At 68.2% G+C, this 53,915-nt stretch carries 57 protein-coding genes (1 of these 57 running past the window's edge); 25 read left to right on the forward strand and 32 right to left on the reverse strand.

The window, feature by feature from the left end:
* Positions 1 to 169 precede the first annotated feature (169 nt).
* The 5 genes from ELY12_RS00070 to ELY12_RS00090 all read right to left on the reverse strand — a co-directional run bounded on the left by ELY12_RS00070 (position 170) and on the right by ELY12_RS00090 (position 4,434).
* Positions 170 to 601, reverse strand: a complete 432-nt coding sequence (locus ELY12_RS00070) for a 23S rRNA (pseudouridine(1915)-N(3))-methyltransferase RlmH (RefSeq protein ID WP_126174665.1) — start codon at positions 599 to 601, stop codon at positions 170 to 172.
* 123 nt (positions 602 to 724) lie between these two features.
* Positions 725 to 1,093, reverse strand: a complete 369-nt coding sequence (rsfS, locus tag ELY12_RS00075) for a ribosome silencing factor (RefSeq protein ID WP_241229655.1) — start codon at positions 1,091 to 1,093, stop codon at positions 725 to 727.
* A 108-nt stretch (positions 1,094 to 1,201) separates the two neighbouring features.
* Positions 1,202 to 1,852, reverse strand: a complete 651-nt coding sequence (locus ELY12_RS00080; protein ID WP_126174667.1) for a nicotinate-nucleotide adenylyltransferase — start codon at positions 1,850 to 1,852, stop codon at positions 1,202 to 1,204.
* A 5-nt stretch (positions 1,853 to 1,857) separates the two neighbouring features.
* Positions 1,858 to 2,913 carry an aldo/keto reductase gene (locus tag ELY12_RS00085; protein WP_126174668.1) on the reverse strand — a complete coding sequence of 352 codons (1,056 nt, stop codon included), beginning with the start codon at positions 2,911 to 2,913 and terminating at the stop codon, positions 1,858 to 1,860.
* A 258-nt stretch (positions 2,914 to 3,171) separates the two neighbouring features.
* A complete protein-coding gene (locus ELY12_RS00090; RefSeq protein ID WP_126174669.1) occupies positions 3,172 to 4,434 on the reverse strand; it encodes a glutamate-5-semialdehyde dehydrogenase in 1,263 nt (420 codons plus the stop codon).
* Positions 4,435 to 4,672: 238 nt separating this feature from the next.
* Here ELY12_RS00090 and ELY12_RS00095 point away from each other — a divergent pair, with 238 nt between their 5' ends.
* The gene (locus ELY12_RS00095; RefSeq protein ID WP_126174670.1) at positions 4,673 to 5,824 is read left to right on the forward strand and encodes a M23 family metallopeptidase; all 1,152 of its coding nucleotides are present in this window, start codon (positions 4,673 to 4,675) and stop codon (positions 5,822 to 5,824) included.
* Between the two features lie 4 nt (positions 5,825 to 5,828).
* Complete coding sequence (locus tag ELY12_RS00100; RefSeq protein ID WP_126174671.1) at positions 5,829 to 6,221, forward strand: bactofilin family protein; 393 nt, start codon at positions 5,829 to 5,831, stop codon at positions 6,219 to 6,221.
* A 107-nt stretch (positions 6,222 to 6,328) separates the two neighbouring features.
* On the opposite strand, the gene ELY12_RS00105 is transcribed toward ELY12_RS00100, so the two are convergent.
* From ELY12_RS00105 to ELY12_RS00125, 6 genes are all read right to left on the reverse strand, one after another.
* Positions 6,329 to 8,011 (reverse strand): long-chain-fatty-acid--CoA ligase, encoded by a 1,683-nt coding sequence (locus ELY12_RS00105; protein WP_126174672.1) that lies wholly within the window; start codon positions 8,009 to 8,011, stop codon positions 6,329 to 6,331.
* Positions 8,012 to 8,195: 184 nt separating this feature from the next.
* Complete coding sequence (locus ELY12_RS00110) at positions 8,196 to 8,900, reverse strand: DUF1013 domain-containing protein (protein ID WP_126174673.1); 705 nt, start codon at positions 8,898 to 8,900, stop codon at positions 8,196 to 8,198.
* An 87-nt stretch (positions 8,901 to 8,987) separates the two neighbouring features.
* Complete coding sequence (locus tag ELY12_RS14175) at positions 8,988 to 9,140, reverse strand: hypothetical protein (RefSeq protein ID WP_164549357.1); 153 nt, start codon at positions 9,138 to 9,140, stop codon at positions 8,988 to 8,990.
* Positions 9,141 to 9,197: 57 nt separating this feature from the next.
* Positions 9,198 to 9,827: a glutathione S-transferase family protein gene (locus ELY12_RS00115; protein ID WP_126174674.1), complete on the reverse strand. Its 630-nt coding sequence runs from the start codon at positions 9,825 to 9,827 to the stop codon at positions 9,198 to 9,200.
* Positions 9,828 to 9,886: 59 nt separating this feature from the next.
* The gene (locus ELY12_RS00120) at positions 9,887 to 10,180 is read right to left on the reverse strand and encodes a GIY-YIG nuclease family protein (RefSeq protein WP_126174675.1); all 294 of its coding nucleotides are present in this window, start codon (positions 10,178 to 10,180) and stop codon (positions 9,887 to 9,889) included.
* A 51-nt stretch (positions 10,181 to 10,231) separates the two neighbouring features.
* The gene (locus ELY12_RS00125; RefSeq protein ID WP_241229659.1) at positions 10,232 to 11,221 is read right to left on the reverse strand and encodes an NAD(P)H-quinone oxidoreductase; all 990 of its coding nucleotides are present in this window, start codon (positions 11,219 to 11,221) and stop codon (positions 10,232 to 10,234) included.
* Positions 11,222 to 11,349: 128 nt separating this feature from the next.
* Between ELY12_RS00125 and ELY12_RS00130 the strand changes: the two genes are divergently transcribed.
* The 5 genes from ELY12_RS00130 to ELY12_RS00150 all read left to right on the forward strand — a co-directional run bounded on the left by ELY12_RS00130 (position 11,350) and on the right by ELY12_RS00150 (position 17,655).
* Positions 11,350 to 11,550, forward strand: a complete 201-nt coding sequence (locus tag ELY12_RS00130; RefSeq protein ID WP_126174676.1) for a DUF1192 domain-containing protein — start codon at positions 11,350 to 11,352, stop codon at positions 11,548 to 11,550.
* A gap of 159 nt (positions 11,551 to 11,709) precedes the next feature.
* Positions 11,710 to 14,082, forward strand: a complete 2,373-nt coding sequence (gene clpA / locus ELY12_RS00135) for an ATP-dependent Clp protease ATP-binding subunit ClpA (RefSeq protein WP_126174677.1) — start codon at positions 11,710 to 11,712, stop codon at positions 14,080 to 14,082.
* A gap of 104 nt (positions 14,083 to 14,186) precedes the next feature.
* Positions 14,187 to 15,119, forward strand: a complete 933-nt coding sequence (locus ELY12_RS00140) for an ABC transporter ATP-binding protein (RefSeq protein WP_206435740.1) — start codon at positions 14,187 to 14,189, stop codon at positions 15,117 to 15,119.
* Positions 15,116 to 16,609, forward strand: a complete 1,494-nt coding sequence (locus ELY12_RS00145) for an ABC transporter permease (protein ID WP_126174678.1) — start codon at positions 15,116 to 15,118, stop codon at positions 16,607 to 16,609. The genes ELY12_RS00140 and ELY12_RS00145 overlap by 4 nt, the downstream gene beginning before the upstream one ends.
* Positions 16,610 to 16,650: 41 nt before the next feature.
* Positions 16,651 to 17,655: a ligase-associated DNA damage response exonuclease gene (locus ELY12_RS00150; protein WP_126174679.1), complete on the forward strand. Its 1,005-nt coding sequence runs from the start codon at positions 16,651 to 16,653 to the stop codon at positions 17,653 to 17,655.
* 13 nt (positions 17,656 to 17,668) lie between these two features.
* Here the strand turns inward: ELY12_RS00150 and ELY12_RS00155 are convergent, their stop codons facing one another.
* The gene (locus ELY12_RS00155; RefSeq protein WP_126174680.1) at positions 17,669 to 17,968 is read right to left on the reverse strand and encodes a hypothetical protein; all 300 of its coding nucleotides are present in this window, start codon (positions 17,966 to 17,968) and stop codon (positions 17,669 to 17,671) included.
* Positions 17,969 to 18,052: 84 nt separating this feature from the next.
* On the opposite strand from ELY12_RS00155, the gene ELY12_RS00160 reads away from it, so the two are divergent.
* Genes ELY12_RS00160 through ELY12_RS00170 form a run of 3 tightly spaced genes read left to right on the forward strand, consistent with a single transcriptional unit; the run spans position 18,053 to position 20,846 of the window.
* Positions 18,053 to 19,645 (forward strand): cisplatin damage response ATP-dependent DNA ligase, encoded by a 1,593-nt coding sequence (locus ELY12_RS00160; protein WP_126174681.1) that lies wholly within the window; start codon positions 18,053 to 18,055, stop codon positions 19,643 to 19,645.
* Positions 19,646 to 19,665: 20 nt separating this feature from the next.
* A complete protein-coding gene (locus tag ELY12_RS00165; protein WP_126174682.1) occupies positions 19,666 to 20,178 on the forward strand; it encodes a DUF1993 family protein in 513 nt (170 codons plus the stop codon).
* A 17-nt stretch (positions 20,179 to 20,195) separates the two neighbouring features.
* Positions 20,196 to 20,846 carry a YoaK family protein gene (locus ELY12_RS00170; protein ID WP_126174683.1) on the forward strand — a complete coding sequence of 217 codons (651 nt, stop codon included), beginning with the start codon at positions 20,196 to 20,198 and terminating at the stop codon, positions 20,844 to 20,846.
* Here ELY12_RS00170 and ELY12_RS00175 read toward each other — a convergent pair.
* The 5 genes from ELY12_RS00175 to ELY12_RS00195 are packed head-to-tail and all read right to left on the reverse strand — an operon-like array spanning position 20,831 to position 24,868.
* Complete coding sequence (locus ELY12_RS00175) at positions 20,831 to 21,112, reverse strand: DUF167 domain-containing protein (RefSeq protein ID WP_126174684.1); 282 nt, start codon at positions 21,110 to 21,112, stop codon at positions 20,831 to 20,833. The two genes, ELY12_RS00170 and ELY12_RS00175, sit on opposite strands and share 16 nt — an antisense overlap.
* On the reverse strand, positions 21,093 to 21,662 hold the full coding sequence (locus ELY12_RS00180; RefSeq protein WP_126174685.1) for a gamma carbonic anhydrase family protein: 570 nt from the start codon (positions 21,660 to 21,662) through the stop codon (positions 21,093 to 21,095). The genes ELY12_RS00175 and ELY12_RS00180 overlap by 20 nt, the downstream gene beginning before the upstream one ends.
* Positions 21,659 to 22,204, reverse strand: a complete 546-nt coding sequence (locus ELY12_RS00185; RefSeq protein ID WP_126174686.1) for a GNAT family N-acetyltransferase — start codon at positions 22,202 to 22,204, stop codon at positions 21,659 to 21,661. Before ELY12_RS00185 ends, ELY12_RS00180 begins: the two co-directional genes overlap by 4 nt.
* Positions 22,201 to 23,196 (reverse strand): porphobilinogen synthase, encoded by a 996-nt coding sequence (gene hemB, locus ELY12_RS00190; RefSeq protein ID WP_126174687.1) that lies wholly within the window; start codon positions 23,194 to 23,196, stop codon positions 22,201 to 22,203. The genes ELY12_RS00185 and hemB overlap by 4 nt, the downstream gene beginning before the upstream one ends.
* Positions 23,197 to 23,233: 37 nt before the next feature.
* Positions 23,234 to 24,868 (reverse strand): peptidoglycan DD-metalloendopeptidase family protein, encoded by a 1,635-nt coding sequence (locus tag ELY12_RS00195; protein ID WP_338142035.1) that lies wholly within the window; start codon positions 24,866 to 24,868, stop codon positions 23,234 to 23,236.
* Between the two features lie 185 nt (positions 24,869 to 25,053).
* On the opposite strand from ELY12_RS00195, the gene ELY12_RS00200 reads away from it, so the two are divergent.
* Genes ELY12_RS00200 through fdxA form a run of 3 tightly spaced genes read left to right on the forward strand, consistent with a single transcriptional unit; the run spans position 25,054 to position 28,105 of the window.
* Positions 25,054 to 27,462: a helicase-related protein gene (locus ELY12_RS00200; RefSeq protein ID WP_126174758.1), complete on the forward strand. Its 2,409-nt coding sequence runs from the start codon at positions 25,054 to 25,056 to the stop codon at positions 27,460 to 27,462.
* A gap of 11 nt (positions 27,463 to 27,473) precedes the next feature.
* A complete protein-coding gene (locus tag ELY12_RS00205) occupies positions 27,474 to 27,770 on the forward strand; it encodes an RNA-binding S4 domain-containing protein (RefSeq protein WP_338142036.1) in 297 nt (98 codons plus the stop codon).
* On the forward strand, positions 27,767 to 28,105 hold the full coding sequence (gene fdxA / locus ELY12_RS00210) for a ferredoxin FdxA (RefSeq protein WP_126174689.1): 339 nt from the start codon (positions 27,767 to 27,769) through the stop codon (positions 28,103 to 28,105). The genes ELY12_RS00205 and fdxA overlap by 4 nt, the downstream gene beginning before the upstream one ends.
* On the opposite strand, the gene ELY12_RS00215 is transcribed toward fdxA, so the two are convergent.
* Positions 28,106 to 28,984, reverse strand: coding sequence for a tetratricopeptide repeat protein (locus tag ELY12_RS00215; protein ID WP_126174690.1), 879 nt, complete (start codon positions 28,982 to 28,984; stop codon positions 28,106 to 28,108).
* A 292-nt stretch (positions 28,985 to 29,276) separates the two neighbouring features.
* Between ELY12_RS00215 and ELY12_RS00220 the strand changes: the two genes are divergently transcribed.
* The 4 genes from ELY12_RS00220 (at position 29,277) to ELY12_RS00235 (ending at position 32,042) form a co-directional block, all read left to right on the forward strand.
* Positions 29,277 to 29,813, forward strand: coding sequence for a CarD family transcriptional regulator (locus tag ELY12_RS00220; protein ID WP_126174691.1), 537 nt, complete (start codon positions 29,277 to 29,279; stop codon positions 29,811 to 29,813).
* A gap of 155 nt (positions 29,814 to 29,968) precedes the next feature.
* The gene (locus tag ELY12_RS00225; RefSeq protein ID WP_126174692.1) at positions 29,969 to 30,700 is read left to right on the forward strand and encodes a head GIN domain-containing protein; all 732 of its coding nucleotides are present in this window, start codon (positions 29,969 to 29,971) and stop codon (positions 30,698 to 30,700) included.
* A 133-nt stretch (positions 30,701 to 30,833) separates the two neighbouring features.
* Positions 30,834 to 31,655, forward strand: coding sequence for a head GIN domain-containing protein (locus ELY12_RS00230; protein ID WP_126174693.1), 822 nt, complete (start codon positions 30,834 to 30,836; stop codon positions 31,653 to 31,655).
* Between the two features lie 57 nt (positions 31,656 to 31,712).
* Entirely contained in the window at positions 31,713 to 32,042 is a 330-nt protein-coding gene (locus ELY12_RS00235) for a hypothetical protein (RefSeq protein ID WP_126174694.1), read from the forward strand.
* Here the strand turns inward: ELY12_RS00235 and ELY12_RS00240 are convergent.
* Positions 32,039 to 32,977: an L-threonylcarbamoyladenylate synthase gene (locus tag ELY12_RS00240; protein ID WP_126174695.1), complete on the reverse strand. Its 939-nt coding sequence runs from the start codon at positions 32,975 to 32,977 to the stop codon at positions 32,039 to 32,041. The genes ELY12_RS00235 and ELY12_RS00240 overlap by 4 nt on opposite strands.
* A gap of 51 nt (positions 32,978 to 33,028) precedes the next feature.
* On the opposite strand from ELY12_RS00240, the gene ELY12_RS00245 reads away from it, so the two are divergent.
* Positions 33,029 to 34,762: an acyl-CoA dehydrogenase family protein gene (locus ELY12_RS00245; protein ID WP_241229657.1), complete on the forward strand. Its 1,734-nt coding sequence runs from the start codon at positions 33,029 to 33,031 to the stop codon at positions 34,760 to 34,762.
* The gene (locus ELY12_RS00250) at positions 34,759 to 35,571 is read left to right on the forward strand and encodes an ATP-binding protein (protein WP_126174696.1); all 813 of its coding nucleotides are present in this window, start codon (positions 34,759 to 34,761) and stop codon (positions 35,569 to 35,571) included. Before ELY12_RS00245 ends, ELY12_RS00250 begins: the two co-directional genes overlap by 4 nt.
* Before the next feature lie 4 nt (positions 35,572 to 35,575).
* On the opposite strand, the gene ELY12_RS00255 is transcribed toward ELY12_RS00250, so the two are convergent.
* Positions 35,576 to 37,036: a PQQ-dependent sugar dehydrogenase gene (locus tag ELY12_RS00255; protein WP_126174697.1), complete on the reverse strand. Its 1,461-nt coding sequence runs from the start codon at positions 37,034 to 37,036 to the stop codon at positions 35,576 to 35,578.
* A 61-nt stretch (positions 37,037 to 37,097) separates the two neighbouring features.
* On the opposite strand from ELY12_RS00255, the gene ELY12_RS00260 reads away from it, so the two are divergent.
* Positions 37,098 to 37,580, forward strand: coding sequence for a GAF domain-containing protein (locus tag ELY12_RS00260; protein ID WP_126174698.1), 483 nt, complete (start codon positions 37,098 to 37,100; stop codon positions 37,578 to 37,580).
* Positions 37,581 to 37,764: 184 nt separating this feature from the next.
* Positions 37,765 to 38,580, forward strand: coding sequence for a hypothetical protein (locus ELY12_RS00265; protein ID WP_126174699.1), 816 nt, complete (start codon positions 37,765 to 37,767; stop codon positions 38,578 to 38,580).
* Here the strand turns inward: ELY12_RS00265 and ELY12_RS00270 are convergent.
* The 10 genes from ELY12_RS00270 to ELY12_RS00315 form a co-directional block, all read right to left on the reverse strand.
* Positions 38,567 to 41,053, reverse strand: coding sequence for a fimbria/pilus outer membrane usher protein (locus ELY12_RS00270; protein ID WP_126174700.1), 2,487 nt, complete (start codon positions 41,051 to 41,053; stop codon positions 38,567 to 38,569). The genes ELY12_RS00265 and ELY12_RS00270 overlap by 14 nt on opposite strands.
* Positions 41,025 to 41,771 (reverse strand): fimbrial biogenesis chaperone, encoded by a 747-nt coding sequence (locus ELY12_RS00275; RefSeq protein ID WP_126174701.1) that lies wholly within the window; start codon positions 41,769 to 41,771, stop codon positions 41,025 to 41,027. Before ELY12_RS00275 ends, ELY12_RS00270 begins: the two co-directional genes overlap by 29 nt.
* Positions 41,772 to 41,794: 23 nt before the next feature.
* Complete coding sequence (locus tag ELY12_RS00280; RefSeq protein WP_126174702.1) at positions 41,795 to 42,271, reverse strand: Csu type fimbrial protein; 477 nt, start codon at positions 42,269 to 42,271, stop codon at positions 41,795 to 41,797.
* A gap of 175 nt (positions 42,272 to 42,446) precedes the next feature.
* Positions 42,447 to 42,926 carry a Csu type fimbrial protein gene (locus ELY12_RS00285; protein WP_126174703.1) on the reverse strand — a complete coding sequence of 160 codons (480 nt, stop codon included), beginning with the start codon at positions 42,924 to 42,926 and terminating at the stop codon, positions 42,447 to 42,449.
* A 116-nt stretch (positions 42,927 to 43,042) separates the two neighbouring features.
* Complete coding sequence (locus ELY12_RS00290) at positions 43,043 to 44,020, reverse strand: ParB/RepB/Spo0J family partition protein (protein WP_126174704.1); 978 nt, start codon at positions 44,018 to 44,020, stop codon at positions 43,043 to 43,045.
* Complete coding sequence (locus ELY12_RS00295; RefSeq protein WP_126174705.1) at positions 44,017 to 44,793, reverse strand: ParA family protein; 777 nt, start codon at positions 44,791 to 44,793, stop codon at positions 44,017 to 44,019. Before ELY12_RS00295 ends, ELY12_RS00290 begins: the two co-directional genes overlap by 4 nt.
* The gene (gene rsmG, locus ELY12_RS00300) at positions 44,790 to 45,419 is read right to left on the reverse strand and encodes a 16S rRNA (guanine(527)-N(7))-methyltransferase RsmG (protein WP_126174706.1); all 630 of its coding nucleotides are present in this window, start codon (positions 45,417 to 45,419) and stop codon (positions 44,790 to 44,792) included. Before rsmG ends, ELY12_RS00295 begins: the two co-directional genes overlap by 4 nt.
* Positions 45,416 to 47,254 (reverse strand): tRNA uridine-5-carboxymethylaminomethyl(34) synthesis enzyme MnmG, encoded by a 1,839-nt coding sequence (gene mnmG / locus ELY12_RS00305; protein ID WP_126174707.1) that lies wholly within the window; start codon positions 47,252 to 47,254, stop codon positions 45,416 to 45,418. The genes rsmG and mnmG overlap by 4 nt, the downstream gene beginning before the upstream one ends.
* A gap of 62 nt (positions 47,255 to 47,316) precedes the next feature.
* Positions 47,317 to 48,579 carry a tRNA uridine-5-carboxymethylaminomethyl(34) synthesis GTPase MnmE gene (mnmE, locus tag ELY12_RS00310; RefSeq protein WP_126174708.1) on the reverse strand — a complete coding sequence of 421 codons (1,263 nt, stop codon included), beginning with the start codon at positions 48,577 to 48,579 and terminating at the stop codon, positions 47,317 to 47,319.
* Between the two features lie 43 nt (positions 48,580 to 48,622).
* Positions 48,623 to 48,880, reverse strand: a complete 258-nt coding sequence (locus tag ELY12_RS00315; RefSeq protein WP_126174709.1) for a DUF6489 family protein — start codon at positions 48,878 to 48,880, stop codon at positions 48,623 to 48,625.
* Positions 48,881 to 48,977: 97 nt separating this feature from the next.
* Between ELY12_RS00315 and ELY12_RS00320 the strand changes: the two genes are divergently transcribed.
* Genes ELY12_RS00320 through ELY12_RS00335 form a run of 4 tightly spaced genes read left to right on the forward strand, consistent with a single transcriptional unit; the run spans position 48,978 to position 52,286 of the window.
* Positions 48,978 to 49,679, forward strand: coding sequence for a dienelactone hydrolase family protein (locus tag ELY12_RS00320; protein ID WP_126174710.1), 702 nt, complete (start codon positions 48,978 to 48,980; stop codon positions 49,677 to 49,679).
* A complete protein-coding gene (locus ELY12_RS00325) occupies positions 49,676 to 51,286 on the forward strand; it encodes an FMN-binding glutamate synthase family protein (RefSeq protein WP_126174711.1) in 1,611 nt (536 codons plus the stop codon). Before ELY12_RS00320 ends, ELY12_RS00325 begins: the two co-directional genes overlap by 4 nt.
* An 11-nt stretch (positions 51,287 to 51,297) precedes the next feature.
* Positions 51,298 to 51,696, forward strand: a complete 399-nt coding sequence (locus ELY12_RS00330; protein ID WP_126174712.1) for a nuclear transport factor 2 family protein — start codon at positions 51,298 to 51,300, stop codon at positions 51,694 to 51,696.
* Positions 51,696 to 52,286 carry a hypothetical protein gene (locus ELY12_RS00335; protein WP_126174713.1) on the forward strand — a complete coding sequence of 197 codons (591 nt, stop codon included), beginning with the start codon at positions 51,696 to 51,698 and terminating at the stop codon, positions 52,284 to 52,286. Before ELY12_RS00330 ends, ELY12_RS00335 begins: the two co-directional genes overlap by 1 nt.
* Before the next feature lie 9 nt (positions 52,287 to 52,295).
* Here ELY12_RS00335 and ELY12_RS00340 read toward each other — a convergent pair whose 3' ends face one another.
* The gene (locus ELY12_RS00340) at positions 52,296 to 52,685 is read right to left on the reverse strand and encodes a BLUF domain-containing protein (RefSeq protein ID WP_126174714.1); all 390 of its coding nucleotides are present in this window, start codon (positions 52,683 to 52,685) and stop codon (positions 52,296 to 52,298) included.
* Between the two features lie 94 nt (positions 52,686 to 52,779).
* Positions 52,780 to 53,915 carry the 3' portion of a transcription termination factor Rho gene (gene rho, locus ELY12_RS00345; protein ID WP_126174715.1) on the reverse strand. It continues 130 nt past the right edge of the window, so only the last 1,136 of its 1,266 coding nucleotides appear in the window; the start codon falls outside the window, past its right edge; its stop codon occupies positions 52,780 to 52,782.

The raw sequence follows: 53,915 nt of genomic DNA on the forward strand, positions 1-53,915 counted from the left end.
CAGCGGCGCGGGCGTCGGCCTGCGCACGGGCGAGCGCGGTGCGGGTCTCGTCGGCGCTGGCGTAGCTCGCGGTGCGCTGCGCTTCGACCGCTGACGCCAACACGCCCACCCCCGCGAACAGGGCGAGCAGCAGGGGAACGGCGCGGCGCGGTGTCATGACGGCACCCTCTTAGCGCGTGTCGCCGCTGCGATGATAGGGATGACCGGCAAGGATGGTGGTCGCGCGGTAGAGCTGCTCGGCCAGCATCGCGCGGGCGAGCAGGTGCGGCCAGGTCATCGCGCCCATCGCCAGCAGCAGGTCGGCCCCGCGCCGTTCGGCTTCCGAGTGCCCGTCGGCGGCGCCAAGGACGAAGCGTGCCTCGCGCACCCCGTCATCGCGCCACCGGCCGAAAATCGCGGCAAGCTCTTCAGATGATAGTTGCTTGCCGCGCTCGTCGAGCAGAACGGTGCGCAGCGGAGTGACGGGCTCGGGCGCCTTGCCGCCGGTCTCGGGCAGCTCGGTCAATTTGAGCGGCCAAGTGATGCGCTTCTCGTAACGCGCGACCAGTTCCGCCTCGGGCGAGCGGCCGATCTTGCCGCGGGCTACGATGTGCAGAAGCATCAAAGCTGATTACGGTCCGGGGCCAGCGGACCGCAAGGGCGAACGCCCGCCCGCAGGCGCCTCGTAGCGAAGCGGAGAGAACGCGCCGAGGACGAGCGGCCGGAGGGCCGCTCGAAAAGCAGACTACGCCGTTCCCCCGGCCGCGGCCTTCTCCTCGCCGAAGCCCCACATGCGCTCGAGGTTGTAGAAGCTGCGCACTTCGGGGCGGAACAGGTGGACGACGACATCGCCCGCGTCGATCAGCACCCAGTCTGCCGCCGGCAAGCCTTCGATCCGGGCGTTGCCGAAGCCTTCCTGCTTGATCCGCTCGCCCAGTTTCTGCGCCATCGCGGCGACCTGGCGGGTCGAGCGGCCCGAGGCGATCACCATGTGATCGGCGATGCTCGATTTGCCCGCGAGCGGGATCGACACGAGATCCTGCGCCTGGTCGTCGTCGAGCTGGCTGAGCACCAGCGCGTGGAGCCGGTCGGCGGGGGTTTCACCCGGCGACATGGAACCGCGAATTGCGCCGGCCGAGGCCGGCAAGGAATGCGCCTGATTCATAGGCGTTGGTCGTGCTCCTGTGGAGAAAGGCGATGGTCACGAAGGAGACAACGCGCATCATCGCGCGGTTGTTTCCTCAGCCGGGATGACGGTGTGCGTAACCTCGTCGCGCAAGGCGCCTGTCGCAATCCGCAAAGCCCAGTCCGGATCGGCGCGGCGGATGGCCGTGGCCGAGATCGGATCGGGGTCATAACGCAGGTATGCCAGTGCCGGTGCGCTCCATTCGCCCGAGTGCTTCAAACCGGCTGGCGACACCGAATAGCGCCGCAGCCAGGCCGCAGCGGGGCTCGCGGCGGCCTGGCGATAATACCCCGGCCGCGCGAACACCGCAATCGGCATGGTTCGCGCGATACCCCGCCAATCTTTCCACTGGCCGAACTGGGCAAGATTATCCGCGCCCATGATCCACACGAACTGCCGCTTGGGGTAGCGGCGCTGGAGCGCGCGCAGGGTGTCGATCGTGTAGCGGGTGCCGAGCTGGCGTTCGATCGCGGTCACCCGGATCGGCGCGCGGCGAGCCATGCGCAGCGCGGAGGCGAAGCGCGCGGGGAGAGGCGCCATCCCGGCGGCGGACTTCAATGGATTGCCGGGCGAAACCAGCCACCAGACTTCGTCCAGGCCGAGCTCGGCGATCGCGGCGAGGCTGATCGCACGGTGCGCGCGGTGCGCCGGGTTGAAGCTCCCGCCCAGCAAACCGACGCGGGTCATCTTCGTTACTGGACGCTCCGCCGGGGCGAGACCTTGTCGTCGCGGTAACTGCCCTGGAAGCCGAGCATCCAGCCGGGATACTCGCGCGGCAGGCGGCTCGCCTTGTCGAGCTGGTCCCATTCATCTTTGGTGAACTCGACCTCGCAGGCGCCGATGTTGTCGGCCAGCTGATCGGCGCGCTTGGCCCCGACGATCACGGTCGAGACCACCGGGCGGTGCAGCAGCCAGGCGAGCGCGATCTGCGCCACCGTCTTGCCCTTGGCCTGCGCCATGCCCTGCATCACGTCGATCAGATCGTAGGCGCGGTCCATCTCGACCGGCGGGAAGTCGAACGCCGCGCGGCGGCCCTCGCCCTGGCTCTTGTCATCGTCGCCGCGGGTGTACTTGCCGCTGAGTAGCCCGCCGGCGAGCGGCGACCACACCATCAGCCCAACGCCTTCCGACTGCAGCATCGGCACGATTTCGCGTTCGAGGTCGCGCCCGGCGACGGTGTAGTAGGCTTGCAGCGAGGCGAATTTCTCGAGCCCCAGCCGCTCGGATATGCCGAGCGCCTTCATGATCTGCCACGCGGCCCAGTTGCTGACCCCGACGTAGCGCGCGCGGCCGCTGCGGACGATGTCGTCGAGCGCACGCAGCGCTTCCTCCATCGGCGTCTGCGAATCCCACCCGTGGATCTGGTAGAGATCGACGTGGTCGAGCCCCAGCCGCTCGAGGCTGGCATCGATCTGGTGCATCAGGTGGTAGCGGCTGATGCCCGCGTCGTTGGGCCCTTCACCCATCGCCCCCATTGCCTTGGTCGCGATCACCACGTCCGAGCGGGCGAGGCCCAAGTCCTTCAGCGCTTGCCCGACGAACCGCTCCGATTGGCCGCGGGTATAGACGTTGGCGGTGTCGATGAAGTTGATCCCGGCATCGAGGGCCTGCTTGACCATCGCGGTCGAGGCCGCCTGATCCATTCCCGCGACATTGGCGAAGCGGCCCGGGTCGGTCCCGAAGGTCATCGCGCCGAGGCACAGTTCCGAAACGATCAGGCCGGTCGAGCCGAGGCGGTTGTAGCGCATGCGAGTCTCCTGTCAGGACGGGATGGAACAGTGCAACCTGGCACTGGGAATGTGGTGCGAAACTTCGTGACCTTCCAGCCCCGTGAGGCCGCTTAAGGCATTGATTGCAATTTCAAAACTATCGCCCTTTCGCCCTCGATCAGGCGTACCAGCCATGACCTTTGCGACTCGCAGGCCGGGGAGCGAAAGTGGGGTCATCGTTACCGCGCACCCTTGGCGCAAAGCGGCGGCGTAGGAAAACGAAACCTGCCGTGCGCTTCAGCCACGAACCTGGCCGGTGCCCTTTACCAGCCACTTGTAGGTCGTCAGCCCCTCGAGCGCGACCGGCCCGCGCGCGTGGAAGCGGCCGGTGGCGATGCCGATCTCGGCGCCCAGCCCGAACTCGCCGCCGTCGGCGAATTGCGACGAGGCGTTGTGCATCACGATCGCCGAATCGACTTCGCGCAGGAAGCGCTCCGCCACGCCCGCGTCCTCGGTGACAATCGCGTCGGTGTGATGCGAGCCGTGCGCCGCGATGTGCGTCATGGCGTCAGCGGGCCCGTCGACCACCGCGACCGAGAGAATGGCGTCGAGGTATTCGGTGTCCCAATCCTCCTCTCTCGCGGGCGAAATGCGCGGGTCGATCGCCTGCGCGCGAGCATCGCCGCGCAGCTCGCAGCTGCCCTCGATCAGCGCAGCGAGCAGCGCGGGCGTATCGGGATAGGCGGCATCGACGAGCAGCGTCTCCATCGCGCCGCAGACGCCCGTCCGCCGCAGCTTGGCGTCGAGCGTGATCGCGCGCGCCTTGGCCGGATCGGCGGCCGCGTGGACGTAAGTGTGGTTGATCCCGTCGAGGTGCGCCAGAACCGGCACCCGCGCGTCGGCCTGCACCCGCGCCACCAGGCTCTTGCCCCCGCGCGGGACGATCATGTCGATCAGCCCGGCAGCCTCGAGCATCGCGCCGACCAGCGCGCGATCCTGGCTCGGCACCAGTTGCACGGCCGCGGCGGGCACGCCGTCGATCGCCAGCCCGCGCACGAACGCGGCGTGGAGCGCCCGATTGGTGCGTACCGCCTCGCTGCCGCCGCGCAGGATCGCGGCGTTGCCTGCACGCACGCACAAGGCCGCCGCGTCGACCGTGACGTTGGGGCGGCTCTCGTAGATGATGCCGATCAGGCCGATCGGGATGCGCACCCGCTCCAGCACCAGGCCGTTGGGCCGGGTGTCGTGCGAGATCACTTCGCCGACCGGACTGGGCAAGCCGGCCACGGCCTCGACCGCGTCGGCGATGGCGTCGAGACGCGCGGGATCGAGCCGCAAGCGGTCGCGCAGCGCGGGGGCCAGGCTGCTTGCGGCGGCCATGTCTTCGGCGTTGGCGGACAGGATCGCCGCTTCGTCGCGCCGTAGTTCCCGCGCCGCCGCTCTGAGCGCCTCGGCGCGGACGCGATCATCCAAACCGGCAAGCGCGGACTGCGCCACACGTCCCTCGCGCGCCATCTGCGCGATGACCGCAGGGGGTGCGAGCGAAGGAGCGTCGGCCATACGCTGTCCGGCTAGCAGCGCGGCATCTGCCTGTCAGGCGACAAAACCTTGGGCGCGGCCAAACTGCCGAGGATTCGATTGGTTCCGGACTTGATTCAAAAATTTCGTATGAATGAGTCCGTTCATCGCACGACTCACCCGACTCGCCCCGACTCCCAGCGAGTCGATTCGACCTTCACTGACACCTCTGTTAGCCGCCCCGCCGGGATAAGAACGGGACATAGGGGTCGTACCTCACATGAACGCAGCCGCCGGCGGACTTCTGGACCGCCTGCGCGCCTGGTTCCCGGACCGCGAGTTCTTCATGCGGTCCCAGGGACAGGTTCGCTTTATCAAGGTTACTGCCAAGGTGCAGATGATCGCTGCGAGCGTAGTGCTCGCGGCGCTTGTCGCGTGGGGGCTGTCGATGGCGGTGATGGGCTGGCTGCAGTACCGCGCCGCCGCCGACCGCCTGTCGCTGCTCGACCGCGAAGCCACCGTCGCCAAGGCCGAAAGCCGTGTGGGCGAATACCGCAAGGACATCGGCGCGGTCGCCGACGATCTCAAGCGGCGCCAGACCTTCATCGAGGAAATGGTCGATTCCCTGCCCGCCGATGCGCGCGACGGCGAGACCGTATCGAACTCGACGGGCGAGGGCGCCAAGACCGTCGACAAAGTCAGCGCGCTGATCCCGGAAGCCGCCGCGCTTGCCCGGATCGAAGCGCGCCAGCTCGATTTCGTCGAGAAGCTGACTCGCTACGCCGACCGCCGCTCGGAGCGCAGCGCGCGGGCGATCCGCCAGCTCGGGCTCGATCCCAACGCGATGGTCCGCGCTGCCGACCGGCAAGCGATGGGTGGTCCACTGGAGCGCCTCTCGACCGGGCACGACGGTTCGATCGATCCGCGCTTCGAACGGCTCGGCCTCAGCCTTGCGCGGATGGAAGCGCTCGACCGCAGCCTCGCCGGCATCCCGCAATACCGCCCCGCCAACGTCGAGATGCTGACTTCCAGCTACGGCGTCCGCCGCGATCCGTTCACCGGCGCAGCTGCGATGCACTCGGGCCTCGATTTCCGTGGGCCGATCGGCGCGCCGATCTATGCCGCGGCCAAGGGCAAGGTCAGCTACGTCGGCCAGCGTTCAGGGTACGGCAACGTGGTCGAGATCAGCCACGGTAACGGCCTGGTGACGCGTTACGCGCACATGTCCCGCTTCGCCTCGCGCGTCGGCCAGGAGGTCGCCCCGGGCGATGTCATCGGCGCGATCGGCAGCACCGGCCGCTCGACCGGCCCGCACCTCCATTTCGAGGTGCGCATCAACGGACGCGCGGTGAACCCGCGCCCCTTCCTGGAGGCAGCGCCCCATGTTCTCAAAGAAGCCCGACGAGTTCAGCCCGAGCCAGCCCGTGGCTAGACCGATGGGATCGGGATCGACCTTCTCCGTGATCGGCAGCGATGTCGTGATCAAGGGCGACGTCAGCGCCACCGTCGATCTCCACGTCGACGGCCGGATCGAGGGCGACATCCAGTGCGCCTCGCTGGTGCAGGGCGAAGGCAGCCACATCGAAGGCGGCATCACCGCCGAGACCGCGCGGCTGGCGGGTACCGTCTCGGGCTCGATCAACGCGCGCGAACTGGTGGTCCTGCGTTCGGCGAAGATCCACGGCGACGTGCACTACGACGCGCTGACGATCGAGCAGGGCGCCGAAGTCGAAGGCCGCTTTGCTCACCGTGTGCCCGCCAAGGCCGCCGCGCCGGTGGCCGCACCCAAGGGCGATGACAGCGCGCCGACGCTGACGCTGGCGAGCTGATCTTTCGAAGATAGCCGTCGTCCCAGCGAAGGCTGGGACCTCGTTGATTCATCCGTCCCGCTTGGCTGCACGAGATCCCAGCTTACGCTGGGATGACGAATTTGAATTTACGCGCCGAGTATCTCAGCCTTGAGCGCCTTGCGGTCGAGCTTGCCGATCATTGTTTTCGGTAAGCCCTCGCGCACCACGACCGCGCTCACCCGTTCGTGCTTGCCGACGCGGGCGTTGAGCCACGCGGCCAGGTCCTCACCCGTGGCGGTGGCGCTCTCGTCGAGTGTGACAAACGCGCGCGGCATTTCGCCGTGGTAGGGATCGGGCAAGCCGAGCACGAGCGCTTCCTTTACCGCGGGGTGCTGCAACAACACCGCCTCGACCTGGCTCGGAAAGACCTTGAACCCGCCAACCGCGATCATGTCTTTGATCCGGTCGACGATGGCGATGAAGCCATCGTCGTCGATCACCGCGACATCGCCGGTTCGGAGCCAGCGGGTGCCGTCGGCGTCGACGAACGCGTCCTTCGCCGCATCGGGCCGGTTCCAGTAGCCTTGCATCACCTGCGGTCCTGCCACTGCCAGCTCACCGGGCTCACCTGAGGGAGCAGCGCGCGTGGCATCCTCCTTGTCGAGCAGGCGGACGCGGGTATGTGGCAGGACCTGGCCGATCGTGCCGGACTTGCGCTCGCCCTCGTACGGATTGGTCGAAACCACCCCGCTCGATTCGGTCAGGCCGTAGCCTTCGACCAGCCGCGATCCGGTTGCCGCCTCCCACTGCTCTCGCACCGGCGCGGGGAGCGGCGCGCCGCCCGAGATGCACACTTCGAGAGAAGAGAAATTGGTCTGCACGAGGCGCGGGTGGTCGAGCAGCGCCTGATACATCGTCGGCACGCCCGGAAAGGCGGTCGCCCTGACCCGCTGGAGCGTCTTCAGCGCCTGCCCCGCCTCGAACCGCGGCAGCATCGCGATGCACCCGCCCTTGAGCACCGTGCGGTTCAGCACGCAGGTGTTGGCGAACACGTGAAACAGCGGCAGCACGCCGAGGATCGTGTCGCGCTGGGTGAATGGATCGATCGCGTTCACCTGCTGCGCGTTGGCGGCGAGATTCCCATGCGTGAGCATCGCACCCTTGGGCCGACCGGTGGTGCCGCCGGTATATTGCAGCAGCGCGAGGTCGTTTCGATGGATCGCCGGAAGCGCTCCCGCAGGCTCGCCGAGTATCTCATGCCAGCGCAGCACGTCCGGCCGCTGCGGGATCGCGGCGAGGCTCTTGCGGCCGAGCAGCGACAAAGCGACCCGTTTAGGCAGCGAGAGTTGCGCGCCGAGCGAGGCGACTACCAGCGTTTCCAGCGCCGACCCGTCGAGCACCTTGAGCGCGGTCGGAAGCAGGCTCGCGACATCGACCGTCACCAGCAGGCGCGTGCCCGAGTCCGCAACCTGCGCGGCCAGCTCCTCGGCGGTGTAGAGCGGCGAGAAGTTCACCACCACCGCGCCCGCCAGCATCGCGCCGTAGTAGGCCGACAGGTAGAGCGGCACATTCGGCAGGAACAGGCCGACCCGGTCACCTGGGGCGATCCCGTGCGCGATCAGGCCGTGCGCGACGCGCTGCGCCTCGTCCCACACCTGCCGATAGCGGTAAGTCCGGCCGAGGAAGTCGATCGCCGGCGCATCGGGCGCCTCGCGCGCCGCACGCTCGAGCAGTTGCGGGACGGTCAGCTCGGCGAGCGGAACATCCCATGCGCACGGGTGCCGGTAATGCTCGGCGGAGGGATGGTCGGGCGCGTTGCTGACATCCATGTCAGCATGGATGCGGCATGCGCGCCCGCTTGGCAAGCCGGCCTTCCAGCCCAACCCGTACAACTCGTCATCCCCGCGAACGCGGGGATCCATCTCCGGGCCTCGCGGCTGGATCGATGGCAAGAGATGGGCCCCCGCGTGCGCGGGGGTGACGACAAATTGAGGGGTGGTCCCGGCTGGGAGTCTACTCCGCTTGCGCCTCGCTCGCACGCTTGGCTTCGAGCCAGGCGGCGGCTTCGGCTTCCTGCGCGGCTTCGGCGGCGGCCTTGGCGTTGGTTTCGCGTTCGGCCCGCAGTTCCTCGATCAGCGCTTCGCGGTCGCTGCCGAAGCGCGCATCGCGGGTGCCGACGTCTTCCTCGAGGCCCGCCTTCTTGGCCGCCTTGGCGACCATCGCGTCAAGCTCGCGCTGCGAGCACAGGCCGAGCGTGACCGGGTCCTTCGGGGTGATGTTGGCGATGTTCCAGTGGCTGCGCTCGCGGATCGCGGTGATCGTGTTGCGGGTGGTGCCGATCAGCTTGGAGATCTGCGCGTCGGACACTTCCGGGTGGCTGCGCAGGATCCAGGCGATGCCGTCGGGCTTGTCCTGCCGCTTCGACACCGGGGTGTAGCGCGGGCCCTTGGTGCGGCTGACCGCGACCGGCGCCTTGTGCATCTTGAGGGCGTAGTTGGGGTCGCCCTGGCCCTTCTCGATTTCCTCGTTGGTCAGCTCGCCCGCGTGCACGGGGTCCCGGCCGGTGTACTTCGAGCCGGCGAGATCATCGGCCATCGCCTGTACTTCGAGGATGTGAAGGCCGCAGAACTGGGCGATCTGTTCGAACGACAGCGCGGTGTTGTCGACCAGCCAGGTGGCGGTCGCGTGCGGCATCAGCGGAGTGGGTTGGTCGGCCATGAAAATCGGTCCTGAAATAAAAGGGCCGCCCCTCGCGGGGCGGCCATGTGGCACCGATCTAGGCCATGCGGACACCATCCGCAAGCATTAGGCGGCCTTGGGAAGTTCCTCGCTCATCCGCCGCGCCTGGATCGGCCGAAATGCGCGTACGAGGACTTGCGCGAAGGTCTCGCGCTTCGCCAGGCCCGAGATCGTCCCGGGCGTGTTACCGATCAATCCGTTTTCCCAATCCTGCAGCACCGTGCATCTCCTGCGAGTGGTTGCAGGGACCGGAAGTAGCAGCCGCCGCTGACGGTTTTATGACATCATCGGCGTGTAGCGCGGCAGCGCAGCGATGCGGTCGAGCCAGGCGCACACGTGCGTGCGCTCGCGCAGGCGGAAGCAGCCTGCCTCAGCGACGTGGGTGTAGGCGTAGAGCGCGATGTCGGCGAGGCTGATCGAGCTGCCGACGAACCACTCCCGGTCCGCCAGATGCTCGTCCATCAGGGTAAGGGCATCCTCGCCCGCAATCCGCTTGGCGGGGATCTGGGCGCGTTGCTGTTCGGTCAGGTGCGCCTCGCCGACGAATGCCAGCCAGAACCGCAGCGTCGCGATGTTGGGTTCGTGGTTGTACTGCTCGAAGAACATCCACCGCAGCATGTCCGCGCGATCGAACCGGTCCTCCGGGATCAGCGCGCTGCCCTCGGCGAGATACCAGCAGGCGGCGTTGCTTTCGGGTAAGAAGCGGGTGCCGTCCGCATCATCGATCTGCAGCACCGGTATGCGCCCGTTCGCATTCACGTTGGCGAGGAACTCGGGCGTCCGCGTCTCGCCCTTGCGGATATCATACTGCCGGATCGCCAGCGGCAGCCCGAGCAGCGCGGCGGTCAGCTTGATCTTGTAGCAATTGCCGCTGAGCGGATCTTCGTGAAGGACAAATTCCGCCATACAATCTCTCCGTCATCCCCGCGAACGCGAGGACCCATCTCCCGCGGCCGCGACCGTCGCTACGAAAGTATCTCGAACCAGCGGTCGCGCCAATCCGGGTTGCCGCGCTCGATCAGCTCGATCTTCCACGCGCGTCGCCATTTCTTGACCGCTTTTTCGCGGGCGATCGCGTCTTCAATGCTGTCGTATGGTTCGAGATGGACCAACCGACTGATGCCGTGTTCGCGGCAGAACGCGCTGCCCGTGCCGTCGCGATGCTGCACCATGCGCGCGGCGATGTCGGCGGTCACGCCGGTGTAGAGGGCGCCGTTCCTGCGGTTGGCAAGAATGTACACCCAGCCACCTTTGCTCATCCCGCTGCCGCCGGAGATGGGCCCCCGCTTTCGCGGGGGTGACGAACTTGGTTAGGTCTCACGAGAAACGGCAAGGACGATTTTGCCGATGTGGTCGCCCTGTTCCATGCGTCGGTGGGCCTCCGCCACTTCGTCGAGCGGGAAGGTCTGGTCCATCACCGGGCGGATGGTGCCGTCGGCGACGAGCGGCCAGGCGGTGCGGGCGATCTCGTCGGCGAGGAGCGCCTTGAATTCGTTCGAGCGTGCGCGGAGGGTCGAGCCGGTCAGCGTCAGGCGCTTTCGCATCACCAGAGCCATGTCGATCGTCGCCTTGAGACCCCCGAGCACGGCGATGGTGATGTGGCGGCCGTCCTCGGCGAGGCACTGGAGGTTGCGCGCCACGTAATCGCCCGAGACCATGTCGAGCACGACGTTGACTCCCTTGCCGCCGGTGAAATTCTTCACCTCCTCAACGAAGTCCTGCGTCTTGTAGTCGATCGCCAAGTCCGCCCCTAGCTCGCGAATGGCAGCGCATTTCTCCTCGCTGCCGGCGGTGGCGATCACCGACAGCCCGAACGCCTTGCCGAGCATGATCGCCATTGTGCCGATGCCGCTGGTGCCGCCGTGGACCAGTAGCGTCTCGCCCTCGCAGGCGTAGGCGCGCTCGAACACGTTGTGCCACACGGTGAACAGCGTTTCGGGCAGTGCCGCGGCTTCGGCCAGCGACACGCCATCGGGCACCGGCAGGCAGTGGTCGAAGGTGGCGAGGCAGTATTCGGCGTAACCTCCGCCCGACACCAACGCGCAGACCTTCTGGCCGAGCCACTCCGTGCCGACGCCCTCGCCCGCGGCGACGATCTCGCCTGCGATCTCCAGGCCCGGGATCGGCGAAGCGCCCGGCGGCGGCGGGTAGAAGCCCTGGCGCTGGATGACATCGGGCCGGTTGACTCCGGCATACGCGACGCGGAACAGCACCTCGCCCGGCCCCGGCTGCGGCACCGGCAGTTGCTCGGACCGAAACACGTCGGGTCCGCCCGGCGCATCATAGCCCATTGCGGTCATCTGGTCGGGTAACGCCTCGGCCACGGTCTGCCCCCTGTTGCCGGAATACGACAGCGCACTGCGCCGCGCGGGGGACTAGCGGCGCGCGGCATTGACAGCAAGCGCACCCGCGCGCGATGATTCCACCAATGGACGACGACCTGCCCCGTCCGCGCGGCGATGCCGCCAGTCTCCTCGCCAAAGAGGACCTCTCCCCCTATTCGCAGGACGAGCTGACCGAGCGGATCGCGCTGCTCGAAGCCGAGATCGCGCGCATCAAGGCCCACCATGACAAGGCTGCGGCGCACCGCAGCGCGGCGGACGCGTTGTTCGGGTCTCCCAAGTCGTGAAGCCCGGCGGTCTCGCATTCCAGCGGGCCGCTTCCCATATCGGCGCCGAGCGCTTCCCCGGCGCAATCTCAGGACCAAGGCGTAAAAACGCCATTCACCCAATCCGCTTATTCTCTCTCGCAAGCCAACCCTAGCGAGTCTCACGCGAAAGACACCCGAATGCCCAGTTTCGCTCAGAACCTCGAAAAGACCCTCCACGCCGCGCTTGCCGGCGCGGCCGAGCGGCATCATGAATACGCGACGCTCGAGCACCTGCTGCTCGCGCTGATCGACGACGAGGATGCGGCGCAGGTGATGGCGGCGTGCGGGGTCGATGTCGCCGAACTGAGCGAAGTGGTCCGCCGCTACCTCGACGAGGAATACCAGAAGCTCGAGACCGCCGACGACGCCGATCCGCAGCCGACCGCCGGGTTCCAGCGGGTAATCCAGCGCGCGATCCTGCACGTCCAGTCATCGGGCAAGGACACCGTCACCGGCGCCAACGTGCTGGTCGCGTTGTTCTCCGAACGCGATAGCTACGCGGTCTATTTCCTCCAGCAGCAGGACATGAGCCGGCTGGATGCGGTGAGCTACATCAGCCACGGCATCGGCAAGGGCGGCAAGGCGATCGATTCGAAGCCGCCGCAAGGAACCGGCGAGAGCGAAGGCCAGCCGCAGGAGAAGGGCGAGGCCAAGGGCAAGGAAGGCTCCGCGCTCGACCAGTTCACCGTCAACCTCAACGAGAAGGCCAAGAACGGCAAGGTCGATCCGCTGATCGGCCGCGGGCCGGAGGTCGACCGGACGATCCAGATCCTCTGCCGCCGCAGCAAGAACAATCCGCTCTACGTGGGCGATCCCGGCGTCGGCAAGACCGCCATCGCCGAAGGGCTCGCGCGCAAGATCGTCGAGGGCGAAGTGCCCGAGGTGCTCGAGAACGCGGTGATCTACAGCCTCGACATGGGCGCGCTGCTGGCTGGCACCCGCTACCGCGGCGACTTCGAGGAGCGGCTGAAGCAGGTCGTCAACGAGCTCGAAAAGATGCCCGACGCCGTCCTGTTCATCGACGAGATCCACACCGTGATCGGCGCCGGCGCGACCAGCGGCGGGGCGATGGATGCCTCGAACCTCTTGAAGCCGGCCCTCAGCGGCGGGACGATCCGCTGCATCGGCTCAACCACCTACAAGGAATTCCGCAACCACTTCGAAAAGGACCGCGCGCTGCTGCGCCGGTTCCAGAAGATCGACGTAAACGAGCCGACGGTCGAGGACACGGTCAAGATCCTGAAGGGCCTGCGCACCGCGTTCGAGGAGCACCACAAGGTCACCTACACGCCCGACGCGATCAAGACCGCGGTCGAGCTGTCGGCGCGCTACATCAACGACCGCAAGCTGCCCGACAAGGCGATCGACGTGATCGACGAAGTCGGCGCGATGCAGATGCTAGTGCCGCCGTCGAAGCGAAAGAAGAAGATCACCGCGCGCGAGATCGAGGCCGTCATCGCGACGATGGCGCGCATCCCGCCCAAGAGCGTGTCGAGCGACGACAAGCGCGCTCTCGAGCACCTAGAACGCGATTTGAAGCAGGTCGTCTACGGCCAGGATGTCGCGGTGAAGAAGCTGTCGACCGCGATGAAGCTGAGCCGCGCCGGCCTGCGCGATCCCGACAAGCCGATCGGCTCGTTCCTGTTCTCCGGCCCTACCGGCGTCGGCAAGACCGAGGTCGCGCGCCAGCTCGCCAGCATCATGGGCATCCCTCTGCAGCGCTTCGATATGTCGGAGTACATGGAGCGTCACTCGGTGAGCCGCCTGATCGGCGCGCCTCCGGGCTATGTCGGCTACGACCAGGGCGGCCTGCTAACCGACGCGGTCGATCAGCAGCCGCACAGCGTCCTGTTGCTCGATGAGATCGAGAAGGCGCACCCCGACCTCTTCAACATCTTGCTGCAGGTGATGGATAACGGCCGACTGACCGATCACCACGGCAAGACGGTCGACTTCCGCAACGTTGTGCTGATCATGACCACCAATGCCGGCGCCAGCGACATGGCGCGCCAGGGCATCGGCTTCGGCGACGTGAGCAAGGAAGACGCGCAGGAAGAGGCGGTGAAGCGGATGTTCACCCCCGAATTCCGCAACCGCCTCGATGCGATCGTGCCGTTCACCTACCTCGGCCGCGAGACCGTGGCGCGGGTGGTCGACAAGTTCATCCTGCAGCTGGAACTCCAGCTCGCCGAGCAGAACGTGCACATCCAGTTCGACAGCGATGCGCGCGGCTGGCTGGCCGACAAGGGCTACGACAAGCTCTACGGCGCGCGGCCGATGGCGCGACTGATCCAGGAGAAGATCAAGCAGCCGCTCGCCGAGGAGCTATTGTTCGGCAAGCTCTCCAGCGGCGGCGAGGTCCACGTCAGCCTCAAAGACGGGCAACCGAGCTTCGAGCTCACTCCCGCCCCGCCCAAGGCCAAGGCCGCGAAGAAGGCCAAGCCTGCTGCGAAGAAGGGCAAGCCCGCCGCCGAGCCGAGCGACAGCGAGGAAGCGGGCGAGAACAGCTGATGCCATGACGCCGGTCGACGCGAGTCGGCCGGCGGACGAGCGCCATTGGAATGGGGCGCCCGATGCGGTAATCCCGCAGCCCTGACGGGTTGGGGGTCGCAATCATGAGTGTTCTGAAGGTCGAGGCGCTGACCAAGCGTTTCGCCGACGTGCTGGCGGTCGACGACCTCAGCTTCTCGGTCGAGCCGGGCGAGATCTACGGCTTCCTGGGCGGTAACGGCGCCGGCAAGACCACCACGCTGCGCATGGTGCTCGACATCATCCGGCCCACCAGCGGGCGGATCGAAGTGCTCGGCGGCGCGCCCGACCGGCGCAACACCGCGGCAATCGGCTTCCTGCCCGAAGAGCGCGGCCTCTACGGTAACATGAGCGCGATCGACGCGATCACCTACTTCGGCCGGATGAAGCAGATGGCCGCCAGCGACGCGAAGGCCCACGGCATGGAGCTGCTTAAGCGCTTCGACCTCGGCGACCGGGCGAAGGCGAAGATCTCCGAGATGTCCAAGGGCATGGCGCAGAAAGTCCAGCTCGCCACTGCGATCGTCAACCGGCCCAGGCTGCTGATCCTCGACGAGCCGTTCTCCGGCCTCGACCCGGTCAACCAGCAGTTGCTGGAAGACGAGATCGTGGGCGCCGCGAAGGGCGGCGCGGCGGTGGTCTTCTCGACCCACGTCATGCAGCACGCCGAGCGGCTGTGCGACCGCATTCTGCTGCTGCGCAAGGGCAAGAAGCGCTTCGAAGGCACCATCGACGAGGCGCGCGACCAGCTTCCCGCCCGCATCGATGCGGTCGCGCCGGCGGGGATCACCGGGATCGAGGGCATCGCGGCAGCCAATGCTACGGCCGATCTGGGCAACGGGTGGAGCGAGTATTCGCTGTCGCTCGACCCCGGGGTCGATGCCGGCGATGTGCTACAGCGTTGCACCGCCAGCGGGCTGCCGCTGCGCCGCTTCGAAGAGCGCCGCGCCACCTTGCACGATGTGTTCGTCCACCTGGTCGGCTCCGCACCCGACTCCAGCGGGGAGCTCGCCCGATGATCCGCAACATCCTCCTCGTCGCGGGCCGCGAGTTCCGCCAGGTGGTCCAGCTCAAGAGCTTCTGGCTGACGCTGCTGCTTGTTCCGGTAGCGCTCGCGCTCGGCCCGATCCTCGGCGACAAGCTCGAGGACCGGGACCCCGCCAAGGTGGTCGTGATCGACCGCGCCGGCGGCACCACCCGCGCGGTGCTCGAACAGCGCTTCGCCTTCGAGCACGACCAGCAGGTGCTGCGGGATCTGTCGCGCTACGTCCGCCGCCACGGGCTCGAGGCCGCCGATCCGCAAGCCGCCTGGGCGCAGCACGACCGGTGGTACACTCCGGCCGATGTGCTCGCCTTCCGCCAAGCGGGCGGGATCGACGCCGCGCTGGCCAAGATCGCCAAGGTCAAGGCCAAGGACACGCCAGAGTTCGATCCGCCAAGCCAGGATTTCACCTTCGTCGCGCCCCCGCCCGATCTCGCGACCGCCGACGGCGAGGCATTGCAGGCTGGCGTCGATCGCGCACTGAAGGCCAAGGACACCGCGCCCGAGCATGCCGATCTCGTGGTGCTGATCGGGCCGAAGTATCCCGCCGACCCGACCGTGCGCCTGTGGGCCAACGAGCAGCCCAAGCAGGCCTTCGTGGGTCCGCTCAACGAAACGCTCACCGCCGACCTGCGCCAGCGGCTGCTGACCGCCAACGGCCTGTCGCCGCAATCCGCCGCGATGGTGCAGAGCGCCGCGCCGGCGCTGTCGGTCACCACCCCGCCCCCCGGCGGCGGCGGCAAGGAGGCGCTGCTGGTGCGTTCGATCGTCCCGCTCGCGCTTGCCTACATCCTGATGATGGGGCTGATGCTGTCGGGCAGCTGGATGCTGCAGGGGTCGATCGAGGAGCGTTCGAAGAAGCTGCTGGAATCGATCCTCGCCTGCATCACCCCGGAGGAGCTGATGTACGGCAAGCTCTTGGGCGCGCTGGCGATCGGACTATCGATGCTGACCGTCTGGCTCGGCACCGGCGCGGCGGTGGCGTTCGCCACCCACGGCGCGATTGCCGACCTGATCCGCCCCGCGCTCGCCCCGGTCACCTCGCCCGGCGCGATCGCGACGCTGATCTTCTTCTTCATCGCCGGCTACGTCGCGATCTCGATCATCTTCGTGGCGATCGGGGCGATGGCGGATTCGATGAGCGAGGCGCAGGGCTACCTGATGCCAGTGCTGCTCGGCATCCTGCTGCCGGTCACCTTCCTGATGCAGGCGATCATAGCCGGCAACTCGGGGCCGATGGTGCAGGTGCTGACGTGGGTGCCGATCTGGACCCCGTTCGCGATCCTCGCCCGCCTCGGCATGGGCGTGCCCACGCTCGAGCTGGTCGGCGCGGGCGCGGTGCTGGCGGTGTTCATCGCGCTGGAGGTCATCTTCCTCGGCCGTCTGTTCCGGGCAAGCCTGCTCGCGCAGGGCCAAAAGCCGGGCCTCAAGCAGATGATCGAGCGGCTGCGGCCCGCGACGGAGTAGAGGTTCGGGAACGGGTTGGCGCGCGCGAGTTTGAATCGCACGTGCCCCCGCCGCTATCATGGATCAGGCCCGAGCCGTGGGGCATCCACGTCGTTCCTGCCGACGCGTGGATCGATCCCTCGCGCCCGGTCGACCGCGCCCTCGTCACTCACGGCCATGCCGACCATGCGCGCGGCGGGCACGGGCAGACCGTCGCCACGCCCGAGACGCTGGCGATCATGGAACTGCGCTACTTCACCCGCGAGGGCGCGACCCCGGTCGCTTATGGCGAGACGATCGAGCTCAAGGGCGGGGTCAGTGCGACCTACATCCCCGCCGGCCACGTGCTCGGCAGCGCGCAGATCCTGCTCGAGCATGCGGGCGAGCGAGTGGTGGTGACCGGCGACTACAAGCGCCGCCCCGACCCGACCTGCCCGCCGTTCGAGGTCACCCCGTGCGACGTGTTCATCACCGAGGCGACCTTCGGCCTGCCGCTGTTCTGCCACCCGCCGATCGCGCAGGAGATGGCGAAGCTATTGGATCGGCTCGCCGCGCATCCGGATCGCTGTGTGCTGGTCGGCGCCTATGCGCTGGGCAAGGCGCAGCGTGTGATCGCGGAACTGCGCGCCGCGGGGCACCACGAGCCGATCTATCTCCACGGCGCGCTGGTCAACCTGTGCCGGCTCTACGAGGAATTCGGCGTCAACCTCGGCGAGCTGCGGCTGGTCAGCGAGGCGACCAAGGACGAGATGCGCGGCCGCGTGGTGATGTGCCCGCCCGGCGCGCTCAACGACCGCTGGAGCCGCCGCCTGCCCGATCCGATCACCGCGATGGCATCGGGCTGGATGCGGGTGCGCCAACGCGCGCGGCAGAAGAACGTCGAGCTGCCGCTGATCATCTCCGACCACGCCGACTGGGGCGAGCTCACCCGCACGATCGAGGAAGTGAGCCCGCAGGAGACCTGGATCACCCACGGCCGCGAGGAAGCGCTGCTTCGCTGGCACCAGCTCCACCAGCGCCGCGCGCGGGCGCTGGCGCTGGTGGGGTACGAGGACGAGGATGACTGAGCGGGCGCGGCCCTTACTTGATCGCCGCGAGGTCCGTTTCGGTCTTGGCGATCGCCTCGGCGGGCAGCTTGTCGGGCGCCATGCGCGAGAGCGCGCGCAAGCTGTAGGTCTTGATCATGTCGTAATGCTCGTACGTCGTCAGGCCCGGCAGGTTCGCATCGAGCACCGCCTTGCCCGCGGCATCGGCGACGATGGTCTCAACCGGAGTGTCGAGATTGAGCCGCGCGGCCGCCGTGGCAGCGGGAGCGGCATCGGCGGCGAAACCGGCGGCGGGAACGAGCGCCAACGCGGCGGCGGCGAGAAGCATGCGCATGTCGGGAAACCCTCTGGAAGCGGCCTCGCACGACGACCGGGCGAGCTTGGCGGCATTTTATCGCGCAGCAGGGCCGCTGCCTAGATGGAAGAACTCGCCGCCCTGATCGACGCACTGGTCTACACCCGCAGCCGCAACGAGAAGCTGCGGCTGATCGCCGAGTACCTGCGCGCCACGCCCGATCCCGACCGCGGTTGGGCGCTAGCGGCCTTGACCGACGGGCTCGACTTCCCCGCGGTCAAGTCGAGCACGATCCGCAATCTGCTGATGGAGCGCGTCGATCCGGTGCTGTGGACCCTGAGCCGCGATTTCGTCGGGGACACGGCCGAGACCGCCAGCCTGCTGTGGCCGGCACCCGAAACACACCCCGCGCCGCCGAGCGTGTCGGAAACGGTCGAGCTGCTCGCAGGCATGACCCGCAAGTCGGTGCTCACCGAACTGCCGCTGCTGATGGACCGGCTTGACCCATCGGGCCGCTACGCGCTGCTCAAGCTCGCGACGGGCGCGATGCGGATCGGCATCTCCAGCCGCCTCGCCAAGGTCGCCTTCGCGCAGGCGTTCGAGGTGACGGTCGAGGAAGTGGAGGAGCACTGGCACGGCCTCACGCCGCCCTACGAGCCGCTGTTCAACTGGGCCGCGCACGGCCACGCCGCGCCCGACACGGCGAACATGCCGACCTTCCGGCCGTTCATGCTGGCGCATCCGCTGGAAGAAACGGTGGTCGACCTCGCCGACTACGCCGCCGAGTGGAAGTGGGACGGCATCCGCGTTCAGCTCGTCCGGATGGGCGGCGAGACGCGGCTCTATTCACGCGGCGGAGACGACATCTCGGGCACTTTCCCGGAGCTGCTCGACATCCTGCCGATGGACGCGGTGCTCGACGGCGAGCTGCTGGTGCGCGGCAGCCACCAGGGCGGGGAGCAGGGCGGCGCGGCGAGCTTCAACGCGCTGCAGCAGCGGCTCGGGCGCAAGGTCGTATCGAAGAAGATGCTCGCCGAGTATCCCGCGTTCGTTCGCCTCTATGACGTCTTGATCCTCGAAGGTACCGACTTGCGCGAACGGCCGTGGAGTGAGCGGCGCAAGGTGCTCGAGGCGCTCATGCCGCGCCTGCCCGCCTCGCACTTCGACCTCTCCCAGGTGATCGAGGCGATCGACTTCGACCAGCTGACCCAGATCCGCGCCGGCGCGCGCGACGAGGCGATCGAGGGGCTGATGCTCAAGCGCCGCGATTCGCCCTACATCGCGGGCCGCAAGACCGGATTGTGGTACAAGTGGAAGCGCGATCCGCTGCTGATCGACGCGGTGCTGATGTATGCCCAGCGCGGAAGCGGGAAGCGCTCGAGCTTCTACTCCGACTACACCTTCGGCTGCTGGGACGGCGACCCCGACGCGGGCGCCGAGCTGCTGCCGGTGGGCAAGGCCTACTCGGGCTTCACCGACGAGGAACTGAAGCGGATCGACCGTCACGTGCGCACGCACACGATCAACCGCTTCGGCCCGGTGCGCGAGACCGACCGCAGCCTGGTGTTCGAACTCGCGTTCGATTCGGTGCACGAAAGCAAGCGCCACAAGTCCGGCGTGGCGATGCGCTTCCCCCGCGTGCACCGCGTGCGCTGGGACAAGCCGCCGCACGAGGCCGACCGGCTCGACGCGCTCAAGGCGTTGATCAAGGACTGACCGCGGTCTAGTTCGCGGCGATGCAGACCGCCGAACTCCTCCTCACCACGTATCACAACATGCTCGGCTCGCTCGACGCCTGGCTCGCCAAGGCCGCCGAGCAGGGCGGCGACGCGTTGCTGGCGGAGAAGCTGACCGACGACATGTTTCCGCTGAGCCGGCAGATCCGCTTCTGTTGCAACCTGCCCGGCGAGGCGATGGCGGGAGCGGCCGGGGTCGCCTTCTCCTCCAGCGACGTCGACGACGAAACGCTCGCCGCCGCGCGTAGCCGGATTGCCGCGACCCGCACGATGATCGAGGGCTGGCGTGCGACGCCGTTCGGCAAGGACGATGCGCCGGTCGAGCTCAGCCTCGCCAATGGCATGACCTTCGACCTCGTCACCGACGCCTACGTCCGTGACTGGGCGCTGCCGCAGTTCTACTTTCACCTGATGACCGCCTACGCGATCCTGCGCGCCAACGGCGTGCCGCTGGGGAAGGCCGATTACGTCGGCTACATGTTCCAGTACTTGCGGGCGCCGAGCGCGGCGTGACCGCCCGCCGATAGGCAGTGCAGCAGCTCGACCGACCCCGTCGCCGGCTCGCGATTGCGCTCGCCGCGCTCGCCGGGTTTGTCGACGCGACCGGCTTTCTGGCCGCCGGCGGGTATTTCACTTCCTTCATGTCGGGGAACACGACACGCCTCGGCGTCGACCTCATCAACGATCCGGTGCGAGCATTGCTGCCGGTGGGACTGATCGGCGGGTTCGTGGCCGGCGTCGTGATCGGCGCGCTGGTCGCCGATAGCAGCGAGGCGCGGCGCAAGTCCCGCGTACTGGCGCTGAGTACCGGTCTGCTGGTCGTGGCAGCGGCGCTCGACCAGGTGTCACGCGCGGGCTTCCTCGGCGCGTCGGTGTTGGCGATGGGAGCCCTCAACAACGTCTTTCGGCGCAACGGCGAGGTGGCAGTGGGGGTGACCTACATGACTGGCGCGCTGGTCCGGTTCGGGCAGGGGCTCGCGACGCGGATCACGCGCGGCGATCCCTCGGGCCGGCTAGCAGCGGGGTGGCTGTGGCTTGGACTCGCAGCCGGCGCGGTGTTCGGCGGGCTTGCGTTCGAGACACTGCGAGGGGTCACGCCATGGATCGCCGCGGGAGGGGGGCTGGCATTGCTCGGCGCGGCGTGGCGCATCGAACGCGTGCCAGATCAGTCGCTGAGCTGAACCAGCTTCTCGCGCGAAGTTGCGCCGCGCAACAGGGTCAGCGCGGAGCGGGGCACGCCGAGCGCCCTGGCGAGCAGCGCCAGCACCGCTTCGTTTGCGGCGCCGCCATCGGGCCTGGCGCGCACTTTTACGCAAATCCTGCCGTCTAGCAGCAAGATCGATTCCTCCCGCGCGCCGGGGGTCACGCGCAGGGCAAGACGCCTGCGCTCATCGGCGAGGGCAAGGATCGCCTCGGCTGGCGGCAGGTCAGCCTTGGGCCGCGCCATCGATCGCCGCGGCATGCGCGCGGCCGTTCTCGACATAGTGCGCGACGCCCATGCGCATGCCGGCGACGGCCATGTCGTCGAGGTCACGCATCTTGCGCGCGGGGCGGCCGCCCCACAGCTCGCGTGTCCCCATGACCTTGCCCTCGGTCAGCATCGCGCCGGCGGCGAGCATTGCGTCCGGGCCGATCACCGCCTTGTTCATCGCGATCGCGCCGAGTCCGACGAAGCCGCGGTTCTCGATCCGGCAGCCGTGCAACATGACCATGTGGCCGACCAGCACGTCGTCGCCGATGATGAGCGGCGAGCCGTCGGGATCGCCGGGCCGCGCCGGGTCGCAGTGGAGCACGCTGCCGTCCTGGATATTGGTCCGCTCGCCGATGACGATCCGGCTGACATCGGCGCGCAGCACGCAGTTGTACCACACGCTCGAATCCGCGCCGATGGTCACGTCGCCGATGATCGTGCAGCCCGGCGCGATGAACGCGCTGCCGTGGATCTGCGGGCTCTTGCCGTGGATCGAGACGATGCGGACGCCGGGACGATCAATCATGCGCGGTTCTCCCAGGTCTGGCGGTCGATCGAATAGACGATCGTCGGGTTAAGCTCCTCGCCGAAGCGGGTGTCCGTGTAGTCGAGCTCCTCGCGCCGCCGCATGCCGAGGCGCGTCATGAGCCCCCAACTCGGCGTGTTGCCGGGCACGGTCAGCGCGATCACCTCGTCCGCGCCGAAGCGCTGGAATGCGGCATCGAGCGAGGCGGTGGCGGCTTCCTTGGCATAGCCTTGTCCCCACGCATCCTCGCGCAGGCGCCAGCCGATCTCCATCGCGCCGGTGACCGTGGAGCCAGGCGCGTCGGCGCGCTTCAATCCGCAAAAGCCAAGGATTTCGCCGTCGCTCTTGCGCTCGACCGCCCAGAAGCAGAACCCGTTCGCCGCCGCGCAATTCTCGACCCGCGTGCGGGTGGCGGCCATACCGTCCTCGTCCAGCAGCCCACCGAGCCAGCGCATGACGTTCGGTGTGTTGGTGCCGGCCCAGAAGCTCGGCCAATCCTCTTCGCGCCATTCGCGCAAGGTCAGGCGTTCGGTCTCGATCATGCGCCGAGCAACCGCGCCGCGTGCGCCGCGTGATAGGTCAGCACGCCCGAGCAACCGGCGCGCTTGAACGCGGTGAGCGTCTCCAACACCAGCGCGTCGCGGTCACCCGCGCCCGCAGCCGCGGCGGCTTCGATCATCGCGTATTCGCCGCTCACCTGGTAGGCGAACACCGGCACCTCGAACCGCTCCTTCACCCGCCGCACGATGTCGAGGTAGGGCAGCCCCGGCTTGACCATCACGCTGTCGGCGCCCTCGGCGAGATCGAGCGCGACTTCGCGCAAGGCTTCCTCGGCGTTGCCCGGGTCCATCTGGTACGACTTCTTGTCGCCCTTGAGCAGCCCGCCCGAGCCGACCGCGTCACGGAACGGGCCGTAGAAGGCGCTCGCGTACTTGGCGGCGTAGGCCATGATCTGCACGTTGTGGTGCCCGCCCATCTCCAACGCCATGCGGATCGCGCGCACCCGGCCGTCCATCATGTCGGACGGCGCGATGATGTCTGCGCCGGCCTCGGCCTGGTTGATCGCCTGGTCGACCAGCACCGCGACGGTATCGTCGTTGGTGACGTAGCCTTGTCCGTCGATCAGTCCGTCCTGCCCGTGGCTGGTGTAGGGATCGAGCGCGACGTCGGTGAGCACGCCGATGTCGCTGCCGACCGCATCCTTGATCGCCTTGATCGCGCGGCACATCAGGTTGTCGGGGTTGAGCGCTTCGCCCCCATCGTCGCTGCGCAGCGTTCGGGGGGTGTTCGGGAACAATGCGAGGCACGGAACACCCAGATCGAGCGCTTCTTTCGCACGCTTGGCGATCCCGTCGACCGACCAGCGCGACACCCCTGGCAGCGATCCGATCGGTTCCTCCACCCCCGAACCGTCGGTCACGAACAACGGCCAGATGAGATCGGCGGGCGTCAGCACCGTCTCGCGATAGAGCGCGCGGCTCCACCCGGCGGAGCGCGTGCGGCGGAGGCGGAGGTTGGGATAGGCGGCAGTCATCGAGGCCGCTGTTGCCCCAAACCGCGCCGCCAAGCAATCAGTGCGGGCGGGCGGGCTCCAGCCGGTCGATCTCGCGCGACGGCTCCAGCGCCTTGCTCTCCGCCGCGCTCGCACCGAGCGGATTGAGCGCCGCGCCGACCGGCACGGTCTTGAGCTGCGCCAACACGCTGCGGAACCGCTGGAGGCTGGCGCCAGAGAGCAGCGCGCGGGTGACGTAGGCCACGCTCGCCGGATTGATCGCCTGCCCGTTGCGATACATCTCGTAGTGAAGATGCGCGCCGGTCGAGAGGCCGGTGGTCCCGACGTAGCCGATCACCTGTCCGCGCCGCACCTGCTGCCCGGCGCTGACCGCCATCTGGCTCATGTGGCAATAACGCGTGGCGAGGCCCGCCGCGTGCTGCAGCTTGACCGCATTACCGCACCCGCCCGCGCGGCCCGCCGACAGGACATACCCGTCGGTCACCGCGTGGATCGGTGTGCCGTACGCGGCATGGAAGTCCATTCCGGCGTGACGGCGCACGTAACCGAGGATCGGATGCCGCCGCATGCCGAAGTTCGAAGTCACGCGCCCGGGGACCGGAGCGAGGAGCCCGCTGGTCTGCTCGCCCACGCCCGAGGCTTCATAGAACACATCGCCGGTGCCCCAGCGCATGAGCTGGGTCTTGGGCTTCCCGTCGCGGTCGATGCCCGCGTAGAGCAAGTCCCCGACCTTGCGCTCTCCGGTCGCCGCGCGGCGGTATGAGACGATGAGATCGAACGTGTCGGTCGGGCGCACCCCGCTGTCGAGATCGACTTGTTGACCGAGCTGCTGGAGGTACTGCTGGACCGCGCTCGCCGGGGCGCCCGCGGCGCGCATCGACCGGTAGAGACTATTGCCCGCTAGCCCGCGAATGCGCAGCGGCGTGCTGTCGACCCGGATCGGCTGGCGTTCGACCGCGAGGCCGCCGCCGCTCCGCTCGATCTTGAGCGCGAGGTCGAACCGCGCGCGGAATGCAAGTGCGTCGAGCGGGCGCGGCTGGTCAGCGCCGGGCCGGCGGCCGAGCGTGACGTCGATCTGCGTGCCGGGAGCGATGTCGCCCAGCGAGACGTTCTGCGCGATCAGGCTCTCGACCCGCGCGGCATCGCCGGCACCGATTCCGGCGCGCTGGAGCATTCGGCCGAAGCTGTCCCCTTGCACCAGGGTCGCGACGAACTGGATGGTCGGACGCTCGGGTGCGGCGCGCAGCGGAACCACCGACGGTGTCGCGCCCATGTGCCGCCCGCTGTCGGCACCGAGCGCCAGCGGCATGATCATCTGGCTGCGGAATTCGTCGCGTACCTCGTTGTCGACCCGGGTCGCCGGTGCCGCCTCGAGCGGGGCGAAGCCGGGCCAGAAGGCGAGGCTGAAAGCCGAGAGGCCGACGAAGGTGCCCAGCCCGCGGAACCAGCGGCGGCTGCCGATCGCCTCGGCGAGATCGGGCGCGAGGTCGGCACGGTCGAGGCGCCGCTCGGCCCGCTCGCGCCAGGCTTCCACTCGTTCGGCGAGGGATCGTGTCTGCCGGCGCCAAGCCGGTTCGCTTTCGCGGACCATCTGCGCGTGCGTGAGCGCGGCGGCGCGCCACCCGGGCACGCCGTCCGCAGGGCCGTGCCCCGAATGCTCATTGTCGCGCGACTGGAACAGCGCGGCCTCCACACAGCTTGCGCGAGCGGCGATCCCGCGCCACCCGCGCCGTTTTCTCTGCCCGAACGAAGTTAATGACGGCCTAATTTTTCAGTCGGTTGCGGGCGTGCGCCCCCGGTGCCACATTGGCGCATGTGACGATCAAGGCGGTCCTCGGACCCACCAACACCGGCAAGACGCACCTCGCGATCGAGCGGATGTGCGGACACTCCTCGGGCGCGATCGGCTTCCCGCTACGATTGCTGGCGCGCGAGGTCTATGACCGCGTCGTCCGTCTCAAGGGCGAGAAGGCAGCCGCCCTCATCACCGGCGAGGAGCGGATCGAGCCCAAGGACGCGCGCTACTTCTGCTGCACGGCGGAGGCGATGCCGCGGCTCGGCGGCGGTCATGCATTCGTCGCGCTCGACGAGGCGCAGCTTTCGGCCGACCGCGAGCGCGGGCATGTGTTCACCGACCGTTTCCTCCACGCGCGCGGGCGCGAGGAGACGATGCTGCTCGGCTCCTCGACGCTGGAACCGATGGTCAAGGCGCTGATCCCCAAGGCGGAGATCGTCACCCGCCCGCGCTTCTCCACCCTGACGCATGCGGGCGCGAAAAAGCTGAGCCGCCTGCCGCCGAGGAGCGCGGTGGTCGCGTTCTCGACCGAGCAGGTGTACGCCGTGGCGGAGATGCTGCGGCGCTTTCGCGGCGGCGCGGCGGTGGTGATGGGCGGGCTCTCGCCCGAAACGCGCAACAAGCAGGTCGCGCTCTTCCAGTCGGGCGAGGTCGACTACATCGTCGCCACCGACGCGATTGGCATGGGCCTCAACCTCGACGTGACGCACGTCGCGTTCGCCGGCCTCAGCAAGTTCGACGGGGTGCGCCAGCGGCGGCTGACCCCGCCCGAGATGGCCCAGATCGCCGGGCGCGCGGGGCGGCACCAGCAGGACGGCAGCTTCGGCACGCTTTCGGGCATGGGCGGAACCAGTCCCGAGTTCACCGATGAGGAAGTCTACGCGATCGAGGAGCACCGCTTCGCGCCGCTCACCGCGCTCTACTGGCGCGAGGCGGAGCCGCGGTTCGACAGCGTCTCCGCGCTGATCGCCGATCTCGAATCCGCGCCGCCCGAGCCGGGCCTGGTGCGCGCGCCCGAGGCGGTCGATCTCGCGGTGCTCAAGCGGCTGGCAGAAGATCCGGCCGCCGCCGACGTGCGCGGCCCGGGCATGGTGCGGCGCTTGTGGGAGGCGTGCAGCCTGCCCGACTTCCGCCAGAGCGGTCCCGACACCCACGCGCGGTTCGTCGCGCGACTGTGGCAGGACTTGGCGCGCGGCCATCTCGGCGCCGACTACGTCGCCGCCCGCATCGCCGAGCTCGACCGGCCGCAGGGAGACATCGACACGCTGCAAGGGCGTATCGCCGCGATCCGATCGTGGGCATACATCGCCCAGCGCCCCGACTGGGTGCTGGCGCGCGACGAGATGGCCGCCCGCGCCCGCGCGGTCGAGGCCCGCCTGTCCGACGCGCTCCACGCGCGGCTGACCGAGCGGTTCGTCAACCGGAGGACCACGATCCTGATGAAGAGCATCGGTAACGACGCGGCCCTGCTGCCTGTCTCGCTCGGCGAGGGTGACGTCGTGACGGTCGAGGACGAGCCGATCGGCCACCTCGACGGCTTCCGCTTCGTGGTCGATCCGCGCGCCAACCACAGCGACCGGCGCATGCTGCTGGCGGCGGCGGAGAAGGCGCTCCCGGGCCTGCTCGCCGAACGAGCGCGGGCGGTGGCGGCCGAGCCGGCGTTCGAGCTGGTCGCGGGCGAAGTGCGCTGGCAGGGCCGCGCGCTGGCGCACCTCGAGCCGGGCCCGGCGGCCACCCGGCCACGGATCGTGCCGACGCGCGAACTAGCGGCGATCCCCGAGACCGAACGCCAGGCGCTGCTCGCTGCGATCGAGACCTGGCTCGCCGAGCGCCTCTCCCCGCTCGCGCCGTTGACCGCGCTCGAGGCCGCGACGCGCGATCCTGCCGCCGGGAGCGAAGCACGCGCGCTGCTGCTCGCGCTCATCGGCGGGCACGGCACGATCCAGCGCGACCGCGCCGGGATCGAGCACCTGCCGCGCGAACTCAGGCCGTTCCTGCGCCGTCTTGGCGTCACCTTCGGCGCGCTCGACGTGTTCGCGCCCGCGCTGCTCAAGCCTGCGGCGCGCGGGGCGCTGCACGCGGCCGGGCTCGACCGCCGGCCACTGGCGCCGGACATGCCCTCGGTCCTCCCGGCCAGCCGTCACCTCCCCGCTGGGTACCGGTCCGCGGGGGAGCAGGCGGTACGTGTCGATGTTGCCGAGAAGCTGCTGCGCGCCGCGCATGAAGTGCGCGCCAAGGCGGGCCGCGCGCGGAACTTCACGCTCGACCCGGCGCTCGCAACCTCGACCGGGCTCAAGCCAGCGAGCTGGGTGCGGCTGCTCGGTGCGGCGGGCTTCAAGGTCCAACGCAGTCGGCCGCTTGCCGCGGGTGCGTCTGGCCCGCCGGCGCCCGACAAGTGGACCTGGCGCCCCTCCCGCCACACCGACGCGCCGCACAAGCCGCAGGTGCGCGAAGGCAGCGCGTTCGCGGCGCTGGCCGATCTGGTCCGTTGAGGATCGACAAATTGCTGTGGCAGCTGCGCCTGACCAAAACCCGCGGCCTTGCGCAGGCGCTCGTCAATGAAGGTCACGTCCGCCGCAACGGCGCGCGGGTGTTGCGCGCGAGCCAGGATGTGGTGGCGGGCGACACGCTGACGGTGCCGCTCCCGGGCGGGGTCAAGGTGATCGAGCTGATCGCGCTTCCCACCAGGCGCGGACCGGCGGCCGAAGCGCAAGGCTGCTACCGCGCGCTTGACCCGCACGGCCAAAGCGCCATAGCACCGGGCGAACCGCCAACGCCTGAGAGGGGCCATCCGAAATGACCTACGTCGTCACCGACGCCTGCATCAAGTGCAAGTACACCGACTGCGTCGAGGTCTGCCCGGTCGATTGCTTCTACGAAGGCGAGACGATGCTGGTGATCAACCCCAGCGAATGCATCGACTGCGGCGTGTGCGAGCCCGAGTGCCCGGCCGAGGCGATCCTGCCCGACACCGAGGACAACCTCGAGCAGTGGCTGGAGCTCAACACCAAGTTCTCCGCCGAATGGCCCAACATCACCCAGAAGAAAGACCCGCCGGCCGACGCCGACGAGCACAAGGGCGAAGAGGGCAAGTACGAGAAGTTCTTCACCCCGGAGCCCGGCGAAGGCGACTGATCAACCACCGCTGCGGAGCGAATTCAGCGCCTTTTCGAACGCGCGCCGGCGTTCGGCATCGGGTTCGTATTTCACGGCGCGCTCCAGCCACATGACAGTCTCGGGCAGCAGGGCGCGATCGACCGTCTGCTTGCCGTCACGCGTGGTGACCATCCGGCCGAACAGTTCGCCCACGATCAGTCCGGCGGCATCCTTGCGTCCGCCGGCATAGGCGCGCTTCCACCACTCCGCCGCGGCCGTCCCGTCGACCGGCGTGCCGTCGCCCTTCCAATAGATCTGCCCGAGCACGAACTGCGCGTTGGCCTGTCCTTGCACGGCGGCGAGCGTGTACCATCGGCGCGCTTCGGCGAAATCGCGCTCGACGCCTTGCCCCATCAGAAAGAAGTTGCCGTAATCGGTCTGCGCGTCGGGGTCGCCCGCATCGGCGGCCTTGCGGCATAGCGCGATTCCGCCGGCCACGTCCTTCGCTCCGCCCGCACCCGCGATCATCATGTTGCCGAGTGCGCAACCCGACTTCAGGTAACCCAAGCCGGCGGCCTTCGCGTACCATTCGCGCGCCTTCGCCTTGTCGAGCGCCAACCCTTCGCCGCGTTCGTAACAGCGCGCGAGATTATGCGCGGCGTCGCCGCGACGCCCGGCCGCGCGGGTGAACAGCGCGCAAGCGTTCGCGGTATCGCGCGGTAGGCCCATCCCACCATTGATAAGCAGTTCGCCCATCAATTCGATCGCGCTGGCATCATCGCGCGCGATCAACTGCTCGATGGTAGCGAGGAAAGCTTCATTGCCGGAGGCGGCACGGCTCTCCATCGCGGCGCTGACATCGGCGGAGAACTCGGGCGCTTGGAGCGCGGCAGCGGTGGCAAGCAGATGGGCGAGCATACCCCAGTTTGTGCCATCGCTGTAAGAGCCGCAAGGCCTCGAACCCGTCAGAGAGAGTGCGAGGTCGCCACCGCAACCGCCTCCTCGGACGCGGGCCGCACACCGGGGTGGAAATTTTGTTGCCGTTATGCTATATAATGCAACAAGCGCGCTGGTGACCGAGTCCCGGCGGCGACGTTCGTATCGGAAAGGCGCGGCACTCTAGCGACACGACAGTCTGCTTGCGATCGGCTTTCCAGCCGGTTGCGAAGAGCCTGACGCCTCGCGTTCGCCGCCCATGAAAGGAATTTTGATGGCTAGCCAGGCCCCCACCGCCTTCGAGGTCGGCGACTACGTGGTTTATCCCAAGCACGGCGTGGGCCGTGTGGTCGAGCTGCAGAGCGAAGAGATCGCCGGCATGAAGCTCGATCTCTATGTGCTCCGGTTCGAGAAAGAGCGGATGACCCTGCGGGTGCCCGTCAACAAGATCGAATCAATCGGCATGCGCAAGCTGTCGAGCGACAAGACCCTGCGCGAGGCGATGGAGACCCTGAAGGGCAAGCCCAAGGTCAAGCGCACGATGTGGAGCCGCCGTGCGCAGGAATACGAAGCGAAGATCAACTCGGGCGACCTGGTCTCGATCGCCGAGGTGACCCGCGACCTGTTCCGCCCCGAAGACCAGCCCGAGCAGAGCTACTCCGAACGGCAGATCTTCGAAGCCGCCTCGTCGCGCCTCGCGCGTGAGCTGGCCGCGATGGAAAAGACCGACGAGCCGACCGCGCTCGGCAAGATCCTCGCCGTGCTGCGCGAGCACGCGCCGAAGTACTACGAGACCGCTGAAGAGGCGTAAGCCTCAAGGCTGACGAAAAAAGGGGCGCTTCCTGTCGCGGGAGGCGCCCTTTTTCGTGCGCGCTCGACCAGCGGCCTACAACTGCCGACGAACGGTCTGGACCGGGTAAGCAGTCCGCGCTACAAATGTAGCGTCAACTGCTGGAGTCCCCCATCATGCTTCCGATCCGCTCTCTGCTTGTAGCTACCGCGGCCGTCTCGCTCGCCGCCTCGGCGCTCGCGTTCCCCGGGCATTCGCGCAATGCGCTCGACGAGGGAAAGCCCATTCCCACCGCCTGGTCGGCGACCGGGAATTTCGACAAGGTCAACGCCGCCGGGCCCGACACCGTGCGGTTCACCACGGGCAATCGCTGGCAGGTCCGTGCCGAGGGTGATCCGAGCACGCTTGAGCGGCTGCGCTTCCTGGTCGAGGACGGCCAGCTGATCGTCGGCCGCCGCTCGGGCGACCACACCAAGCTGCCCGCCGCTACCATCTACGTCACCGCGCCGGCCATCCATGCGGCAACGCTCGCCGGTTCGGGCGCGTTCGGGGTCGACCGGCTGAGCGGCGACCAAGTCTCGGCCACCGTCGCCGGGTCGGGCGATCTCACCGTCGGCGCGGTTGCCGCGCGCTCGCTCAACGGAACCGTTGCCGGATCGGGCGATCTGACCGTGGCCGGCCGGGCCGAGCGTGCCCGACTGACCATCGCGGGCAGCGGCACGTTCGACGGCCGGCAGTTTGCCGCCGGCGGGGCAAGCGTCACGGTCGCGGGGTCGGGCGACATGACCTTCCGTTCGAACGGCACGGTCACCGCGACCATCACCGGCAGCGGCGACATCGCGGTCCACGGCAGCGCGACCTGCAAGCAATCGCGGATCGGCTCAGGCCGCCTCACCTGCGGCGCCTGATCGACCACCTGCCAACCGTCATCGACTAAGGGCCGCTCTCTCGGGCGGCCCTTCTCGCATGCGCCATTGCCGGACCGCACTTGCTGTATTATATCGGCAATACGGACTGGATCATTGTGAGGATCGAAGGTTCATGTTGCACAAGATTTTGAAAGGCGTCGCGCCGGTGTTCGCCATCGCGCTCGCGGCGGGCATCTCGGGCTGCGATAGCCATATCTCGGTCAACGGCCACGAAGGCGTGCCGCTGTCCGAGCTCGACCTCAATGGCAAGGCGCCGACCGAGCTGGTGCTCGCCGGGCCCGACAACGTCATCGTCACGCGCGGCGACAAGCTGACGATCGATGTCGGCGGCGATCCCGCGGTCGCCGAGGCGCTGCGTTTCACGCTCGACGACAAGTCATTGGGCGTGATGCGCAAGAACGGCTGGAAGGGCGAGGGCAAGGCGACCGTGCGCGTTACCCTGCCCGATCTCGCCAAGCTGACGCTCGCGGGTTCGGGCACGATCGACGCCGACCGCCTGACCGGCGATGTCGATGCGGTGATCGCGGGCAGCGGTACCGCGCGGGTCAAATCGGTGGAGACCGACAAGCTCGACGTGACGATTGCCGGCTCGGGCACGCTGGAGGCGGCAGGCCGGGCCAAGGATCTCGATCTCACCGTCGCCGGTTCGGGCACCGCCAACATGGCGGGGCTCAAGGTCGACAATGCCGACGTCACGATCGCCGGCTCTGGCGATGCTAGCTTCGCCTCGGACGGCAAGGTCGACGCGACCGTGATGGGGTCGGGGAACGTGACGGTCACCGGCAACGCCAAGTGCACCATCCAATCGATGGGCTCGGGTAAGCTGCACTGCACGGCCGGCACCACTTCGCAAGGCATGGGCGACGCGCCGCCGCCGCCCGCTGCCCCGCCGGCTCCGCCGCCGCCCCCGGGCGACACGCCGACCCCTGAGTAAATTCATCGCCCCGCAACGCCGGGGCATGTAAGGGCCGCGCACCGAAAGGAATTTTCGATGCGCGGCCCTTCGCTTGTCCTGCTCGCAATTGCTTCGTTCAGCGTCTCCGGCTGTCTCGCCAAGACCGCGCTCGATGTCGCCACCGCACCGGTGCGCGTAGCGTCGAAGGCGGTCGATCTCGCGACCACCAGCCAGTCCGAGGCGGACGAGAAGCGGGGCCGCGAAATCCGCAAGCGCGAGGAGCGGCTCGGCCAGCTTCAGCGCGAGCGCGACAAGAGCGACAAGGCGTGCCTCAACGGCGATCGTCGCGCGTGCGACCGCTCTTCGGCGCTCAACGCCGAGATCCAGCTTCTGTTGCCGCAGGTCCCGGTCGAGCCGGAACGCTAGGCCGCCGCGCGGCGCAGGCGGTCGTTGATCGCAGCGCCGATGTGGTGATCCGGGATCGGGGCGACCGCGACTTTGGGATGCGCAGACGCGGCAGCCGCGTGAAGCGCGGCGTAGAGGCGTGCGGCCGCCTCCGGCAGATCGCCCGTCGGCGACAGATTGCAGTCACCCGCGATCGCCCCGAAGCCGATCATGAACTCGTCCGCTGCCGCTTCGCTGGCGTTGAGCCGGACCGGCTTGCCGGGCGAATAGTGCTGCGCAAGTTGGCCCGGCGCCTCGATCCGCGCCGATTGCATCTCCATGGGCGCACCGAGCAGCGCGACGAGGTCCCGCTCAGGTACCGGGCCGGCGCGCAGCAGCTGCCACCCATTTTCGCGCACCGCGACGATGGTCGATTCGAGACCACGCTCGCTGGTCCCGCCGTCGAGGACGGCATCGATCCGCCCCTCCAGGCTCGCCCGCACATGCTCGGGGGCGGTAGGACTGACCGCGCCGCTGCGATTCGCCGAAGGGGCCGCAAGCGGTAGTCCGCTCGCTTTGAGCACCGCGCGCATGATCGGATGAGCGGGACAGCGCAGCGCGATCGTGGGCAGGCCCGCGGTTACGGCGGGCGCGATGGCCGCTTCGGGCAGTAGCGGCAGCACGAGGGTCAGCGGCCCCGGCCAGAAACGCCGCACCAGCGCGAGTGCGCGCTCGTCAAATTGCGCGAGCCTTTCCGCCGCCGCGAGGTCAGGCACATGCACGATCAGCGGGTTGAAGTCGGGCCGCCCCTTGGCGCGGTACAGGGCGGCCACCGCCTCCGCCCGGTCCGCGCGCGCAGCGAGGCCGTAGACGGTCTCGGTCGGCAGCGCGACGAGTCCGCCCGCCTCGAGCAGCGCCGCGGCGCGGCCAATACCGGCTTGGTCCGCCCCCAGCTTTTCGGTGTGCTTGTCGCCCATCGGCGCGCGCTATAAGCGCACATCGCCGCCAGGCCCAAGGAGAACCGCCCCGTGTATCGCCCCGCCACCGCCGACCAGTTGCTCGCGCTCGAAGTCTGCGCCGGGATCGGCGAGCTCGCGCAGTCCGAGCGCTTCGCCGCCGCCGAGCCCGACATGGTCGCGGCGATCGTCGAGGGGATCGGGGCGTTCGCCGCGGGCGAATGGGCGCCGCTCAATCGGATTGGAGATCTCGAAGGCGCCAAGCTCGAAAACGGCGTGGTGCGGCTGCCAGCGGGCTTCAATGAAGCGTATGATCACTACGTCGAACAGGGCTGGAACACCGTCGCAGCGCCTGCCGAACACGGCGGACAGGGCCTGCCGTTTGCCTTGGGCTGCAACGTCCTCGAAAATCTCGGCACTGCGAACTTCGCGTTCAACCTGCTGCCGATGCTCACCACCGGCGCGATCGATGCGCTGGAGCAGCACGGCAGCGCAGCGCAGCAGGCGCTCTACCTGCCGAAGATGATCAGCGGCGAATGGTCGGGGACGATGAACCTAACCGAGCCGCAGGCCGGCAGTGACCTTGGCGCGCTGCGCTCCACCGCAACCCCGGTCGAAGACGGCGAGCACGCCGGCAAGTACCGGATCGCCGGGACCAAGATCTTCATCACCTGGGGCGATCACGAGTTGGCCGACAACGTCATTCACCTCGTCCTCGCGCGCCTGCCCGATGCACCCGAGGGCAGCCGCGGTATCTCGCTGTTCGTGGTGCCCAAATACCACGTCAACGCCGACGGCTCGCTCGGCGCGCGCAACGATGTCCGCGCGGTCAGCCTCGAGCACAAGCTCGGCATCCACGCCTCGCCGACCTGCGTCATGTCCTACGGCGACAACGGCGAGTGCATCGGCGAGCTGGTCGGCCAGCCCAACCGCGGGCTGATGGCCATGTTCACCATGATGAATAACGCGCGGATCAACGTCGGCAACCAGGGCGTGCAGATCGGCGAACGCGCGACCCAGGCGGCGCTCGAATACGCGCGCGAGCGCGTGCAGTCGGTCCGCGCCGGCTCCGCCGACCGCGCGCCCGTCGCGATCATCGAGCATCCCGACGTTCGGCGCATGCTGCTGCGCATGAAGGCGCTGACCGAGGGCGCGCGGGCGCTGCTCTACTATACCGCCGGCCAGGTCGATCGCGGCACGCTGGGTGATGCCGCGGCGGCGGCGCGCGGCGAATGCCTGGTGCCGATGCTCAAGGCGTGGGGCACCGACGTCGGGGTCGAGGTCGCCAGCCTCGGCGTCCAAGTCCACGGCGGGATGGGCTTCGTCGAGGAGACCGGCGCGGCGCAGCACTATCGCGACGCCCGCATCGCGCCGATCTACGAAGGCACGAACGGCATCCAGGCGGCAGACCTCGTGACCCGCAAGCTGGGGCTGGAGGGCGGCGAGGCGCTCGACGCGCTGCTGGCTAACGCGCAGAACGGCACAACCGACTCCGCACTCGCCGAGCTTGCGGGCGAATGCCGCGAGATCGCGCGCTGGATGCGCGATGAGGCGTCGGTCGACGACAAGCTGGCGGGCAGCGTGCCGTTCACCACGATGTGCGCGGTCGCGGTCGCGGGCTGGCAACTCGCCCGTCAGGCCGAAGCGGTTGCGGCGGGGGCTGCGCCATCGCTCGCCGCGAGCAAACCGGTGACCGCGCGCTACTTCCTGGAGCAAGTCGTGCCAGAAGCGCTCGGACTCGCGGCGGCGGCGCGCGGCGGCGCTGAGGTGCTCTACGCGCTGTCGACCGAGGCGCTGACCGCATGAGCGATCCGCTCGAGCGGATAGCGGCGGCGCTCGAACGGCTGGCTCCCGCGCCTGCAGCGAACACCGATTGGACTGCCTATCCCGCCTACGTGTGGGACGGCTCCGCTGCACGCGGGATCGAGCGGATCGAAGCGCCGGCGCTTGGTCAACTGATCGGGATCGATCGGCAGAAGACGCAGGTCGCGGAGAACATCGCCCGCCTCGCGCGCGGTGCGGCGGCGCACGACATGCTGCTGTGGGGCGCGCGCGGGATGGGCAAGAGCGCGCTCGTCCGCGCCGCGACGATCGCCGCGCAAGGCCAAGGCTCGCTCGCGCTGGTGCAGGTCGCCGCCGATGCGCTGCCGAGCCTGCCCGCCTTGTTCGCCAACCTCGCCGGGCGACCGCGCAACTTCCTCGTCTATCTCGACGACCTCGGCTTCGCGGAGGGCGACTCCAGCGGCCCGCGTCACTTGCGTTCGTGGCTCGAAGGCGGGGTCGAGGCACGGCCCTGCAACGTCCGGCTCGCGGTGACCAGCAACCGCCGCGCGATCGTCCCGCGCCACGGCGCCGAGCAGGACGATCCGCTCAACCCGCGCGATGCGCTCGACGACCTGCAGGCACTCGCCGACCGCTTCGGCCTCGCGATCGGGTTCCACAATGCGAGCCAGGACGATTACCTCGGCATCGTCGCCGCCTACGCCGACCCGCTCGGGCTCGCGTGGGACCAGGCCGACGCGCTCGAGTGGGCCAAGCGGCGCGGCGCGCGCTCGGGCCGCACCGCGTGGCAATATGTCACCGAGCTCGCCGGCCGCGCGGGACGGCAGCTCTAGCGCCTCACTCCGCCGTGATCTGCGCGAAGTCGTCGCCGAAGCTCGCCGCGTTGCCGCGCAGCTCGCGCTGGGGCGGCAGGCGGTCGCCGCCGAGCCGGCCGATCGCCGCCGCCGGCTTGGCCCCCGGGGCGGTCACCCGCCAGATGATGCCGGCAGTGTCGTCGGTCACCAGCAGCGCGCCGTCCTTGGCGAACGCGACCCAGGTCGGCCGGCCGCGCGTGGTCTTGCCGTCCTTCGCCAGGAAGCCGGTCAGCAGCGGCACCGGCTTGCCCGCCGGGTTGCCGCGCGCATCGAACGGCACGTAGATCACGTCATAGCCCGACTTGGGCTCGCGGTTCCACGAGCCGTGCCGCGCGATCACCGCGCCTGAGGCGAACTTGTCGCCGAGCGTTTCGCCGCCGCTGGTGAACGCAAGGCCGAGCGCCGCGACGTGCGGTCCCAGCGCATAGCGCGGGATGCGGATGTAGGTCTGGTTGAACCCGTCGGGCTGCGGCGCCTCGACCCGCTCGTCGAAGGTGTTGCGCCACCACACCCATGGCCATCCGTAGTCGGTGCCGATCGGCACATCGGTCAGGTAATCGGGCACCATGTCCGAGCCCAGCATGTCGCGTTCGTTGACCGTCGACCACAGCTCGCCGCTCCAGGGGCTGAAAGCGAGGCCGTTGGGGTTGCGCATGCCGCGGGCGAACAGGCGGCCGCTCTTCTTGTCCAGGTTGTAGTTCCAGATCGCGGCGCGGCCGGTCTCGGCCTCGATCCCGTTCTCGGCGATGTTCGAAGCGGAGCCGACGGTGACGTAAAGGTCCTTGCCGTCGGGCGAGAGTGCGACGTTGCGCATCCAGTGATTGCCGCCGCCGGGCAGGTCCATCAGCTTAACCGGCTTGCCCTCGAGACTGGTCGCGCCGAGCGCGTAGGGAAACGCCAGCAGCGCATTGTGATTGCCGACGTAAAGCGTGCCGTCCTTCCACGCCATGCCGCCGGGCGAAGAGAGCGCGGGGTTCGCCAGCAGCGTGCGCTGATCCGCGCGGCCGTCGCCGTCGGTGTCGCGCAGCAGCGCGATCTTGTTGGGCGTCGGCACGTCCGCGCCGGCTTTGCGGAAGAGGAACTTCTGCACCATCCCGGTCAGCCCGCCCGGATCGCCCGAGCCAGGCCGGTTGGTCAGCGTGACCAGCACATCGCCGTTGGGCAGCACCAGCATCACGCGTGGGTGATCGAGCCCTTCGGCGAAACGCGTGACCGTCAGCCCTTGCGCGGGCGTGGGCGCTTCGTTCGCCTTCCAACCCACCGGCTCGGCGATACCGACGGTGGGGAAGCTCTCTGCGCGCACGTCGGTCAACTGCGGATCGGTGCCGGTGACCGCGGCGAGCGCGAGCTTCGCGCGGTCGGGGGTGGCGAGATAGGCGACGACGCCGATGATCACTAGGATCGCGACGAGGACGCCGACGAGGAACTTGCGGCCGATGCTCATGAGCCAAGCGTAGGACGCCGAGCGGCTTGCGGCAACGGCGTGCTACACTACATGCCGGCCCATGTACGATTTCCGCCCCGATGCCGCGCTCGGCAAGCCCGAGCTCTACCGCCAGCTCACCGATGCCGCCGCCGCGCTGACCGAGGGCGAACGCGACGGGATCGCCAACATGGCCAATGTGGCGGCGCTGGTCTGGGAGTATCTGCCCGATCTCAACTGGGCGGGGTTCTACCGCACAGTTGGGGGGGAACTCGTACTCGGCCCGTTCGCTGGCCGGCCGGCCTGTATCCGCATCCCGTTCGGACAGGGCGTATGCGGCGCTGCGGCGGCGAGCGCAACGACCCAGCTGGTGCCCGACGTGCATGCCTTCCCCGGTCACATCGCCTGCGACGCCGCCAGCCGCTCCGAGCTAGTGGTGCCGGTCGTGCGCGATGACGCGGTGATCGCGGTGATCGACCTCGACAGTCCGAGTCCGGCGCGCTTCGATGCCGAGGATGCAGCCGGCGTCGAAGCGCTCGCCGCGATGCTGGCCTCGCGCATTTAGCGACCCGTTTCGGGACGGCCGCGCGGGGCCACTTGGGCCGCCGCGTAAGGAGATGCTAAATTTTCCGTTAACGCGCGCCGACTCGGGCGCCCGCACAACGGGGAATCACATGCGTCTGCCAGTTGCTCGCCGCCTTCTCGCTATCTCCGCCGCTGCCGGCGCGCTTGCTGTGGGTGCGCCTGCGGTGGCCCAGGAGGCGGGGAGCTACGAATATGCGCAGCCCGCGCCCGCTGGCGCGGTGGTGTTCCGCAGCGACCCAATGGTTCAGGCGCTGCCCCTGCCGCCCGCTCCGCCGCCTCCGCCGGTGGCCGGAGAATGGGTCGAGGACGCGGCGGATCTGCCGCCGCCACCTCCGATGCCGCCGATGCCCCCCGTGCCGCCCGCGCCGCCCGAAGTGGTCTATGCAGCACCGCCCGCCGCGTACGCCGTGCCGCACACCTATGGCGCACCCTATCACTACCCGGGCGCCTATCCCGGTTACGCCCAAACGCTGCCGCCGCAGTTCGACCGCGACGGCTGGCTCGCCAATTGCCATGAGCGAATCCGCGGGGTCGATCGCAAGGATCGCGCGGGCGTGATCGGCGGGTTGCTCGGCGCGGTGGTGGGCGGCGTCGTCGGCAACCGGGCGTGGGATTCCAAGCGTCTCGCCGGCACCTTGCTGGGCGCGGGCGTGGGCGGGATCGCCGGGGTCGCGATCGGCACCGCGATCGGCGCGGTCGGTGAGCGGCGGCACGAGGACGAGTGCGCGTTCTACCTCGATCGCTACATGGCGAACGGATACGGCCATCCGGGCTACGGCTACGGATACCCCGGCTACGGTTACGGGTACGGCGGCTACGCGCTGGTCCCGGTGCTGGTCGCCGTCCCGCAGCGCCAGGTCGTACGCGAGACGGTGACCGAGGAGTGGGTCGACGTGCCGGTGCGCAGCCGCTCGATTCCGCCGCGCCACCACCCGGCGCCGCGCCCGGCCAAGCCGACCAAGTACATCAAGACCCGCTGAGCGCGACCGCGCGGCGCGGAGGGCGCTCGCGCTTCTTGCGATCCTTTGCGGCGATTCGCCCGGTGGTGAGCTGACCGTCGCCCGCGCCGTCATTGGCGATCGCCGCGGGTTGGCAGGCGAGCGGGTGGTCGTCTCCCCTCTCGAGCGCGACGCCCTTGAGATCCACCACGCAGAACTGCCCGGCATTGCCGACCATCAGGCGTGTATCGCCGGTGCCGGCGTTGATCTCCGCGACCCCGTCGAAACCGACGATGGTCGTCTCGCCCGACGGCAGCGCCTTGACCGGCAGGCCCGCGGGCAGTGGTTGGCCGCTGGGGTCGGTAAGCTTGCGCAGGACGGGGCGGAAGCGCAGCGTTTCGATGTCCACCAGCGCCACAGCGCGGCGCGGCACGCGGATGAAGTGGGTGGTCTCGCGCACCAGGGCGTCGGCGGGGAGCTTGTCGGCCTTGACGTCGATCTTGATCGTCGCCTGCGCGGGGATGTCCTGCACCAGCAGCAGCCCGCTCTCGTCGGTCACGCCGACATCCTGGTTCTCGCGGGTGATCGGGATCCCGCCGACCTTGCCGGTGCGCACCAGCGCATAGCTGCCGCCCGACTGGTTGCGCGCGAACACCGTCCCGCCCGCGAGCAGCAGCGTGCCGCGCGCATTGGCGCGGGCGGCGAACTTGCCGTCGACCTCCTCGATCTGGCCGTCGAGGAACACCCGCCGGTCGCGCCAGGTCAGGCCGCCGGTCAGCCGCTGGCTGGTCTCCGAGACGTTCATCTGCCCCCGATAGCCGAACTCGCCGTCGGCTTGCGCATCGTGCGCGTAGGTTGCCGAGCCAGCCAGGTTACCATCGTCGTAGCTGGCATAGGCACCCGCATTGGTTCGCCCGCCCAGGCTGAGCGAGATGCCGATGGCCGCCGAGTACGCGGTGCCGCTGTTCCCGCGCCGCATGCCGCCGCCCGCGAACAAAGTCGCGCGCTTGGAAAGCCGGGCGCGGAAGTTGGCGTTGAGCACCTCGCTATCGCGGTCACCCAGGCCCGTCGGCAACAAGCTGCGGTACTGCTGCCGGGCGTACGACAGCTGCAGCTCGCTATCGGCGCTAAAGCGGTAGAAGAACTGCGCCGCGTATTCCCGCGGGGGTGGATCGTCGCCGAGCCGGGTGGCGACATCGCGGTAGTTTGCACTCGGCAAAGTTGCGCGAATGCTTCCGCCCAACTTCGGCCCGACCGATTCGAGCGCGACATGGAGCAAAGTACCCGTTCCGGCGATGGAATCGCGGCTCATGCGCGCTTCTACGGTCGCCAGCGCGACTTTGGCGATCACGAAGTCGCCCCGGACGCCGGCATTGCCGACACCTTGCGTCCACTCGCCACTCGCCTCGAGCGTCAGATACGACGAAAGGCCCCGCCTGACATAGGCGGTGGCCGCAAGTTGTCCGTAGTCGTTGCTGACGATGCCGTATCGTCGTCGGACGAATCCGGCGTTGACCGCGAAGTCCGTGGTGTGCGGCGCGAGCAATTCGTTGGAGATGTAGAACCGCGCGGTCTGGACGACTTCGCGCCCCAGCGCGTCGCGCAGGATCACTGACGCCTCGCCCCGGCCGGGCTGGCTGGGCACGTTGCGCACGGTGAAGTCGCCTGGCGCAACTTCTCCCAGTTGGTAGCGCTGGTCGCCCGCAAGCACGTCGATCGTGGTCGGGACCGCGACGCTGCCGGCGAATTCGGGCAGCGGCACGGTCACGAGATCGGGCCTGAGGTCGAAATCGGAGGCGATCTGCACACCGCCCATGCGTACCGCGCGCTGGCTCTGGCTGCCGGCGCTGACGAAGTCACCCACCGAGGCGCTCCAGCCTTTCTCAGGGAACGCGAGCCGCGCAGTGGTATCGAGCCGCAACAGGGCGGGCGAGCCGAGCTGCGGATCGGTCGCCGCGCGGGCGCTGCTGTTGAGCGCGAAGTTGCCGTAGACGACTGTCGCGGAGACCAGCCCGCCGGCGCTCGAGTGCCCACGCGCGACCGTGGCGGTAAGGTCGTAGTCCACCCGCAGCGCCAGCAGCGGCGCGCTTTCGCTGGCCGCTTCCCCGCGCGCGGCGAAGTCCTTGAGGTTGTCGCCGTCGCCGTGGCGAAACAGCTTCACGCTCAGCCGCTGGCGCAGGCTGTCGTACTTCCATTCGTAGAGCTTGAGATCGGCCAACTTGATCGGCCCATCGACGCCATCGGGTACCGGCAGGCCGGCGGCGCGGGCGTCTTCGGCGTTGATCGTCAGCGCGCTGCCCGAGCCCGCGACCGTGATCATGCGCGCGCGGCTGCGGCCGTCGACGGTGATCTCCGACAGGCGCGGGCCGTCGTCGGGACGGACGGTCTGGGCGGTCAGGCCCTTGGGAAGTTCGAAAGGGTCGCTCTGCGCCGCGAGCGGGGTGCCGGCGAGTGCCGCCAGCGCCGCGATCAGGGCAGAGGAGGGCCTAGCTGCACGTCGAGCGAGGCTGGGCATCGACCGTCCGGCCGTCGATCGAGACGGTGACGGTCACCGGTCCCAATGAACAGGCGTTCTCCACGGGCCAGGCGATGGTCGAGTTACCCAGGACATAGCGCAGCGAATTGCGCTCGACCGGCACCGATGTGCCGTTCGCTGTCTTGACGTCCAGTTGCAGGACGCGCGCGGTCGCGCCGCCGGTGTTCGCAAGCTCGATCCCGTTCACGCCGATCCGCCAGTCGAGCTGGGCGGGGGCGGTCTTGGCGCGGTCGAGGAACATCGGCACGGCAAAGCGAATGCGCGCTTCCGCGGCGCCCGCACGGGCAGCGGCGGGATCCGGCAACTGGTCGACGACCAGCCGGTAGCGTTTCTCGCCCGGCGAGGCCGCACCCGAGCGCAGCACGCGCACGATCTGCGTCTCTCCCGGCGGGATGGAGGCAATGGACGGAGAAATCGTCAGGTCCGAGCTCGCTTCGTACACGTCCTCGCCGCCCGCCTGGCTCCAGGCGAACAGACGGGACTGCACCGGCAGGGCGCGTTCCGACGTATTGGTCAGCATGACCGTGGCACCGCGGTCGGCATCGTCGATTTCGATGCGCAGCGGGCTGATGGCGAGACCCGCGCCGAACTCGCCGGGGGCGGCCGGCGCGGGGCTCGTCAGGAGCATTCCGGAGAGGCACGATCCGCCGATCGTCAGTGCGGCCAAGGCGCGCAGGGTATGGATACGGCGGATCATCACGTGTCTCTCCGGGAAAGGGCTCAGTAGTTGACGGTGACCGTCACGGTGTCCTTGTAGTCACCGGCGGCAACCGCGGTCTGCACCGGCACGCGGCCGTACAGGGTCATCGCCTGCTCGGTGCCGTCGCCCACGCCGGTCTTGCCCGCGGTCGGGCTCCAGGCGGCGGTGCGGCTCGAATCCGAGTAGATGTCGTAGTTCACGGTCGCCGACGAGGTGGTCGACAGCAGCTTGCGCTGGGTGGTCGCACCGGCGTTGGCACCGTAGCTGACGAACACCGTGTAGGGCGCGGTCGGGGTGCACTTCACGGTGGTGGCCGACGAGGTGTCGATGTTGGCGGCGAACGAGTTGGTCGTGCCGAAGTCGAGCGGCTGCGCGGTGACGCTGCAGGCCGAGCTGACGTTGAGCGAAACCTGGACGGTGCCGGTGGCGGTACCCGCGAGGGCCGGCGTCGAGGCGATGGCGGCAGCGGCCGCGATCCCGAAAGCAATCTTACGCATTATGTATTCCCCTAACGATCGGCAGTAAAAGCCGCCGCCGTTGATACGGGCAATTACTTGCCAATTCGCTAATCGTATTTACGACGTTAGCGCTCCGGTATGGGAGAATACCTAGGATGTGATGGTTAATTCGGAGTAAACGCTTAACCACGCGCACAACGATCGCGCGAATCGCTCAGAAATTGAGCGTGACCGTCAGCGTGTCCTTGTAGCCGCCAGCGGGAATCAGTGCGGCGATCGTCACCCTGCCGTAGACGGGAATGCTCTGCGCCGCGCCGGTGCCCGAATTGCCGGCGAAGTTCTTGCCGGCGCCCTTGCCCCACACCGCAGTCCGTGCCGCGTTGAAGTAGACATTGTACGGGATCGTCGCACCGCCGGCGCTGATCATGCGGCGCTTGTTGGTGGCCTGGGGCTGCGCGCCGTCGTCGATGTCGATCGAGTAGTCGGTGTTGGGCGTGCACTTTACCGTCAGGTTGGTCGACGAATCGATGATCAGGCCGATGAGCGGATTGGGCGCTACGAACATCAGGTCCGACGTCTGCAGCGAACAGCCGCTCACCACGGTGACCTTGGCATCGACTGTGTTGGTCGCCTGGCCCGCGAGCGCAGGGGTGCCGGCGGCCATCAGCCCCCCGGCGATCCCTATTGCTGACATGCGGCGCAGACGCCTCGTCACGCTCTTCCCCCAACGATCCAGAGGAGAGCAATTAGGGGAATTCCGTTAGGGGAAGGTAAACGGCCCGGAAACCAGACGCCGCGACGCGGCCGCCGCTAGATGTCCCCGCCCGTAAGCCGCTGACAAATCAGGTCGAGTTGGTCGAGCGTCCGATAGCGGATGGTCACCGCGCCCGACCGCGGATCGGCGTCGGTCTTGATCTGGACGCTGAGGCCGAGGAATTCCTCGAGGTGCCGCTGGACTGCGGCGATGTCGGCGTCCTTGGTCGGGTCGCGCGCGACGCGCGTTTGCCGGCGGGCGGCACCGCCGTCGCCACCCTTGCGCACGAGCCGCTCGATATCGCGCACCGTCAGCGCTTCGCTCACCGCGCGCTCGGCCAGTGTGGCCGCCTCCGGCTGGCCGATCAACGCGCGGGCGTGGCCCATCGATAGCGCGCCCTGCTCGACCAGGTCGAGCACCGCGTGCGGCAACTGCAGCAGCCGCTGCAAGTTCGCGACATGGCTGCGCGACTTGTCGACCAGCTTGGCGATGTCGGCCTGCGTCAGTCCCTCGTCGTCGGCGAGACGCTGGTAGGCGCGCCCCTCCTCGACCGGGTTGAGATCCTCGCGCTGCAGATTCTCGATCAGCGCCAGCGCCATGACCTCGCGCTGGTCGAGCTCGCGCACCAGCGCGGGTATCTCGTGCAGGCGCGCCTTCTGCGCCGCGCGCCAGCGGCGCTCACCGGCGACGAGGCGATAGCGGCCCTGCCCCTGCGGCGTGACGATGACCGGCTGGATCACCCCGCGCTGCGCGATCGACTGCGCGAGTTCCTCGAGCGCGGCCTCGTCGAAACGCTTGCGCGGCTGGCCGGGCAGCGGCTCGATCGCCGAGACGGCAATGTTGGCGAGGCCTTCGCGCGGATAAGTGGCTGTTTGCGCAGGAGAAGAGGGCGCGTTGAGATCGCGCACCACCAGCGGTTCCTCGCGCCGTGTCTCCCCGAGCAGCGCACCCAACCCGCGGCCGAGCTTCTTCTTCGGATCGCCCTTGGGCCGGTCGGGAACCGAAAAGCGAATCGGATCGGTCGGATTGCTCATGCGGCCTTCCTCGTCTCGGGCAGGCGCCCGATCAGCTCGCGCGCGAGGGCAATGTAGGCGCGGCTGCCGGGGCAGTTGTGGTCATAGACCAGCGCCGGGAGCCCGTGGCTGGGCGCCTCGGACAGGCGGACGTTGCGCGGGATGACCGATTCGAACACCAGCGGGCCGAGGCACGAGCGCACGTCGTCTGCCACCTGGTCGGTCAGCCGGTTGCGCCGGTCGAACATCGTTAGCACCACGCCGATGATGCCGAGATCGGGATTGAAACGCTGCTGCACCCGCTCGACCGTCTGCAGGAGCTGCGATAGCCCTTCGAGCGCGAAGAATTCGCACTGCAGCGGCACCAGCAGGGTATCGGCCGCACCGAGCGCGTTGAGCGTCAGCAGCCCAAGCGATGGCGGACAGTCGATGAAGGCGATCTCGTGACCCTTGTGGTCGGCGAGCGCCTTGGTCAGCCGCGCGGTGCGGTCATCGACCGAAACGAGCTCGATTTCTGCCCCTGACAGGTCGACCGTTGCCGGCACGATATCGAGACCGGGAATGCCGGTCGGCTGGATGCACTCTTCGAGCGTCGCATCTTCGACCAACAGGTCGTAGCTTGAGCTGGCGCGTTCCTCACTGCCGACGCCCATTCCGGTCGAGGCATTTCCTTGCGGATCGAGGTCGATTAGCAAGGTTTTCCAACCGGTTGCGGCCATCGCGGTGGCGATGTTGATGGCCGTGGTGGTCTTGCCCACCCCGCCTTTCTGATTGGCGATGGCAATCGTGATCATCGCTGCTGGCCTTCCGCAATTCGCCCCACGACTATCCCCGAATCCGCGTCCGTTGCCGATTGTTCCACGTGAAACGCTGTTTTGAGGCTTTTCGGCAATTCTGCGACTTCCTGCGCCGCCGAGCGGCCCTTCGGCAACAACCACAGCGTGTCGCTTGTGGAAAAGCGTCGCGCAAGTTTGATCAGTTTGGGCAGCGGCGCAAAGGCGCGTGCCGAAATGACACCGACGGGTCGGGCGGCGACATCTTCCAGTCTGCGCCCTTCGATTGAGCAGGTTGACAACTCCAACGCCTCAGCGGCCTCGGTGAGCCATTCGACACGGCGACGACGCGATTCGACTAGAGTGACGTCCCATCCCGGCCGCATCGCCGCGATCACCAGGCCAGGAAAACCGGCGCCGGTTCCAAGGTCTAGCCAACTCGTTGTTTCACGTGGAACATAGTCGAGTAGCTGTGCACTGTCGGCGATGTGCCTCTGCCACACACTACTGAGCGAGGCCGCAGCGATGAGGTTCTGCCGGGTATTCTCGGCTGCCAGCATGGCCAGCAGCCGCTCGAGGCGGGCCAAAGCCGCACCGTCGCACCGCGCCGCAACAAAGGCGCGCGCTTCCTCTTCGCCTGAAATCATGCCGCCTCTTGAACGCGGCGGGCGTGCACGAGAAGCGCAGCCAGTGCCGCCGGCGTGATTCCGGGCACCCGTCCAGCGGCCGCCAAGCTATCGGGCCGCGCCGCTTCGAGCCGCTCGACCATCTCGTTCGACAAACCGGGCACGGACCCGAACGGGAACTCGGAAGGTATGGCCAGGCTCTCGCTGGCGCGCAGGTCGCGCAACTCGGCCTCGTGCCGGGCGAGGTACGGCGCATAGGCCGCGTCCTCGGCGAGCTCGATCCCGACCTCGTCATCCGCGAAGCCTGCGGGCAGCCATTGATCGAGCGCCTCCGCATCTATTGCATCATGCGCGAGCCAGGCGCGAAGGCTCTTGGCCGGCTGATCGGCGCGTGCGCCCGCCACTTCCCGCGCGGGAATGAAGACATCGAGCTGCTTGTTCCACGTGGCACGCTGTGCCTCGCGTTGCTCGAACCACGCGCGGCGCTGCTTGCCAACCGCGCCCAAGGCGATTGCGAGGGGCGTCAGGCGAGTGCCGGCATTGCTCGCCCGCAATCGCAGGCGATATTCCGCGCGGGCCGTGAGCATGCGGTAGGGCTCGCTCACGCCGTGGAGGGTGAGGTCGTCGACCATCACTGCGATATAGGAATTCGCGCGGTCGAGCGCCGGCGTATCGCGCTCCAACACGGCGGCAGCCGCGTGCATGCCGGCGACGAGGCCCTGGGCGGCCGCCTCCTCGTATCCGGTCGTGCCGTTGATCTGACCCGCGCAGTAGAGCCCAGGGATGGCGCGCAACTGCAGCCCCCGATCGAGCGAGCGCGGATCAATGTGATCGTACTCGACTGCATAGCCCGGCACTGCCATCTCGACCGCGCCCAGCCCGTCCATGGTCCGCAGCATCGCAAGCTGGACGTCGGCCGGCAGCGAGGTGCTGACCCCGTTGGGATAGACCATCGTGGTGGACAGACCCTCGGGCTCGAGGAACACCTGATGCCCGTCGCGGTCGCCGAAGCGATGGACCTTGTCCTCGATCGACGGACAATAGCGCGGCCCCTGCGCGCCGATCGCCCCGCTGAACAGGGGCGAGCGATCGAAGTTCGCGCGGATCACGTCGTGCGTCTCCGCGGTAGTGCGGGTGATCGCGCACGAGAGTTGCGGATTGGCGCGCGCCCTGGTCAGCGGCGACATCGTCCAGGTCTCGGCATCCGAGGCCTGCTCTGCAAGATACGCCCAATCAATCGTCCGCCCGTCGAGCCGCGGCGGTGTGCCGGTCTTGAGCCGGCCCATCGGCAGGCTCGCCTCGCGCATTTGCGCCGCGAGACGCTGAGCCGATTGCTCGCCGATTCGTCCGCCGGTGTAGCGCTCCTCGCCGCGAAACAGAGTTCCGCCGAGGAAAGTGCCGGTGCAGAGGATCACTGCGCGCGAGGTCAGCCGGCTTCCGTCGGCAAGTTCCAGGCCCGCAATCCGTCCGCTCTCGATGATCAGCGCGGCCGCCTCTCCGGCGATCGGCGTGAGATCGTCCTGCCCGCGCAGGATCCGCTGTACCGCAGCCTTGAACAGCACGCGGTCGGCCTGGACACGCGGACCCCACACCGCGCTCCCCTTCGAGCGGTTGAGCATCCTGTAGTGGATCGCGGCTGCATCGGCCGCGCGCGCAATCACCCCGTCGAAGGCATCGACCTCGCGGACGAGGTGCCCCTTGCCAAGTCCGCCGATCGCCGGATTGCAGCTCATGGCGCCAATGGCGTCGAGATCGAAGGTGACCAACCCCACCCGCGCGCCCATCCGCGCGGCGACTGCGGCCGCCTCGACGCCGGCGTGCCCGCCGCCGACTACCAGGATGTCGAAATGTGCCATATCAGCCGCCGATAGGTCAGCGGGGCGCCGAGGTCAAAGTCGCCGGTGTTCCACGTGAAACACTACTTGCCGATGCAAAACCGGCCGAACAGCGCATCGAGCATGTCCTCAGTCGAGGCACGCCCCGTAATGCGGTCGAAGGCAACCCGCGCGGTGCGCAGGTTCTCAGCCTTAATCAACGGGTTAGATGAAATCGTGCCAAGCGAATCCCGCGCTTCCGCCAGCAACGCGTGCTGCCGCCGGTTGAGCGCCGCCGCACCAGGAGCGGCCATCGCGCTTCGCGCGTGACCGACCAGCAGGTCCTTGAGTTGCGCCACCCCAGCCCCGCTCGCGGCCGAGACTGCTGCCTTTGCGGCACGCTTGGTCTGGCCGAGGTCGCTCTTGGCCGAGATCTCCCAGGCACCATCCGGTCCCTCGCCTTCCGGACCTAGCCAGAGAACCAGATCGGCTCGCTCCAAGGCGCCCCGAGCCCGCGAAATACCCTGCACCTCGATCTCGTCGGTCGAGCTGTCTCTTAGACCCGCCGTATCGACAAAGGTGAATGGCACCCCGCCGATCGCCACAGGGCGCTCGAGCAAATCGCGCGTGGTCCCCGGCGTCGGCGCAGTAATGGCCGCCTCATCCTCGATCAAGACATTGAAAAGGGTCGATTTTCCAGCGTTTGGCGGCCCAGCGAGCACAACCCTGAACCCCTCCCGCAGCGGCTCGACCAACGGCCTGTCGAGCCAGCCACCAATCTCGTCGGCCAAATCCTCGACCGCTGTAGCGAACTCCGGCGACAGCTCGGCGACATCATCCTCATCGCCAAAGTCGAGCACCGCCTCCACCTGCGCACCGAGCGCGAGGACTCGCTTGCGCCAATCCTCGACCTGCCGCGACAGCACCCCGCCCGCCGCCGCCAACGCAGCGCGGCGCTGCAGCTCGGTCTCGGCGGTGAGGAGGTCGGCGAGTCCCTCGGCTTCGGCCAGGTCGATCCTGCCATTGGCGAACGCCCGCCGCGTGAATTCGCCCGCGGCCGCCCGGCGCAGGCCCGGAACCACCCCCAACGCCGCTTCGACCGCCGCAACCACCGCCCGCCCGCCGTGGAGGTGCAGCTCGGCGACATCCTCCCCGGTCGCGGTGCCCGGCCCCGGCAGCCACAATACCAGCGCCCGGTCGAGTTCCACACCGTCGCCACCACGCAAGACAGCCGAAGTCGCGCGCCGCTCCGGGGTTACCCGGCCGGCCAGTTGCTCGAGCGCCCGACCCGCCGCTGGACCGCTGATCCGGACGACCGCGATTCCGGCCGGCGGCGCGCCGCTCGACAGGGCGAAAATCGTATCCATGGGGGCAGGTTGAATCATTTGTGCGCCGAGCAACGCCCGCGCGTCAGGCGTCCTTGTCGCCCTTCGCCGGCTTGCCCGCCGCGGTCGCGCCCTCGATGAAATTCTGGAAGAATTTCAAGCCGACCTGCCCCATCGGCGCCATCTGACCGGCGACTTCGTGCAGCTTGTCGATGCTGCCCACGCCCTTCATCGCCTTGGCCATCAGGTCGACATAGACCTCGTTCGCCTTGCCGACATCGGGCAGGCCCATGAAGCTGCGCGCCTCTTCGGGGGTGCAATCGATCTCGATGTGGACCTTCATGGCGGGCTCCTGCGTTGGGCCAGCGACACCTGTCACAGGGGTTTGGCAAAGTCCATCGCGGCGGGCTAGGCACGCGGCGACGACAAGGGAGACGATCATGGGCGAGACGGTGCGCATCAACAAACTGGAGGGCGACGGCACCTTCCCCGCGTACCGCGCCGATCCAGTCGGAGAAGCCAAGGCCGCGATCATCGTCATCCCGGAGATCTTCGGGGTCAATCCGGGCATCCGTGCCAAGTGCGATGCCTGGGCCGCCGAGGGCTATCTGGCCGTCGCGCCCGACATCTTCTGGCGCTTCGCCGAGGGCGAGGAGCTCGATCCAGACGTGCCCGAGCAATTCCAGCGCGCGCTTGAAAACATGGGCAAATTCAAGGGCGACGAGTGCATCCGGGATGTCGAGGCGCTGATCCACTGGCTCAAGCGCGAGCAGGGCGTGGCGAAGGCCGGGCTGGTCGGTTTCTGCCTCGGCGGCTTCATCGCATACATCGCCGCCACCCGCACCGACATCGATGCTTCGGTCGGCTACTACGGCGTCTCGATCGACCAGCACGTCAATGAAGCGCACGCGATCGCCAACCCGCTGATGCTGCACATCGCCGGGGCCGATCACTTCGTCACCGCCGACGCCCAGGAGGCGATCCATGCCGCGCTCGATGACCATCCCAAAGTCACGCTGCACGATTATCCCGGCCTCGATCATGGCTTCGCCGCAGAGATGGGCAATCGTCGAAACGAGGAGGGCGCGAACCTTGCCGACCAGCGCACCCGCGACTTCCTCGCCGAGCATCTGACCGCATGATCAACCGCGCACGCTGGCGCTGGTCGGCCAATACGGCGACCCGCTTTGGCCTGCCGGCGGCGCTCCTCGCCCTGAGCATTGTCTTCGCGCTGTGGTGGCGCTGGGGCCTGATCCTGACGCTGCCCCTGCTTGCCATTGCGCTGTGGGACTTCTTTCAGCGCAAGCACACGCTCCGCCGCAACTATCCGCTCCTCGCGCGGGTGCGGTGGATCATGGAGGACTTGCGGCCGTTCGCGCGCGCCTATGTGGTCGAAGGTGATCTCGACGGCCGGCCGTTCAACCACGACGAGCGCGCGCTGGTCTATGCCCGATCCAAGGGCGAACTGGACTCGCACCCGTTCGGCACCGAGCTCGACGTCTATTCGGACGAGTACCAGTGGCTCGCGCACTCCATCGTGCCCAACGAGGCCGCGCCGACCGAGTGGCGGGTCGATGTCGGCGGACCGCAGTGCGCCAAGCCCTACTCCGCCGCGCTGCTGAATATCTCGGCGATGAGCTTCGGCTCGCTCTCGGCCAACGCGATCATGGCGCTCAACAAGGGCGCCGCGGCGGGCGGCTTCTATCACGACACCGGCGAAGGCGGGCTGTCGCGCTATCACCGCACGCACGGCGGCGACCTCGTGTGGGAGATCGGCAGCGGCTATTTCGGCTGCCGCGATGACGATGGCCGGTTCGACCAAGCGCGCTTCGCGGACACCGCGCAGATCGACCAGGTGAAGATGGTCGAGATCAAGCTCAGCCAAGGCGCCAAGCCGGGCCATGGCGGGGTACTGCCCGGCTCGAAGGTGAGCGCCGAGATCGCCGCCGCGCGCGGGGTGCCGCAAGGCAAGGACTGTATCTCTCCCGCCGCGCATTCGACCTTCTCGACCCCTGTCGGCCTGCTCGAATGGGCCGCCAAGCTGCGCGACCTCTCTGGCGGGAAGCCAGTCGGAATCAAACTCTGCGTCGGGCGTCCGCACGAGGTATTCGCGATCATGAAGGCGATGCGCGAGACCGGCATCCGGCTCGATTACATCGTCGTCGATGGCGGCGAGGGCGGAACGGGCGCGGCGCCGGTGGAGATGTCCAACCGAGTAGGGATGCCGCTGCGCGAGGGGCTGATCCTGGTGCGCAACGCGCTGGTCGGCTGCGGCCTCAAGGGCGACATCAGGCTCGCCGCCGCGGGCAAGGTTCACTCAGGCGCCGGAATCGCGATGAACTTCGGGCTCGGCGCCGACTGGTGCAACGCGGCGCGCGCCTTCATGTTCGCACTGGGCTGCGTGCAATCGATGCGCTGTCACGAGGATACCTGTCCCACCGGGATCACCACCCAGGACGCGACCCGTCAACGCGGACTGGTGGTGCCCGACAAGGCCGAGCGCGTCGCGCGCTTCCAGCGCCAGACGCTGCACGGCTTGCGCGAGCTGGTCGTCGCTATGGGCCTCGAAAACCCCTGGCAGATCACCGCCGCGCACATCAATGAACGCCTCGACAGCGCGCGCGCCGCGCCGATCGACGAGATCTACGGGTTCCTGAAGGAAGGAGCCCTGCTCGACGACCCCGCATCCACGCAGTATGCCAGCGTATGGGACCGGGCCCAGGCGGGGAGCTTCGCCGCGGCCAACTGAGGGGAAAGCCGATGAGCGCCGAACGCGGACTGAAGAACTGGCACCGGGTGCTCGAAGGCGGCAACCAGCCCGAGGCGCTGGCCGAGATCATCCGCGAGGACGCAGTGTTCCACTCGCCGGTGGTGCACACGCCGCAGGAGGGTCGCGCCAAGGTCGTCGGCTATCTCGCCGCGGCGGGAGTCGTGCTCAACACCGACAAGTTCCGCTACGTGCGCGAGTTCGCCGACGGCGACAACGCGCTGCTCGAATTCGTCACCGAGCTCGACGGAATCCACATCAACGGCGTCGACATCATCACCTTCGACGCCGACGGCATGATCAAGGACTTCAAGGTCATGGTCCGCCCGCTGAAGGCGATCAACAAGGTGTGGGAGTTGATGGGCGCGCAGCTTCAGCGGCAAAACGGCTGATGGTTCCAAGAACCCTTCTCGCCGGCCTGTTCCTGGCTGGCAGCGCCCCGGCCGCCGCGCTCGAACCAGTGGTCGACATCGGCCACGATGTCGAAACCCGCCTCGATGCCGATTTCGATGGCGATGGCCGCGTGGACATCGCCTACATCACCACCGACGGCGAGACCCGCAATCTGTATGTCACACTGGCGGCAGGGGAATCCGAGTATCTTCCCCTCGATACCACTCCGCTTGGGTCCGGCGAGCTGACCTTCGCCAAAGGCGTCCTGGTGTTCGAAGACCTGACCGGCGGCACCACGGCCTACTCGACGACCCGCCGCTACCGTTTCGACGAAGAGGCGGGCCGGATGCGCCTGATCGGCTTCGACAGCACCCTCTACAGCCGCACGTACGCGCATGACGGGTACGAGCTGAGCTGGAACCTCCTTACCGGCAAGCTGATCACCCGCGAGCTGCATCTCAACAAGAAGGGCGGCGACGCGGCCTACGATCCGATTGTCGAGAAGGCGACTATCCGCAAAAGCGGCAAGGTCTGGCTGTTCGACACGCCCGATCCCGAAGCGCTGATGGAGGAAGTGCGCGGGAACTGAGTCCGGCGCTCAATTCAGGTAGGCGAAGTTCTGCACCAACTGGCGCGCTTCGGGCGAGATGAACGCGGGAATCTCCGCGTCGATATTCGCGCGGCGCAGCGCGACGTCGAACGGCAGGTGCATCCGGTGCATCGACCACGTGGGGCAACTGCGCTCCTCAATCGGCTCGTCGATCAGCGTCAGCATGCCCGAGTGCCGCGGATCTCGCGCCAGCGTGGCCATCAGGCTCATCAAGGCGGCCTTGGGCCCTTCGATGAGCTGGAGGAAGTTACGACCGTTGTAGAGTAGGAAACCGGTGATCTCGCGCTCGGCATTGTTGCGCTGAGCGGACTCGACCAGACGGTCGACTTCTTCAGCGGGCAGCCCGCTGGAGGTACTGATATAGACTATGCGGCGCATGCGACCCTCGCCTTGGTGAGGCGCGCGGGTGTGGCAGCTTTCTCACCCAAGTCAAATTTCGCCGCCGCACGGATGGCGGCGGCGAAGCTCGATCTTACTGGTTCATCGTCGCGAAGAAGTCTTCGTTGGTCTTGGAATCCTTCATCTTGTCGAGGAGGAATTCCATCGCGTCGACGGTGCCCATCTGCATGAGGATACGGCGCAGGACCCACATCTTCGAGAGCTTGTCCTTCTCGACCAGCAGCTCTTCCTTGCGGGTACCCGACTTGCCGACGTCGAGCGCGGGGAAGATGCGCTTGTCGGCGACCTTGCGGTCGAGGACGATTTCCGAGTTACCGGTGCCCTTGAACTCTTCGAAGATGACCTCGTCCATCCGGCTGCCGGTATCGATCAGCGCGGTGGCGATGATCGACAGCGATCCGCCTTCCTCGATGTTGCGCGCCGCGCCGAAGAAGCGCTTCGGGCGCTGCAACGCGTTGGCATCGACACCGCCGGTGAGGACCTTGCCCGAGCTCGGCACCACGGTGTTGTAGGCGCGGCCGAGACGCGTGATCGAGTCGAGCAGGATCACCACGTCCTTCTTGTGCTCGACCAGGCGCTTGGCCTTTTCGATCACCATTTCGGCGACCTGCACGTGGCGGGTGGCCGGCTCGTCGAAGGTCGAAGAGATGACCTCGCCCTTCACCGAGCGCTGCATGTCGGTGACTTCCTCGGGCCGCTCGTCGACCAGGAGGACGATCAGGAACACCTCGGGGTGGTTGTCGGTGATCGCCTTGGCGATGTTCTGCAGCAGCACGGTCTTACCCGTACGCGGCGGGGCGACGATCAGCGCGCGCTGGCCCTTGCCCTGGGGGCTGATGATGTCGATCACCCGCGCCGACTTGTCCTTCACCGTCGGATCGGCGGTGTCGAGCACCAGCTTCGATTCGGGATAGAGCGGGGTGAGGTTGTCGAAGTTGGTCCGGTGGCGGACCTGGTCGGGATCCTCGAAATTGACGCTCTTGAGGCCGGTCAGCGCGAAGTAGCGCTCGCCGTCCTTGGGCGCGCGGATCTCGCCTTCGACGGTGTCACCGGTGCGCAGGCCCCATTTGCGGACCTGATTGGGCGAGACGTAGATATCGTCCGGGCCGGCGAGGTAGTTCGCCTCGGGGCTACGCAGGAAGCCGAAGCCGTCCTGCAGCACCTCGATAGTGCCGACCCCCATGATGGGCTCTTCGTATTCCTCGTCCT

This window comes from Tsuneonella rigui, from assembly GCF_003958625.1.
Classification (GTDB): domain Bacteria; phylum Pseudomonadota; class Alphaproteobacteria; order Sphingomonadales; family Sphingomonadaceae; genus Tsuneonella; species Tsuneonella rigui.

Excerpts from the sequence above, each read along its gene's own strand:
- ELY12_RS00275 (WP_126174701.1), bottom strand. The coding sequence starts at position 41,771 with ATGATCCGCCGTATCCATACCCTGCGCGCCTTGGCCGCACTGACGATC.
- ELY12_RS00185 (WP_126174686.1), bottom strand. The coding sequence starts at position 22,204 with ATGATCGAGACCGAACGCCTGACCTTGCGCGAATGGCGCGAAGAGGAT.
- ELY12_RS00130 (WP_126174676.1), top strand. The coding sequence starts at position 11,350 with ATGGACGACGACCTGCCCCGTCCGCGCGGCGATGCCGCCAGTCTCCTC.
- ELY12_RS00270 (WP_126174700.1), bottom strand. The coding sequence starts at position 41,053 with ATGCCCAGCCTCGCTCGACGTGCAGCTAGGCCCTCCTCTGCCCTGATC.
- ELY12_RS00180 (WP_126174685.1), bottom strand. The coding sequence starts at position 21,662 with ATGATTGATCGTCCCGGCGTCCGCATCGTCTCGATCCACGGCAAGAGC.
- ELY12_RS00165 (WP_126174682.1), top strand. The coding sequence starts at position 19,666 with ATGCAGACCGCCGAACTCCTCCTCACCACGTATCACAACATGCTCGGC.
- ELY12_RS00230 (WP_126174693.1), top strand. The coding sequence starts at position 30,834 with ATGTTGCACAAGATTTTGAAAGGCGTCGCGCCGGTGTTCGCCATCGCG.
- mnmE (WP_126174708.1), bottom strand. The coding sequence starts at position 48,579 with ATGGATACGATTTTCGCCCTGTCGAGCGGCGCGCCGCCGGCCGGAATC.
- ELY12_RS00140 (WP_206435740.1), top strand. The coding sequence starts at position 14,187 with ATGAGTGTTCTGAAGGTCGAGGCGCTGACCAAGCGTTTCGCCGACGTG.
- ELY12_RS00085 (WP_126174668.1), bottom strand. The coding sequence starts at position 2,913 with ATGCGCTACAACCGCCTCGGCTCGACCGGCCTGATCGTTTCGGAACTG.
- ELY12_RS00280 (WP_126174702.1), bottom strand. The coding sequence starts at position 42,271 with ATGCGTAAGATTGCTTTCGGGATCGCGGCCGCTGCCGCCATCGCCTCG.
- rsmG (WP_126174706.1), bottom strand. The coding sequence starts at position 45,419 with ATGATTTCAGGCGAAGAGGAAGCGCGCGCCTTTGTTGCGGCGCGGTGC.
- ELY12_RS00120 (WP_126174675.1), bottom strand. The coding sequence starts at position 10,180 with ATGAGCAAAGGTGGCTGGGTGTACATTCTTGCCAACCGCAGGAACGGC.
- fdxA (WP_126174689.1), top strand. The coding sequence starts at position 27,767 with ATGACCTACGTCGTCACCGACGCCTGCATCAAGTGCAAGTACACCGAC.
- ELY12_RS00215 (WP_126174690.1), bottom strand. The coding sequence starts at position 28,984 with ATGCTCGCCCATCTGCTTGCCACCGCTGCCGCGCTCCAAGCGCCCGAG.
- ELY12_RS00250 (WP_126174696.1), top strand. The coding sequence starts at position 34,759 with ATGAGCGATCCGCTCGAGCGGATAGCGGCGGCGCTCGAACGGCTGGCT.
- ELY12_RS00290 (WP_126174704.1), bottom strand. The coding sequence starts at position 44,020 with ATGAGCAATCCGACCGATCCGATTCGCTTTTCGGTTCCCGACCGGCCC.
- rsfS (WP_241229655.1), bottom strand. The coding sequence starts at position 1,093 with ATGTCGCCGGGTGAAACCCCCGCCGACCGGCTCCACGCGCTGGTGCTC.
- ELY12_RS00110 (WP_126174673.1), bottom strand. The coding sequence starts at position 8,900 with ATGGCCGACCAACCCACTCCGCTGATGCCGCACGCGACCGCCACCTGG.
- ELY12_RS00100 (WP_126174671.1), top strand. The coding sequence starts at position 5,829 with ATGGGATCGGGATCGACCTTCTCCGTGATCGGCAGCGATGTCGTGATC.
- ELY12_RS00115 (WP_126174674.1), bottom strand. The coding sequence starts at position 9,827 with ATGGCGGAATTTGTCCTTCACGAAGATCCGCTCAGCGGCAATTGCTAC.
- ELY12_RS00160 (WP_126174681.1), top strand. The coding sequence starts at position 18,053 with ATGGAAGAACTCGCCGCCCTGATCGACGCACTGGTCTACACCCGCAGC.
- ELY12_RS00080 (WP_126174667.1), bottom strand. The coding sequence starts at position 1,852 with ATGACCCGCGTCGGTTTGCTGGGCGGGAGCTTCAACCCGGCGCACCGC.
- ELY12_RS00235 (WP_126174694.1), top strand. The coding sequence starts at position 31,713 with ATGCGCGGCCCTTCGCTTGTCCTGCTCGCAATTGCTTCGTTCAGCGTC.
- ELY12_RS00175 (WP_126174684.1), bottom strand. The coding sequence starts at position 21,112 with ATGGCGCGGCCCAAGGCTGACCTGCCGCCAGCCGAGGCGATCCTTGCC.
- ELY12_RS00125 (WP_241229659.1), bottom strand. The coding sequence starts at position 11,221 with ATGACCGCAATGGGCTATGATGCGCCGGGCGGACCCGACGTGTTTCGG.
- ELY12_RS00095 (WP_126174670.1), top strand. The coding sequence starts at position 4,673 with ATGAACGCAGCCGCCGGCGGACTTCTGGACCGCCTGCGCGCCTGGTTC.
- ELY12_RS00335 (WP_126174713.1), top strand. The coding sequence starts at position 51,696 with ATGGTTCCAAGAACCCTTCTCGCCGGCCTGTTCCTGGCTGGCAGCGCC.
- ELY12_RS00105 (WP_126174672.1), bottom strand. The coding sequence starts at position 8,011 with ATGGATGTCAGCAACGCGCCCGACCATCCCTCCGCCGAGCATTACCGG.
- ELY12_RS00320 (WP_126174710.1), top strand. The coding sequence starts at position 48,978 with ATGGGCGAGACGGTGCGCATCAACAAACTGGAGGGCGACGGCACCTTC.
- ELY12_RS00145 (WP_126174678.1), top strand. The coding sequence starts at position 15,116 with ATGATCCGCAACATCCTCCTCGTCGCGGGCCGCGAGTTCCGCCAGGTG.
- ELY12_RS00240 (WP_126174695.1), bottom strand. The coding sequence starts at position 32,977 with ATGGGCGACAAGCACACCGAAAAGCTGGGGGCGGACCAAGCCGGTATT.
- ELY12_RS00340 (WP_126174714.1), bottom strand. The coding sequence starts at position 52,685 with ATGCGCCGCATAGTCTATATCAGTACCTCCAGCGGGCTGCCCGCTGAA.
- ELY12_RS00070 (WP_126174665.1), bottom strand. The coding sequence starts at position 601 with ATGCTTCTGCACATCGTAGCCCGCGGCAAGATCGGCCGCTCGCCCGAG.
- ELY12_RS00315 (WP_126174709.1), bottom strand. The coding sequence starts at position 48,880 with ATGAAGGTCCACATCGAGATCGATTGCACCCCCGAAGAGGCGCGCAGC.
- ELY12_RS00295 (WP_126174705.1), bottom strand. The coding sequence starts at position 44,793 with ATGATCACGATTGCCATCGCCAATCAGAAAGGCGGGGTGGGCAAGACC.
- hemB (WP_126174687.1), bottom strand. The coding sequence starts at position 23,196 with ATGACTGCCGCCTATCCCAACCTCCGCCTCCGCCGCACGCGCTCCGCC.
- ELY12_RS00285 (WP_126174703.1), bottom strand. The coding sequence starts at position 42,926 with ATGTCAGCAATAGGGATCGCCGGGGGGCTGATGGCCGCCGGCACCCCT.
- ELY12_RS00260 (WP_126174698.1), top strand. The coding sequence starts at position 37,098 with ATGTACGATTTCCGCCCCGATGCCGCGCTCGGCAAGCCCGAGCTCTAC.
- clpA (WP_126174677.1), top strand. The coding sequence starts at position 11,710 with ATGCCCAGTTTCGCTCAGAACCTCGAAAAGACCCTCCACGCCGCGCTT.
- ELY12_RS00255 (WP_126174697.1), bottom strand. The coding sequence starts at position 37,036 with ATGAGCATCGGCCGCAAGTTCCTCGTCGGCGTCCTCGTCGCGATCCTA.
- ELY12_RS00220 (WP_126174691.1), top strand. The coding sequence starts at position 29,277 with ATGGCTAGCCAGGCCCCCACCGCCTTCGAGGTCGGCGACTACGTGGTT.
- ELY12_RS00090 (WP_126174669.1), bottom strand. The coding sequence starts at position 4,434 with ATGGCCGACGCTCCTTCGCTCGCACCCCCTGCGGTCATCGCGCAGATG.
- mnmG (WP_126174707.1), bottom strand. The coding sequence starts at position 47,254 with ATGGCACATTTCGACATCCTGGTAGTCGGCGGCGGGCACGCCGGCGTC.
- ELY12_RS00200 (WP_126174758.1), top strand. The coding sequence starts at position 25,054 with ATGTGCGGACACTCCTCGGGCGCGATCGGCTTCCCGCTACGATTGCTG.
- ELY12_RS00225 (WP_126174692.1), top strand. The coding sequence starts at position 29,969 with ATGCTTCCGATCCGCTCTCTGCTTGTAGCTACCGCGGCCGTCTCGCTC.
- ELY12_RS00155 (WP_126174680.1), bottom strand. The coding sequence starts at position 17,968 with ATGCGCATGCTTCTCGCCGCCGCCGCGTTGGCGCTCGTTCCCGCCGCC.
- ELY12_RS00325 (WP_126174711.1), top strand. The coding sequence starts at position 49,676 with ATGATCAACCGCGCACGCTGGCGCTGGTCGGCCAATACGGCGACCCGC.
- ELY12_RS00330 (WP_126174712.1), top strand. The coding sequence starts at position 51,298 with ATGAGCGCCGAACGCGGACTGAAGAACTGGCACCGGGTGCTCGAAGGC.